The sequence below is a fragment of the Sulfobacillus thermotolerans genome (assembly GCF_039623705.1).
Taxonomy (GTDB): Bacteria; Bacillota; Sulfobacillia; order Sulfobacillales; family Sulfobacillaceae; genus Sulfobacillus; species Sulfobacillus thermotolerans.
In genome coordinates this window covers 1,955,222-2,012,312 of the sequence record NZ_CP133983.1, presented here as the reverse complement: position 1 = coordinate 2,012,312, position 57,091 = coordinate 1,955,222, and the positions used below count along the sequence as shown (strand labels likewise).

General features: G+C 53.5%; 60 protein-coding genes, 2 pseudogenes and 1 riboswitch (2 of these 63 cut by a window edge). Of the genes and pseudogenes, 21 read left to right on the top strand and 41 right to left on the bottom strand.

All coding sequences use genetic code 11. From position 1 onward, the window contains the following. The 5 genes from ORD20_RS10440 to ORD20_RS10420 all read right to left on the bottom strand — a co-directional run. Window positions 1-24, bottom strand: the beginning of a protein-coding gene (locus tag ORD20_RS10440; protein ID WP_430626151.1) for a sensor histidine kinase. It extends 1,194 nt beyond the left edge of the window; the window shows 24 of its 1,218 coding nt (coding positions 1-24); it begins with the start codon at window positions 22-24; the stop codon falls past the left edge of the window. A 73-nt stretch (window positions 25-97) separates the two neighbouring features. Beyond that, window positions 98-808 carry a winged helix-turn-helix domain-containing protein gene (locus ORD20_RS10435; protein WP_103374908.1) on the bottom strand — a complete coding sequence of 237 codons (711 nt, stop codon included), beginning with the start codon at window positions 806-808 and terminating at the stop codon, window positions 98-100. A 43-nt stretch (window positions 809-851) separates the two neighbouring features. Next, complete coding sequence (gene menC, locus ORD20_RS10430) at window positions 852-2,642, bottom strand: o-succinylbenzoate synthase (RefSeq protein ID WP_430626150.1); 1,791 nt, start codon at window positions 2,640-2,642, stop codon at window positions 852-854. A gap of 25 nt (window positions 2,643-2,667) precedes the next feature. Beyond that, a complete protein-coding gene (locus tag ORD20_RS10425; RefSeq protein WP_158246207.1) occupies window positions 2,668-3,381 on the bottom strand; it encodes a GNAT family N-acetyltransferase in 714 nt (237 codons plus the stop codon). Beyond that, window positions 3,378-3,863: an NUDIX hydrolase gene (locus tag ORD20_RS10420; protein ID WP_103374913.1), complete on the bottom strand. Its 486-nt coding sequence runs from the start codon at window positions 3,861-3,863 to the stop codon at window positions 3,378-3,380. Before ORD20_RS10420 ends, ORD20_RS10425 begins: the two co-directional genes overlap by 4 nt. Window positions 3,864-4,039: 176 nt before the next feature. Between ORD20_RS10420 and ORD20_RS10415 the strand changes: the two genes are divergently transcribed. Further along, window positions 4,040-6,043: a S9 family peptidase gene (locus ORD20_RS10415; protein WP_103374914.1), complete on the top strand. Its 2,004-nt coding sequence runs from the start codon at window positions 4,040-4,042 to the stop codon at window positions 6,041-6,043. A 29-nt stretch (window positions 6,044-6,072) separates the two neighbouring features. On the opposite strand, the gene ORD20_RS10410 is transcribed toward ORD20_RS10415, so the two are convergent. From ORD20_RS10410 to ORD20_RS10400, 3 genes are read right to left on the bottom strand one after another with little or no spacing between them, the layout of a single operon-like run. Beyond that, the gene (locus ORD20_RS10410) at window positions 6,073-6,909 is read right to left on the bottom strand and encodes an alpha/beta fold hydrolase (protein WP_103374915.1); all 837 of its coding nucleotides are present in this window, start codon (window positions 6,907-6,909) and stop codon (window positions 6,073-6,075) included. A 6-nt stretch (window positions 6,910-6,915) separates the two neighbouring features. Continuing rightward, window positions 6,916-8,475, bottom strand: a complete 1,560-nt coding sequence (locus ORD20_RS10405; RefSeq protein ID WP_103374916.1) for a CAP domain-containing protein — start codon at window positions 8,473-8,475, stop codon at window positions 6,916-6,918. A gap of 24 nt (window positions 8,476-8,499) precedes the next feature. After that, window positions 8,500-8,793 (bottom strand): metal-sensitive transcriptional regulator, encoded by a 294-nt coding sequence (locus tag ORD20_RS10400; RefSeq protein WP_103374917.1) that lies wholly within the window; start codon window positions 8,791-8,793, stop codon window positions 8,500-8,502. Between the two features lie 281 nt (window positions 8,794-9,074). Here ORD20_RS10400 and ORD20_RS10395 point away from each other — a divergent pair, with 281 nt between their 5' ends. From ORD20_RS10395 to ORD20_RS10375, 5 genes are all read left to right on the top strand, one after another. Continuing rightward, entirely contained in the window at window positions 9,075-9,266 is a 192-nt protein-coding gene (locus ORD20_RS10395; RefSeq protein WP_103374918.1) for a hypothetical protein, read from the top strand. Window positions 9,267-9,422: 156 nt separating this feature from the next. After that, window positions 9,423-10,019: a pyroglutamyl-peptidase I gene (locus ORD20_RS10390; RefSeq protein ID WP_103374919.1), complete on the top strand. Its 597-nt coding sequence runs from the start codon at window positions 9,423-9,425 to the stop codon at window positions 10,017-10,019. 82 nt (window positions 10,020-10,101) lie between these two features. Further along, window positions 10,102-12,120, top strand: coding sequence for a S41 family peptidase (locus ORD20_RS10385; protein ID WP_430626149.1), 2,019 nt, complete (start codon window positions 10,102-10,104; stop codon window positions 12,118-12,120). Continuing rightward, the gene (locus tag ORD20_RS10380) at window positions 12,107-12,721 is read left to right on the top strand and encodes a S41 family peptidase (RefSeq protein ID WP_430626148.1); all 615 of its coding nucleotides are present in this window, start codon (window positions 12,107-12,109) and stop codon (window positions 12,719-12,721) included. The genes ORD20_RS10385 and ORD20_RS10380 overlap by 14 nt, the downstream gene beginning before the upstream one ends. A 206-nt stretch (window positions 12,722-12,927) precedes the next feature. Beyond that, window positions 12,928-13,986, top strand: a complete 1,059-nt coding sequence (locus tag ORD20_RS10375; RefSeq protein WP_103374920.1) for a tetraprenyl-beta-curcumene synthase family protein — start codon at window positions 12,928-12,930, stop codon at window positions 13,984-13,986. Here the strand turns inward: ORD20_RS10375 and ORD20_RS10370 are convergent. Continuing rightward, the gene (locus ORD20_RS10370; protein WP_158246208.1) at window positions 13,957-16,059 is read right to left on the bottom strand and encodes a RecQ family ATP-dependent DNA helicase; all 2,103 of its coding nucleotides are present in this window, start codon (window positions 16,057-16,059) and stop codon (window positions 13,957-13,959) included. The two genes, ORD20_RS10375 and ORD20_RS10370, sit on opposite strands and share 30 nt — an antisense overlap. A 134-nt stretch (window positions 16,060-16,193) precedes the next feature. On the opposite strand from ORD20_RS10370, the gene ORD20_RS10365 reads away from it, so the two are divergent. Next, window positions 16,194-17,336: a pyridoxal phosphate-dependent aminotransferase gene (locus tag ORD20_RS10365; protein WP_158246209.1), complete on the top strand. Its 1,143-nt coding sequence runs from the start codon at window positions 16,194-16,196 to the stop codon at window positions 17,334-17,336. 119 nt (window positions 17,337-17,455) lie between these two features. Here the strand turns inward: ORD20_RS10365 and ORD20_RS10360 are convergent, their stop codons facing one another. From ORD20_RS10360 to ORD20_RS10340, 5 genes are all read right to left on the bottom strand, one after another. Next, entirely contained in the window at window positions 17,456-17,965 is a 510-nt protein-coding gene (locus ORD20_RS10360; RefSeq protein ID WP_242968358.1) for a hypothetical protein, read from the bottom strand. Between the two features lie 62 nt (window positions 17,966-18,027). Beyond that, window positions 18,028-18,375, bottom strand: coding sequence for a DUF962 domain-containing protein (locus ORD20_RS10355; RefSeq protein WP_103374924.1), 348 nt, complete (start codon window positions 18,373-18,375; stop codon window positions 18,028-18,030). A gap of 134 nt (window positions 18,376-18,509) precedes the next feature. Beyond that, the gene (locus ORD20_RS10350; protein ID WP_173677075.1) at window positions 18,510-19,634 is read right to left on the bottom strand and encodes a peptidoglycan-binding protein; all 1,125 of its coding nucleotides are present in this window, start codon (window positions 19,632-19,634) and stop codon (window positions 18,510-18,512) included. A 10-nt stretch (window positions 19,635-19,644) separates the two neighbouring features. After that, a riboswitch (cyclic di-AMP (ydaO/yuaA leader) is annotated at window positions 19,645-19,780 on the bottom strand. Window positions 19,781-20,028: 248 nt separating this feature from the next. Continuing rightward, window positions 20,029-20,454, bottom strand: coding sequence for a GtrA family protein (locus tag ORD20_RS10345; RefSeq protein WP_103374925.1), 426 nt, complete (start codon window positions 20,452-20,454; stop codon window positions 20,029-20,031). Next, complete coding sequence (locus ORD20_RS10340; RefSeq protein ID WP_103374926.1) at window positions 20,451-21,581, bottom strand: glycosyltransferase family 4 protein; 1,131 nt, start codon at window positions 21,579-21,581, stop codon at window positions 20,451-20,453. The genes ORD20_RS10345 and ORD20_RS10340 overlap by 4 nt, the downstream gene beginning before the upstream one ends. 203 nt (window positions 21,582-21,784) lie before the next feature. On the opposite strand from ORD20_RS10340, the gene ORD20_RS10335 reads away from it, so the two are divergent. Next, window positions 21,785-22,066 (top strand): YtxH domain-containing protein, encoded by a 282-nt coding sequence (locus ORD20_RS10335; protein WP_103374927.1) that lies wholly within the window; start codon window positions 21,785-21,787, stop codon window positions 22,064-22,066. After that, the gene (locus ORD20_RS10330; protein ID WP_103374928.1) at window positions 22,063-22,470 is read left to right on the top strand and encodes a DUF948 domain-containing protein; all 408 of its coding nucleotides are present in this window, start codon (window positions 22,063-22,065) and stop codon (window positions 22,468-22,470) included. The genes ORD20_RS10335 and ORD20_RS10330 overlap by 4 nt, the downstream gene beginning before the upstream one ends. Window positions 22,471-22,781: 311 nt before the next feature. Here the strand turns inward: ORD20_RS10330 and ORD20_RS10325 are convergent, their stop codons facing one another. From ORD20_RS10325 to ORD20_RS10310, 4 genes and pseudogenes are all read right to left on the bottom strand, one after another. Beyond that, window positions 22,782-23,363: an NUDIX hydrolase gene (locus tag ORD20_RS10325; protein ID WP_103374929.1), complete on the bottom strand. Its 582-nt coding sequence runs from the start codon at window positions 23,361-23,363 to the stop codon at window positions 22,782-22,784. Between the two features lie 114 nt (window positions 23,364-23,477). After that, window positions 23,478-23,645 (bottom strand): annotated as a pseudogene (locus ORD20_RS10320) (family 1 encapsulin nanocompartment shell protein); the annotation flags it as partial. Window positions 23,646-23,655: 10 nt separating this feature from the next. After that, on the bottom strand, window positions 23,656-24,504 hold the full coding sequence (locus ORD20_RS10315) for a ferritin-like domain-containing protein (protein ID WP_103374931.1): 849 nt from the start codon (window positions 24,502-24,504) through the stop codon (window positions 23,656-23,658). Between the two features lie 16 nt (window positions 24,505-24,520). Beyond that, entirely contained in the window at window positions 24,521-25,081 is a 561-nt protein-coding gene (locus ORD20_RS10310; RefSeq protein ID WP_103374932.1) for a hypothetical protein, read from the bottom strand. A gap of 449 nt (window positions 25,082-25,530) precedes the next feature. Between ORD20_RS10310 and ORD20_RS10305 the strand changes: the two genes are divergently transcribed. The 7 genes from ORD20_RS10305 to ORD20_RS10275 all read left to right on the top strand — a co-directional run bounded on the left by ORD20_RS10305 (window position 25,531) and on the right by ORD20_RS10275 (window position 31,691). Beyond that, on the top strand, window positions 25,531-26,382 hold the full coding sequence (locus ORD20_RS10305) for a SirB1 family protein (protein WP_103374933.1): 852 nt from the start codon (window positions 25,531-25,533) through the stop codon (window positions 26,380-26,382). Continuing rightward, complete coding sequence (locus ORD20_RS10300) at window positions 26,369-27,259, top strand: DMT family transporter (RefSeq protein WP_103374934.1); 891 nt, start codon at window positions 26,369-26,371, stop codon at window positions 27,257-27,259. The genes ORD20_RS10305 and ORD20_RS10300 overlap by 14 nt, the downstream gene beginning before the upstream one ends. Before the next feature lie 75 nt (window positions 27,260-27,334). Further along, the gene (gene mobA, locus ORD20_RS10295) at window positions 27,335-27,922 is read left to right on the top strand and encodes a molybdenum cofactor guanylyltransferase (protein WP_103374935.1); all 588 of its coding nucleotides are present in this window, start codon (window positions 27,335-27,337) and stop codon (window positions 27,920-27,922) included. Further along, window positions 27,923-28,465 carry a molybdopterin-guanine dinucleotide biosynthesis protein B gene (locus ORD20_RS10290; RefSeq protein WP_103374936.1) on the top strand — a complete coding sequence of 181 codons (543 nt, stop codon included), beginning with the start codon at window positions 27,923-27,925 and terminating at the stop codon, window positions 28,463-28,465. Further along, the gene (locus ORD20_RS10285; protein WP_103374937.1) at window positions 28,462-29,715 is read left to right on the top strand and encodes a molybdopterin molybdotransferase MoeA; all 1,254 of its coding nucleotides are present in this window, start codon (window positions 28,462-28,464) and stop codon (window positions 29,713-29,715) included. Before ORD20_RS10290 ends, ORD20_RS10285 begins: the two co-directional genes overlap by 4 nt. Before the next feature lie 57 nt (window positions 29,716-29,772). Continuing rightward, window positions 29,773-30,609, top strand: a complete 837-nt coding sequence (locus ORD20_RS10280; protein WP_103374938.1) for a serine hydrolase — start codon at window positions 29,773-29,775, stop codon at window positions 30,607-30,609. Further along, window positions 30,606-31,691, top strand: coding sequence for a molybdopterin-dependent oxidoreductase (locus ORD20_RS10275; protein WP_103374939.1), 1,086 nt, complete (start codon window positions 30,606-30,608; stop codon window positions 31,689-31,691). The genes ORD20_RS10280 and ORD20_RS10275 overlap by 4 nt, the downstream gene beginning before the upstream one ends. Here the strand turns inward: ORD20_RS10275 and ORD20_RS10270 are convergent. The 9 genes and pseudogenes from ORD20_RS10270 to ORD20_RS10230 all read right to left on the bottom strand — a co-directional run. Next, window positions 31,679-31,990, bottom strand: a pseudogene (locus tag ORD20_RS10270) (arsenate reductase family protein); the annotation flags it as partial. The gene ORD20_RS10275 and the pseudogene ORD20_RS10270 sit on opposite strands and share 13 nt — an antisense overlap. 41 nt (window positions 31,991-32,031) lie before the next feature. Continuing rightward, the gene (locus ORD20_RS10265; protein WP_103375064.1) at window positions 32,032-32,493 is read right to left on the bottom strand and encodes a Fur family transcriptional regulator; all 462 of its coding nucleotides are present in this window, start codon (window positions 32,491-32,493) and stop codon (window positions 32,032-32,034) included. A 129-nt stretch (window positions 32,494-32,622) separates the two neighbouring features. Next, window positions 32,623-33,147: a hypothetical protein gene (locus ORD20_RS10260; RefSeq protein WP_430626147.1), complete on the bottom strand. Its 525-nt coding sequence runs from the start codon at window positions 33,145-33,147 to the stop codon at window positions 32,623-32,625. Beyond that, window positions 33,066-35,060 carry a GAF domain-containing protein gene (locus ORD20_RS10255; RefSeq protein ID WP_430626146.1) on the bottom strand — a complete coding sequence of 665 codons (1,995 nt, stop codon included), beginning with the start codon at window positions 35,058-35,060 and terminating at the stop codon, window positions 33,066-33,068. Before ORD20_RS10255 ends, ORD20_RS10260 begins: the two co-directional genes overlap by 82 nt. A 1-nt stretch (window position 35,061) precedes the next feature. Further along, entirely contained in the window at window positions 35,062-35,463 is a 402-nt protein-coding gene (locus tag ORD20_RS10250) for a hypothetical protein (protein WP_430626145.1), read from the bottom strand. 653 nt (window positions 35,464-36,116) lie between these two features. Then, complete coding sequence (gene argF, locus ORD20_RS10245; RefSeq protein WP_103374942.1) at window positions 36,117-37,076, bottom strand: ornithine carbamoyltransferase; 960 nt, start codon at window positions 37,074-37,076, stop codon at window positions 36,117-36,119. A 133-nt stretch (window positions 37,077-37,209) separates the two neighbouring features. Then, window positions 37,210-38,343, bottom strand: coding sequence for a M20 metallopeptidase family protein (locus tag ORD20_RS10240; RefSeq protein WP_103374943.1), 1,134 nt, complete (start codon window positions 38,341-38,343; stop codon window positions 37,210-37,212). Window positions 38,344-38,363: 20 nt separating this feature from the next. Then, window positions 38,364-39,263: an arginase gene (rocF, locus tag ORD20_RS10235; protein ID WP_207654628.1), complete on the bottom strand. Its 900-nt coding sequence runs from the start codon at window positions 39,261-39,263 to the stop codon at window positions 38,364-38,366. Window positions 39,264-39,313: 50 nt separating this feature from the next. Continuing rightward, entirely contained in the window at window positions 39,314-40,048 is a 735-nt protein-coding gene (locus tag ORD20_RS10230) for an N-acetylmuramoyl-L-alanine amidase family protein (RefSeq protein ID WP_242968360.1), read from the bottom strand. A gap of 341 nt (window positions 40,049-40,389) precedes the next feature. On the opposite strand from ORD20_RS10230, the gene ORD20_RS10225 reads away from it, so the two are divergent. Then, a complete protein-coding gene (locus ORD20_RS10225) occupies window positions 40,390-41,718 on the top strand; it encodes a helix-turn-helix domain-containing protein (RefSeq protein WP_103374945.1) in 1,329 nt (442 codons plus the stop codon). Between the two features lie 125 nt (window positions 41,719-41,843). On the opposite strand, the gene rpsI is transcribed toward ORD20_RS10225, so the two are convergent. From rpsI to ORD20_RS10210, 3 genes are all read right to left on the bottom strand, one after another. Continuing rightward, window positions 41,844-42,236, bottom strand: coding sequence for a 30S ribosomal protein S9 (gene rpsI, locus ORD20_RS10220; protein ID WP_103374946.1), 393 nt, complete (start codon window positions 42,234-42,236; stop codon window positions 41,844-41,846). Beyond that, complete coding sequence (rplM, locus tag ORD20_RS10215) at window positions 42,236-42,670, bottom strand: 50S ribosomal protein L13 (protein WP_103374947.1); 435 nt, start codon at window positions 42,668-42,670, stop codon at window positions 42,236-42,238. The genes rpsI and rplM overlap by 1 nt, the downstream gene beginning before the upstream one ends. Window positions 42,671-42,825: 155 nt before the next feature. Then, window positions 42,826-44,046 (bottom strand): diaminopropionate ammonia-lyase, encoded by a 1,221-nt coding sequence (locus tag ORD20_RS10210; protein ID WP_103374948.1) that lies wholly within the window; start codon window positions 44,044-44,046, stop codon window positions 42,826-42,828. A 97-nt stretch (window positions 44,047-44,143) separates the two neighbouring features. Here ORD20_RS10210 and ORD20_RS10205 point away from each other — a divergent pair, with 97 nt between their 5' ends. Continuing rightward, window positions 44,144-45,031: a nitrilase-related carbon-nitrogen hydrolase gene (locus ORD20_RS10205; RefSeq protein ID WP_207654630.1), complete on the top strand. Its 888-nt coding sequence runs from the start codon at window positions 44,144-44,146 to the stop codon at window positions 45,029-45,031. Window positions 45,032-45,399: 368 nt separating this feature from the next. Continuing rightward, window positions 45,400-46,092 (top strand): GntR family transcriptional regulator, encoded by a 693-nt coding sequence (locus tag ORD20_RS10200; RefSeq protein WP_158246212.1) that lies wholly within the window; start codon window positions 45,400-45,402, stop codon window positions 46,090-46,092. A gap of 3 nt (window positions 46,093-46,095) precedes the next feature. On the opposite strand, the gene ORD20_RS10195 is transcribed toward ORD20_RS10200, so the two are convergent. From ORD20_RS10195 to ORD20_RS10165, 7 genes are all read right to left on the bottom strand, one after another. Next, window positions 46,096-46,380: a hypothetical protein gene (locus tag ORD20_RS10195; RefSeq protein ID WP_103374951.1), complete on the bottom strand. Its 285-nt coding sequence runs from the start codon at window positions 46,378-46,380 to the stop codon at window positions 46,096-46,098. A gap of 38 nt (window positions 46,381-46,418) precedes the next feature. Then, entirely contained in the window at window positions 46,419-47,000 is a 582-nt protein-coding gene (locus ORD20_RS10190; protein ID WP_103374952.1) for a PilZ domain-containing protein, read from the bottom strand. Between the two features lie 53 nt (window positions 47,001-47,053). After that, complete coding sequence (locus ORD20_RS10185; protein WP_430626144.1) at window positions 47,054-48,754, bottom strand: methyl-accepting chemotaxis protein; 1,701 nt, start codon at window positions 48,752-48,754, stop codon at window positions 47,054-47,056. Then, on the bottom strand, window positions 48,717-49,673 hold the full coding sequence (locus ORD20_RS10180) for a methyl-accepting chemotaxis protein (protein ID WP_430626143.1): 957 nt from the start codon (window positions 49,671-49,673) through the stop codon (window positions 48,717-48,719). Before ORD20_RS10180 ends, ORD20_RS10185 begins: the two co-directional genes overlap by 38 nt. Before the next feature lie 61 nt (window positions 49,674-49,734). Next, a complete protein-coding gene (locus tag ORD20_RS10175) occupies window positions 49,735-50,337 on the bottom strand; it encodes a methyl-accepting chemotaxis protein (protein ID WP_430626708.1) in 603 nt (200 codons plus the stop codon). 117 nt (window positions 50,338-50,454) lie between these two features. After that, on the bottom strand, window positions 50,455-52,605 hold the full coding sequence (locus ORD20_RS10170) for an EAL domain-containing protein (protein WP_158246213.1): 2,151 nt from the start codon (window positions 52,603-52,605) through the stop codon (window positions 50,455-50,457). A gap of 250 nt (window positions 52,606-52,855) precedes the next feature. Beyond that, window positions 52,856-53,080: a hypothetical protein gene (locus ORD20_RS10165; RefSeq protein ID WP_103374957.1), complete on the bottom strand. Its 225-nt coding sequence runs from the start codon at window positions 53,078-53,080 to the stop codon at window positions 52,856-52,858. Window positions 53,081-53,356: 276 nt separating this feature from the next. Here ORD20_RS10165 and ORD20_RS10160 point away from each other — a divergent pair, with 276 nt between their 5' ends. Next, window positions 53,357-53,782, top strand: coding sequence for a hypothetical protein (locus ORD20_RS10160; RefSeq protein WP_103374958.1), 426 nt, complete (start codon window positions 53,357-53,359; stop codon window positions 53,780-53,782). 105 nt (window positions 53,783-53,887) lie between these two features. Further along, window positions 53,888-54,049, top strand: coding sequence for a hypothetical protein (locus tag ORD20_RS10155; protein ID WP_158246214.1), 162 nt, complete (start codon window positions 53,888-53,890; stop codon window positions 54,047-54,049). Window positions 54,050-54,052: 3 nt separating this feature from the next. Here ORD20_RS10155 and ORD20_RS10150 read toward each other — a convergent pair whose 3' ends face one another. The 4 genes in view from ORD20_RS10150 to ORD20_RS10135 are tightly spaced (at most 24 nt apart) and all read right to left on the bottom strand, a layout consistent with a single transcriptional unit that may run on beyond the window. After that, on the bottom strand, window positions 54,053-54,910 hold the full coding sequence (locus ORD20_RS10150) for a complex I NDUFA9 subunit family protein (RefSeq protein ID WP_103374959.1): 858 nt from the start codon (window positions 54,908-54,910) through the stop codon (window positions 54,053-54,055). Window positions 54,911-54,928: 18 nt separating this feature from the next. Further along, the gene (locus ORD20_RS10145) at window positions 54,929-55,579 is read right to left on the bottom strand and encodes an efflux RND transporter periplasmic adaptor subunit (RefSeq protein ID WP_430626142.1); all 651 of its coding nucleotides are present in this window, start codon (window positions 55,577-55,579) and stop codon (window positions 54,929-54,931) included. Continuing rightward, window positions 55,524-56,555 (bottom strand): DHA2 family efflux MFS transporter permease subunit, encoded by a 1,032-nt coding sequence (locus ORD20_RS10140; protein WP_430626141.1) that lies wholly within the window; start codon window positions 56,553-56,555, stop codon window positions 55,524-55,526. Before ORD20_RS10140 ends, ORD20_RS10145 begins: the two co-directional genes overlap by 56 nt. A gap of 24 nt (window positions 56,556-56,579) precedes the next feature. Further along, window positions 56,580-57,091 carry the 3' portion of an HlyD family secretion protein gene (locus ORD20_RS10135; RefSeq protein WP_103374962.1) on the bottom strand. It continues 109 nt past the right edge of the window, so 512 of the gene's 621 nt are visible here — the last part of the coding sequence; the start codon falls outside the window, past its right edge; its stop codon occupies window positions 56,580-56,582.

The window sequence follows — 57,091 nt, the reverse complement described above, 5'->3', positions numbered from 1 at the left end:
AAAACAGCGTTTACACTTCTTCATTCCCTCACCCGGACACTTCGCCAAAGCCCCGTGCCTCTCAGGTCTTGTCGCTCCACTGCCGCCTTACCCTCCCTTAACTCGGGGCATTAGACAATTCCTTAAACCGGTAGCCAACGCCGCGCACCGTCTCAATAAAGCGGGGGGCTTGCGGATCTTCTTGCAATTTTTCGCGCAAGTGGCGAATGTGCACATCCACCGTCCGCGCATCACCAAAAAAATCTTGGCCCCAGACCCGCACCAGGAGATCATCGCGGGTAAAGGCCCGCCCCGGATTGCGCGCTAAGATAGCCAACAATTCAAATTCGGTAAAGGTCAGATGAAGCGGCTTGTTGTCCAAAAGGGCCTCCCTCTTATCCAACTCCAAGCGCAAGCCGTTACGCTCGATGTCGCCGCTCTCTTCGGTTTCCTTATCACGCGGCCTCTTCGCACGGCGCAAGATGGCTTTGACTCGGGCAACAAGCTCGCGCGGCGAAAAAGGTTTTGTGACGTAGTCATCTGCCCCGAGTTCTAATCCCAAAACTCGGTCTAATTCATCTTTGCGGGCGGTGAGCATAATCACCGGAATATCCGTTTCCTTGCGAATGGACCGACACACGTCCATCCCGGACAATCCCGGCAACATGACATCCAACACAATCAAATCCGGCTTCTCCGCCAAAGCGCGTTTTAGCCCGCGTTCACCGTCACTCTCTGTCAACACGTCAAAGCCCTCACGGCCCAAATTGTAGGCCACGAGCTCCACAATCGCGGATTCATCATCGACCACCAGCACTCGCTGCGGCATAGTGTCCTGCCTTTCTCCAGATATTTGCGTCACCCCATGCACCTTATGCCAGCTGCTTCGGGGACTGGACGATTGTTGTCGGCACAACGCGCCGCGCGACGACGTCGAGCACGAGAACGTTCAGCGCGGTCATCATCTCAATTTCCTGCTTCACATGCAGTTGCACGTCTTTTAAGATGGCGAATAAATTGCCAGACATCGAAAGGCTTACATCCAAGGCGATACTAAGACCCGCGGGAACGGTTTGCACACTCACCCGGTGAACGCGGTAAAGGCCTGGGCACTGCCGCGCCACATGCATCACCAAGGCGGTAACCACGGTATCCGAAATGTAAAAGCGGCCCAGACCGGAATACGTTGGTCGCACGATGGATTTCTCGACCATCACGGCCCGACCTTTGCGGCGGAAAATAAAGCGCAAGGGATCAATGAGATATCCCGAAAACGACTTGCGCACTTCCATCGTTGGCGCCGGGATGACATGCTTGCCCTCTTCGCGGCGAATTCGTTGGGCTAAAGCTCGTTCCTCAGACGTCGTCACCGATTCGATCAAAATCCAATGCACCGGAACGCCTTCCATGTCCAACGCCTTCAAAATCCGCTGAATCATGTGCGCTGACGTCCCTAAGATCAAAAGCGATGACAAATGCAACCGGGCAATCGCCTCTTTGATGAGCCGGGCATGCTCGGGATCGGCCAAAATCGCCCGTTTAACAGCGGCGACCATGGTCGCTTCCCGTTTGGCAGAGTATCCTGCCACAATGCGTCCTTCTGAAATCAAGAGCCCATCATCGATAATGGCCTCGGCATTCTTCTCCTCTGGGTTTAACACAAACGGGGTGGCAATAATGTCTTCGTCAAAGTAGCGATCGCTCGCGGAAGTGTCTCCTGGCAGCGTAAACCCAGCTAACGTGGTTAAGTGCAGGTTATGCGCGCGTCCCACTCCCGTTTCCAACATCCCTCCGCACCACAGCGGAAGCTGATGATCAAGAGCAAAGCGGTTGATGCCCAAAGCTTGCTGGTATCCTCCTACCCGTCCGACTTTAAGATTGATAATTTGACACGAGCCCATCTCAAAGGCCTTGCGCGCATCAGCGGGGGAATGCACCGCTTCATCTAAACAAATAGGGGTAGCGATGTGGCGAGCTAGTACGGCATGGTCCACATAATCATCATACCCTAAGGGTTGTTCGATCATCATCAAATGGAGCGGATCTAGAGCTTGCAAGGTCGAAATATCGTCCAACGTGTATGCGGAATTGGCATCTGCCATCATTGGTACCTCTGGTCCTAACGCATCACGGACCGCGGTAAGCGGTTCTAAGTCCCAACCCGGACGAATTTTAATTTTCAAGCGCCGATATCCTTGGGACCAATAATCCCGAGCCACTTTGACTAGCTCGTTGGTCGACGGTTGAATCCCAATGGACACCCCCACCGGAATGCGGTGGACCGCCTCTTGTCCCCCCAAAAGCTGAAACAGCGGCACGCCTTGAGCCCGGGCAAACCAATCCCAAATAGCCATTTCAACGGCCGCTTTGGCCATGCGGTTGCCTCTTAGCCCAGAAAGCTTTTCCCACACCGCCTCCGGGTGTGGAATATCTCCGGTCAGTCTGGGCACAATGTGGTCGCGAATAGCATAATAGACGCTGGCACTAGTTTCTTCGCTGTAAAGCGGTGCATCTGAGGCGACCGATTCCGCGTAGCCTTCAATGCCTTCCCCGCGGACGGTCACGAGCCACGTGCGTTTGTCGCGTTCAAGACCAAATGAAGTCTCAAATGGTGATTTCAATGGCAGCGACACAAATTGCAAAACCACTTGTTCAAGACGCATTGCCTATCCCTCCCTGAGTCGTTTTTCACGATTGGTCTAACGGCCTTGCCTCTGTCCACGCATAACACCACTGTCCTAAGGGCGAACGCACCAAGCCCACAATGCGCCGACGTGTTGGGCTGGCAAAAAACCGTGCATAGCGGTCAGCCCATTTTTGGGCTTGGGTGGGATGTTCGCGTCTAAGCGCCGTGATGTCGTGAGGTATCGGCAACAATCCTTGGGGCTTCTGCGAAATGCCCTCAAGGTCTTCAGACACCGCAAAAAACCGGTGACTGGGAAAATTCCCGTTGAGGGTATCGCCCATCGTGCCGTAATAATTCGGAGCAAAGTCCAACACGTGGGCCTTAAGCACGCGTAAATTAAAGATCGCATTGCGGACCTGGAGAGGATCAAATGTCCATCCTACGAATTCATAGCCATAGGTTTTAGCCCACCGGACTTGTTCCTGCTTCAAATGCGATCCCAAGCCCAAACTGCGGTATCCCGGCATAATGGCCATCATGTGGGAATGCAAATACCAATGATCTCCCATGCGCGCTGGCATCGCGACGGCCATGCCCACCATCTCTTCTTTGACAAATGCCCCTAAAATGAGGCCGCCATGATCCGCAAAGACTTTGAGCAAAGCCGCTGGAGTCCCTTCACCCTCTTGCCAAACAGCGTCTTCAATGCGTTTGACGGCTGCAAATTCATGCAAGGTATGAAGGACGCGGATCTCCGGGGACTCTCGATCTTTCATGAACGTATCCAGCCTTCCCATAATTCCAATTGATGCAGGATGCGAGCCGTCGCCCCCCAAATCGTTCCATCTGGGCATTTATACACCCACCCGCTCTCCGTTTGACGCCGGCTTGCCGCCAGATGAGTTTGCGAAATCCAGTGTGCACTGGCCACTTCGGCCGCGTTTAACACGCACTTGGGGCGCGACTCGCATAGGGCAATCCATGGCACAATCTCATACCCACTGCCCCGTACCACAACAGGCTCCAAAGCGCCCTGACATTGGGCATCGGTTAACCATACGCCCACTTCTTCGAAGGTTTCTCGGCGTGCGGTCTCCCACAATGACCGGTCTTGGGGAACCGGACGGCCCCCGGGCAAACCACATTGTCCGGGATGTTCGCTCAAGGCATCAGCCCGCCTTATCACCAACACCTGCCATTCGTGCTCCCACACCAAGCACACACAAACAGCGGCAGGTTTCCAAAGTGCTTGGGACATGACCTTTCGATAACCGCCCTTTCCTCAACGCACCGTGCAGGACTTTTCGCCTGTTTTCGCGAATAACGGTTCCAGGACATTATAGCAAGGCGCTGACCATTTCTTTGGTTCTTTGCCACCTTTGTCCTCAGATTGGTACATAGACTGGGTACGAAACCACAAAGGAGGCTCATGCGATGCGTAGGCTCAATGCTGATGACCTATTTGCCTTTAAATTGGCAGGAGATGTGCGCCTATGTCCTGGCAAAAACTTAGCCGTATACGTGGAAAGTCAGGCCAACCGCAAAGACAACACCTATCATACCCGCATTATGAAAGTGTGGCCGGGCGAAAGCCCCGAACCCTTTACCCAAGGGCCCGAAGACACCCATCCCCGTTTTTCCCCCGACGGCCAATGGCTGGCATTCCTATCCAAACGCAGTGGCCACAAACAAATTTGGGTGATGTCCACGCAAGGAGGAGAGGCGCGCCAACAAAGCCGGATTGCCGGAGGAATTGATTCTTTTATTTGGGGCCCGGATTCTCGCACCTTGTATGCCATTGCGCAACTGGACGAAGACGGCATTCAAGACGAGTCGCAGGCACCAAGCGACGATGAATACCATAAATTCAATCAGGACGTCAAGGTCATCACGGAACTCGCCCATAAAATGGACGGCATCGGCTATTATGGCCCCCGGCGTCCTCATATTGTGCGCATGACATTAGACGCCAAAGACGCGGTACAACTGACCCACGGACCGTACCGGCATGATGCACTCGCCATCTCGCCTGATGGACAATGGCTGGTATTCACGTCGCGCTACGGTGACGACTATGACCGGGAGTCATTTGAAGAACATGTCTATGCCTTGGCCAACCCATTGCATAGCCCAAAGGCGCCTATTCGCATCAGCCCTGCCGGTTTGTCGGCCCGTCAAGCCGTCGTCCATCCCGATGGCCACCGCGTCTTCTTTGTGGCCGACCGCACAGAGGACTTAGGTTACGACAACCCGTCGTTATATGTCACAACCTTCGACGCCCCCGAGCACGTACAGCGCGTCGCCCCTTCATGGGATCGCCCATTTGCGGACGAATCCTTATCCGATATGATCGGCACCGGGAGCAATCCTCTGCATTTTCGTCATAATGGCCGTTCCCTGCTGAGCCTAACAAGTAATCACGGCACGGTACAACTGGCCGAAATTGACCTAGAAAACGATACCGTCGATTTATTGACCCAAGGACCTCATGTCTATTACAGCTATGACCTCTCGGCCGATGGCTCATCCGTGCTCCTCGCCAAAAGTGTCCCGACCAACCCCAGCCAACTCGAATGGCTAGACATTGAAAACGATGAGCTGACCCCCGTCGCCGACCCAAACCGCGAATTGTTGCAAACCGTGCAGCTATCTGCTCCCGCCCGCTTCCATTATCATGCCGCAGGCGGGCCGGAAATTGACGGCTGGGTGATGAAGCCCATCGGCGCCGAAGAAAATCACACCTATCCCGCCGTGTTAGAGATTCATGGGGGACCGATGATGATGTATGCCGATAGCTTCTTCCTTGAGTTTCAGTGGCTCGCTGCTCATGGCTACGGTGTCATTTATACCAATCCCCGAGGATCTCAAGGGTATGGCCGCGATTTTTGTCTGGCCATCCAAAAAGAATGGGGTCACAAAGATTATGATGACATCATGGCGGGGCTTGATACGGCTTTGGCCGCTAATCCATGGATCGACCCCGAACGTCTAGGCGTCGCGGGGGGCTCTTATGGGGGTTATATGACCAACTGGATTGTAGGCCATACCCAGCGCTTTAAAGCCGCCATTACCATGCGTTCTGTCGTCGACTGGCGTGCCATGGTGGGAACCGGAGATGGCGGATGGCACTGGATGCGGCGAGCCGACAACGTCGCACCATGGCAGCCTGATGATGCCTGGTACCGCGAACAAAGCCCCATTACCTATGTCGAAAACATTACAACTCCCTTACTCATCGAACATCAAGAAGGAGACTTGCGCTGCCCCATCGAGCAAGGGGAAATCTTATATAGCGCCGTGAAATACTTGAATAAAGCCCCAACGAAATTCATCCGCTACCCCGGTGAATTTCATGGCATGAGTCGCAACGGCAAACCTTGGCACCGGGTGTTTCGTCTCAATAGCTTTACCGACTGGCTCGAACAATACGTAAAGTAAACAGCATACAAAAGCCGTGGGGCAGTACCTCACGGCTTTTGTATGCTCACCACGTCCCCCGCTTGCTTGAGCAGGCGGACAAAGGTCATTAAATCATAGTCATAAGGCAAGTGCCCCGCTCCCTGGGCCACGAAAATGGGAAAAGAGCCCTGCACAAGTCGCTCGACATCGCTCAGCGGAAATAAAATGTCGCGGTCGCCATGAATGGCCGCTATCGGTATATCCGCAGCCACAAGGCGTGCGACAAAATCGGGAGCGTCATAAAACTGACCCATGCGCGCCATTTCCCGCGCACGGCGCCATCCGTAACGCATGCGCCGGCGCGAAATGGGAGACACCTGATGCGGATCGAGGCCTAACGCGCGCAGCATCCGGTTTCCAAAAAAGTCCATGCTCGTCACCCACAAGCCGATTTGGTTAATCCAGCGCCAGCGCGTCGGACTTAAAGCGTTAAGAGGAGGAAAATAACCCGCGCTAGACACTAAAATCACCCCCTTCACCCGGCGCGGATGGGCAGCGGCAAAGACTCCGGCCACCATCCCCCCAAATGAGTGTCCGACAAGTATAGGCTTAGGTTCTCCCAGATGGGCAATAAACCGTCCCAACGCCTCTTGAAAATCGTTCAGCGTCTGCCGAAATGGCGGTAAACTTGAATCGCCAAATCCCGGCAGATCGAGCGCGTAATAGTGACCAGCCACAGGCGCTTGCTGCAGCAAATCAGCATAGGCCCAGCGCGATGACCCCATGCCATGCAAAAAAATCCAGCTTTGGGATTGGCCAGTCCCCGGCCACTCCGACCAAGCTAAACGAACCGGTCGACCCCGCACCGTCACCATCGCTGTTTTCTTTTGGGGATCATACAACATGGACTCTCACCACCAAAATTGCATACTTGTCTCCCCACCAGAGACCGCTTCAAACAGGTGGCGGGTCGCGGGTTTTGCTAAATGACACACAGCAATGCCATTTCTATGGGTGACAGCTTGGGCGGCTAATGTCAGACGATTGCCCGCCTCTACTTGATAAATGCGGACGGGATCGTTGGGCACGGGACGCCCGCTGCCCGCCTGCGCTACCGACACTAAGAGATCTCCGGCATGGACGGGATCCACCGCCACGGACGCATCCGTCCCCCCCGTCGTAAATTGCCAATGCAGCGCCACGGGTATGCGTACCTCGTTATTAAATAACGCTTGTCCCGAAATCTTTACCGTATAAGTCGTCCCTGGCTCAAGGCGTGTGCGGGGCACCATACCTAATTGATTGTCCGCCATATCATCAACGCCCGGCGCGTCCAGATAGATAGGGACCGTTTTCCCGTTCGCAATCAGTTGCGCACGGATCTGGCGGAGCTGTTGAACGGTCGGAAAATCCACCGTAATAGGATATCCAAATTCTTGGCTAAAGCCATTGGGTACCGGATTAGGACTTTCCATATCCGTCCACCCGGTAGGCACCCCGCTTTGTCCCGACGCCGGATAAACAATCGCTAAGGGCAAATGGGCCCGGTAGCCATACCCTAAATCCATCACCACAGCGCCTGTACTGCCCGTGGTCTGTCCGGCACCTACTGCCACCACATTCGGAGAGAGTAAAGATAGACGATGATAGACCGTATCTACGAGATTTTGTATGACCGCCACAGGCGGCAAAGACGTCGTCCATTCAATGCCCACCTCGCCATCTAATGGGCTTTGCCACCCAAAAGCCATATCGCGATCCCACGGATTAATCCCCGTAAAATTTTCGTGTCCAGTCGTTTCTAAGTGGAAGGAAGGCGCATCATAACCATTGTCTTTGACATACAATGCGTGAGACGCTGCGGCCCATGCTAATGCGTTATTCCACGCCACCGGCGATTCCCCTAAGGACGTACGCACCGCATTAAGCGCGGCTAGATATTGGGGCACTTGCGCTGCCACTAGAGCCTGACGTTCCTGTGCTAGCTGGGCCTTTGGCAACGGGTGAAGGGTCAATCCCCAGACACTTTGGGCCGTTTGAAAACCGGGACTTTTAAAGACCACCCGGTAATGCCCGGGTTTTAATGCCGCCAAAAGGTGCACGCCGACAAATCCCGTGCTTTGATAAAATAGGGGACCGGTTTTGATAGATCCATGCGGCGATGTCACCAACAAGCTTAAATGGTCTGCAGATAAATGGTTAGGTGCATCCCCAATAAATTGAATGCCGATGGTCTGGGGTGAGAAGTAGGCGGTATATGAAGACGGAACCACGGGGCTCATCACATTGGCACCCTCATACCCATGATTGGCCCGTGTCGAATAGGGTCCAAACGGGGTAAATGGCACCGGCAACACGCCATTCGCCGGACCAGATACCGTGACAAGCGTTGTCCCCGTATTCCACTGCATTCCCGCCCATGCCAACAATACCACCAAGGCGGCCTTTGCCAGCCGTGTTCGCCCTGCCACGCGTCCTCCCTGTCACACCATCATTTATAGGCGTCCTTTAGCATTGAGTTCGGACAAAATTGCACGAATTTGTTCTGGATCGAGGGGACCTGCGGCCTGCTCAATACCATCCACCACACCACAGGCGCTGACGACTCGAGCCACTTGGCTCAGCGCCCCCGAGATAGCCGCCAGCTGCGTCAAAATTGCTTTGCAATCCTCATCACGGTCCAGCATCGCCTGAACGCCCCGGGCTTGACCCTCAATTCGGCGCATGCGCCGAATTAAGTCATCTCGATCCCAGTATTTTCCGATAACAGGGCGCTTCGTAGAATCCATATTGCGGTCACCGCCCTTACTTCCCGTAGGATGTCCTTGGTATCTTAATCTAATGCTCACTATGGCTTCATGCCATATTATATACCGTCCATACCCATCATGGTATGTGATGTCCGCACTTGTCCAAACCGAGCGCCCCACCTTCTCGCAGTAGACAGTTGTCCTTGGCTGGCAATAAAAAGCAGCGGATCTTAAGCTTCCTGTAACACATTGGAAACATCTGCTGCGTTTAATAAGGCTAAACGATTACGCCATTGCAGAAGGTAAAGGAGGCATGATCCATGTTGACCATTATGATTTGTCCCAAGTGCCGTCGCCACCCGGTGCGCACCCTGACGAACCCGGTTTCTGGCGATATTTATAAGATTTGCGACAATTACCCGATTTGTTCGTATGTTGAAGATCTCGAGCCATGGATTCCTTTAGATTTAATTGCTGCCGACCAACCGCTGCAGGTGCCTCACAGTGCATGAGTTGCTCGAATTCCAAGACTTCCATATACTAGAAAAGGGTTTGGGACGATGAAGTCTGCGCGATTATACCAACACGGCAGGGCATCTGGTCGACCTGCCGTGTTTTTGTGCATAGCGGCACCCTCCCTAATTGCATGAAGAGGTGGCGAAGCTTTCATGATTTTGTTAACTTATTTCGATCCGTTCGGCGATGATCCGGTCAATGTGTCGCGTGAAGTCGCGTTACATTTGCCCTCTCGCGATTATGTCATCCGCCGTGAATTAGCCACCAGCAAGCAAGATGTCGAACGCCAATTGCCCGCTTTCATTCAAGAAACCAGTCCCCATGCTATCTTGTGTCTGGGGCAAGCACAAGGACGCGCCGTCCCAACGTTAGAACGCGTGGCCATCAATTTGCTGGATAGCCGCATTGCTGATAACCGTCAGGAAGTCTACCATGACCATCGCATTGTCGCAGACGGCCCCGATGCCTATTTCAGCACGCTTCCGCTCCGACAGTTGCAAGAGGCAGTGCACGCTCAAGGATATCCTTTAGAACTGTCACTCTCGGCCGGCACGTTTATGTGCAATCAAGCGCTGTATTGGGCGCGTCATACCGCCCAAGCCCTCCCGGCCGGATTTCTTCACTTGCCCTTATTGCCGTCGCAGGCCTTAAGGCATCCTAAAACCCCTTCTATGAGCTTAGAAGACCAGACGGCGGTCTTAGATATCGTACTGCGCACCTTATGGCAGTGGCTGATGTCACCCGCATGACAAAACATGGAGTCGCCGTGTTTTCTCCATACTATTGCCGATCTAAGACTTTGCAAGCACATTTAATGACAGGAGGGTCACCGTGATAGAGCAGCCTGGATATTACCGCTATCCCACTACTGCCCAAGGGCACATCATTTTCGTATCTGAAGACGATTTATGGCGGGTTCCTCTCACCGGCGGCACAGCTCGCCGTTTAACAGCCGGATGGGGCACTGCCAGCCGTCCGTTGTTGTCCCCCGACGGGAGCACCGTCGCGTTTGTGGGCCGCGAAGAAGGTGACAATGAAATTTACATAATGCCGGCTCAAGGCGGTCCCATTACCCGTCTGACCTATTTAGCCGCCAATACCCAGCCCGTCGCTTTCTCTAGCGAAGGGGATGTGATTATCTCATCGAATGCGGGACAACCTTTTCGGTCACTATTTATGTTATACCGCGTGCCCTTATCCGGCGGTGAACCCAAGCCCTTGAATTTAGGTCCCGCCAACAACATTGCCTTTGGCCCGAATCAGCTGGTCGCCCTAGGGCGTAATACCGCCGACCCCGCTCGCTGGAAACGCTACCGCGGGGGCACGCGCGGGCAAATTTGGATTGGACGACCTGATACGGCACATTTCGAGCGCCTAGACGGCATTAACGGCAACCTCGCCAGTCCTATGTGGATTGGATCGCGGCTCTACTTCATTTCTGACCACGAAGGCTATGCCAACATTTACTCCACAACCGCTGACGGAGGCGATTTGCGTCGGCATACGGATCATGAGACGTACTATGTGCGCAATGCCTCAACAGATGGTCGCGTTATTGTCTATCACGCGGGGGCCGATCTCTATGTCCTGGACCCGGCCCAAAACCAAGAGTCCATGGTTCCCATTGCCTATTACAGTCAGCGCACCCAAGCCGAAACCCATTATGTCCCCGCGGCCGACTATTGGACCGAGTATCAACTTTCTGAGCAAGGCGACCACGTGCTCATCACCACCCGTGGCAAACTCTATTACATGGGAAATTGGGAAGGTCCTTGCACACCGCTTGGGGTGACGCAAGGAGTCCGCTATCGCCTGAGCCGATTTATCCCGGGACAAGACCGTATTCTTACCGTGTCAGACGATGGCGGCGAAGAAGGCCTCGAGCTGATTGACGTAAAGACAGGTGCCACCACGCGTCTGCCCGGCCACCATGGCGAAATCGCCGCGCTCACCGTATCAGCAAACGGGGCATTCGCGGCATTCAGCAATGAACGCCATGAACTTTGGTTGGTCGACCTCGGCACATTCAGCGTCCTGCAAATCGATGCCTCGGCCTATGGCCCTGTCCGCGGCATAGACTTCTCTAAAGACAGTCAGTGGTTAGCTTACGCCTTACATAGCACTTCCAAAACCAGTGCGATTAAAATTCATCACATCCCCAGTCATGAAACGCACACGGTCACACAGCCTGTCCTGGTTGATCAAAATCCTGTCTTTGACCCCAGCGGCCGCTATTTGTACTTTCTCTCTCACCGGGTCTTCAATCCGGTCTATGACAACTTACGGTTCGACTTAGGGTTTCCTAGCGGCATGATGCCTTACGCGATCCCTCTTCAAAAAGACAGGCGCTCCCCTTTCCAACTGGATCCGCATCCCTTGCAAGAGAACGGGGCGTCTGCAGCCGATTCCTCCGACAAGGAGACGCCAACAACCGTCATTGACTTTGAGGACATCGCCAGCCGGGTCGTGCCATTTCCGGTCCGTGAAGGGATTTACCACCAATTAGCCTGCGATGCGAATGCCGTGTATTGGACCATGAGTGTCCCCCACGGGAGTTTGCAGTCCTCATTTTTCGATGAGGAAGGCGCGCGTGCCACCTTGCAGCAGTTTTCGCTGAAGGATCTCAAAGAAGAAACGTTGGCCACGACCGCCATTAGCCCATTTGGTCAATCAAGCGGGTCAAGAAGTGGCTCTCGAACTCATCAAAGGATCGACCCAAGAAAAGTTTTCCGCAACCGTGGTGCCTTTGTCCCAAGAAATGCCGGCGCGGTACCGGGAATGGGTCAATCGCAACCGCGATACGGTGCGCCAGCTGTCCCAAGGGCGCCTTGGGTATGTGCACATTCCTGACATGGGCCCCCGCGGCTTCTCGGAATTTTATCGCGCCTATTTAGCCGAATCGGAGCGAGACGGGCTCATTGTAGACGTGCGCTTTAATGGCGGCGGCCACGTGTCCCAGCTCATTTTGGAAAATTTGCGGCGCCAACGCCTTGGCTATGACGTGCCCCGTCACGGACAGCCTGAGCCCTATCCTGGCGACAGTATTATGGGGCCCATTGTTGCGCTGACCAATGAGTATGCCGGCTCGGATGGTGATATTTTCTCGCATGCCTTCAAGTTGATGGGGATAGGGCCTTTGGTGGGTCAACGCACCTGGGGCGGAGTGATTGGCATATGGGCCCGGCACCGTCTGGTTGATGGGAGCATAACCACCCAGCCCGAGTTTTCCTTTTGGTTCCGTGACGTGGGATGGGGGGTAGAAAATTACGGAACAGAGCCGACGATCCCCATTGAAAATACGCCGTGGGACTATGCCCAGCACCATGATGCGCAATTGCACCGGGCCGTCCAAGAGGCGCTTGATTTATTGGCTCAAAATCCGCCACACATGCCAGATTTCTCGAGAAAACCTGTTCTAGCTCCTCCGCCATTGCCCAAACGGCAAGCGTAAGTCCTGAGTTCTTATCCAAGACATGGTACAATGAGGAAACTTCCTCCAGAACGCGTGACCTCTTCTGGAGGAGCCCCTCAGGGGGCTTTCTTATGTTCCAAAAAAGGTATAGGCCCGGCATGATGTGGCATAGGCATAGAAGAGTGCCAGCTTGTCAGTTCGGGCGATACCGGGCACAATCGCCCTCGAGAAAGGACCAGAAGATCATGAGCGTTAAGTCCGTTGATTTTGTCAGATCGTGGCGCTGGGGCCAAGAGTACTTCCGGTCCGTTCGTCCCCGCGTGGTCCAAGCCATAACACAGTTAAAAGAAACGGCCGCGCATATTCCTGACCCGACCCTGCGTCAGCAAGCGCTGAGCTCGCTGCAAGAAAAGCAGTTTCATTGCGAAGGCGGGGGCGTGTTTGGCGGACCTTCTCGGGATCCTGGCGGGTATTTATTGCAATTCCTCGTGCCGTATCAAACGCTTTGCGACTATCTCGATACGGTAACGGACCGCGGACCATCCCAGGATCCCGAGAACTTGCGCTGGCTGCACCAAGCCTTGCTGGATGCCGTAACCCCTTTAGCCCCTGTCCAGGATTATTACCGGGAACATCCGCAAGGCGAAGATGGGGGGTATATGGCATCACTGGTTCAAAGTGCACAGAACACTCTGCAGCATTTTCCTGGCTATGATGCCATTGCCAGACCCATGCGCCGACTGGTCGAACTCTATATCGACCTCCAAGTCTATAAGCACGGCCCCCAACCGACCCGCGTGCAAAATCTCACCGCGTGGTATCACCAGGAAGCCAATCCCCAAGATGGTTTATTTTGGTGGGAATTTGCCGCCGCCACCGGTTCGACTTTAGGATTGTTTGCACTGCTCAACGTGGCCCTTGATCCCCACCCGGATGCCGACGCAGTCCACCGCGTCTTCAACTTGTATTTCCCGTGGGTCGGCGCCCTCCATATTCTCTTAGACTATCTCATCGATCAGGAAGAAGATTTGCAAGGAGGCGACTTGAATTTTGTGACGTATTACGCCTCCACAGAACAAGCGACGGCCCGGATTCAAAGGATTTACCACCGTGTGATGCAGCAAGCCCAATCCCTTCCCGATGCCGCATTCCACCGCTATGTGGCGCGAGGCCTTTTAGGCTTCTACCTATCAGATCGCAAGGTTAGGCGCCATTTAAATAAGCCGGCTTGTCAGCTGCTGGCCACCGGCGGCAGTATCAGTATTGGTATCTGGCTAGCGGCTCGCGTAGGCCGCGCCCCTTAATTTCTGATAAATGGCGCGCCCGATGCGCAAAGCATCAAACGAATAGTCGCCATGAAAGGCCTCATAAAGCTGGCGTAAGGTGGCGCCTGGCATCTCCTCGCAAGCCCTAACAATCGCACGTTGGGCGGACTGGGGCAAGATACTGCCGCAATACCATTGCCATGAGGAACTTTGAGACGCGGCAATCCACTCCTCCAAATAGCCGGTAACGGTCGAGGGTTGGCGATGCACGCGGCGGGCAATGTCCGCCAGCGGCATCCCTTCCCCAAATAAAATCCACGCTTCTTCCTTTGCTGATTTCATCCCTGGCGGGCTCACCGCATCGGCTTCCCCCGTGCTTAAAAGGGACAACAATTCCTCTCCGTACCGGCCGACGCGTACAGCTCCCATACCTGGGCACTGCGCCAAGGAAGCTAAATCGCGCGGGCGCCTTACACACAACTGGTGAAGCACCTTATCGCTAAAAATAATATAAGGCGCCACTTGATCTTGACGGGCCCGCTCCCTACGCCATTGCCTCAGGCGATCTTCGAGACCAGAATCTGCCACCTCACCAGAGGCGTCTGGCACCTTTTGCACATCACAGCAATCGCAACAGGATTCAGGGCGTGTGACCAGGTCTTGCTCGAAATAGGCCCCAAGCATCTGCCGGCGGCATGTCTTCGTCTGGACGTAGGCGCGCATGGATTCAAAGCGCTCCATGCGGTGCCGATATTGTCTTTGCATACGGTCGAATAACGCGGCAATGGTCCAATCGGGCAACGGCCCATGGACCCGTAATTGCACGTCCGTCGCCCGTTTCGATAACACCTGAATCTGTCCCATTTCTTCGAGCGCGGCCAAATGATTTTCAACCCATTCCGGCTCGAACTCTGTGTTCAGGCTCCACCAAAAGGGCCGCTGGGTCGGCAGTTGCTGTAATCGCTGCACCAACTGCACCACATCCTCACGCCTTGGCCTGTCCCGTTCAATCATATGGCGCCTACGGTGCATAGCAGAGGGAGTCACCACCATAAAGGACCATGCCGCGTTTTCATCGCGGCCGGCGCGGCCCCATTGCTGGCTATAGGCATCGACCGACTCGGGCATACCGACATTAATCACGCCTTTAACATCCGATCGATCAATACCCATCCCAAATGCGGTCGTCGCTACCACAAGACGCAAGCGCCGAGCTGAAAACGCCTCTTGCACGGTCAAACGCACGGTGTGTGGCAGCCCCGCATGATAGACGGCAACAGGTTCTGACAGCATGGACTCGAGCCATACCGCCCACTCCTCCGCTTGACGCCTCGTGTCCGCGTAAATAATGATGGCCCCAGGTTCTTTCTGAATACGCGCGAGCACTTGGTCACGCTGCTCGTTGCGATTCGACACAACCTGCACGCTCAGATGGATATTGGGCCGGTCAATAGGCAGGCGCGTCACATGGCATGACGCGCGGTCAAGTCCCAGTTGCCGCAAAATGTCATCCTCCACGGCGGACGTGGCGGTCGCTGTGAGAGCTAAAATTGGCGGCTGGCCCATACGTTCATGAAACTGGCGAATGCGCCGGTAGTCAGGTCGGAAGTCATGCCCCCACTCCGAAATCGAGTGTGCTTCATCGACCACCAGCAAATCACAAGACAGCACAGGCAGTCTCGCAGCAATCTCTGGATGCTGTAAGCGTTCGGGAGCCATAAATACGATTTTCAGCTCGCGTTGTTCCCAGCGTTGCAACACGCGCCGTTGTTCCGCCACCGCATCCCAATGACTTAACTGATAGGCCGCGATACCAAGCGACTGTAAACGGTCCACTTGATCTTTCATCAAAGCCAGCAGGGGCGAAATCACCACGGTGACCGCTGGCAAAATCGTGGCCGGAAGCTGATAGCATAAGGACTTTCCTGCTCCCGTCGGCATAATCGCCAATTGATGTTGCTTCAAAAGCACGCGCGTAATGATTTCTTGTTGCTTGGGCCGAAATTCGTTGAGATGGAACACCTCATGCAAGCTCTGCATCATCTTATGGTAAAGTTCTGGCGCAATTCCTTTATCATCCATACCATAAGATTCGCCATCATTCATCCACATTCCTGTCCGCATTCTGACACAATCCGAATTTCTTTGCATCCGCCTTTGTGCACAATGCTCTTGGTTGGCAGATCAGAAACCCTTACACTAGAGAAGCAATGGCAAAGCCATTCGCGAAAGGAGATCATTTTGCTGTGCACTGGGCTCAAAGCGTAAACTTGCCAACGTCTGGCATCCGAGAAATTCTCGACCTCGCCCTTCGAATGCCTGACGTCATTCGATTGGAAACCGGAGAACCCAACTTCCCTCCGGCGCCTTGTGTCATCGACGCATATTGCCAGGCCGCCCGCGATGGCTATAATCGCTACACCGCCTCGCAAGGCATCTTACCTTTGCGCGAGGCGCTGGCAGAAAAAATCTGGCGCATCAATCACGTCGCACGCACCCCCGACGAAATTCTGGTCACCCCAGGCGGCAGTCCCGCCCTATTTGTTGCATTCATGGGCATTTTACAGCCCGGCGACGAGCTTTTGGTGCCCAATCCGGGATGGCCCGATTACCTGGGCGGTGTGCAAGCCCTTCATCTCAACGCGCATCCCTATCCCCTGCGTGCTCCGGACTTTTGGCCGGATCTCGACACCTTGACGCGATGCGTCACCCCCAAGACCCGAGCCATCGTCCTAAATTTTCCCGGCAATCCCGCCGGAAGCCTGCCGGATGCGACCCATCTCAAGACATTAGTGGCTTTTGCCGAGCAGCACGACTTGTGGATTATTTCAGACGAAGTCTACGATCAAATTGTGTATGAAGGCTCCGCGTTGTCTCCCGCCACGTTAGCCCCAGACCGTACCATCTCCATCTACTCATTTTCCAAAACATACGCCATGACGGGATGGCGACTGGGATACCTGGCAGCCCCTAAATCCGCTACAGAATCGTTAGGCCGCATTGCCATGGGACTTTGGTCATCAGTCTCCGAACCTTTGCAATACGCAGGTCTTGCAGCCTTGCGATATGACCAAGCAGGAATTGTAGAGCGCTTAGCCCGGTACCGTGCCCGCCGTGACTATTGTCTCGACATATTGCAAAGCCGACATATTCCTGTCACCATTCCGCAAGGCGCCTTCTATCTTCTGGTCGATATCGCACGTCTTGGGCAGGATTCCCGGTCATTCGCCTTGGATCTCCTGCAAAACGAACACATTGCGGTAGCCCCTGGCCAAGCTTTTGGGTCGCAAACAGCCTCTTACGTCCGCGTCTCTTTGGCCTCATCCGAGGCCGATTTGGACGCAGGTGTCAGTCGTCTAGCCGACCTCATCGCCTCATCGGATCCCTAGCACCCGGCCAACAAAATTCTTCGTAGTACGCAGTAAAATCGAAAACGGTGATGATTGGAATCTGGTACTTACGGAAGTTGTCCATTTTTGAGCGACAAATTATCGGTGGCCTATGGGTCTCAACTATTGACTAAGACGGCATCCCACGATTCATCGAGCACGGCTCCGGACGGCAATAGCTTAAAAGAAAAGGGGGCTAATCGCGTACTTGGATCATAATACAGACGATCATACGCAAGCCCCGGCAATTGCGGAATATTGATGTACACATCATCAACAATGGTGGTCGAAGCAATCGGACGAGGCAAATAACTTAATTGTTTCTCAATGCCTTGCATGTTGACGGGGACTTCAAACGTCACATAGTAGGTGTTAGAACCATCATCATACGCCGGGCCGTAGCTATAGTAACCCGGAATTCTCCCCGTACCGATATAGGATTGATTGCCTGTCACCTTAAGCATATTGACAGCAATATTACTACCCGACAGCGTTGGGGTGTTAATCACACGCCGCACAGGGCCTGGCATATTCCCCATGCTGGTGGGACTTCCACAGCCAGCCAACACAGACCCTAGACTCAAAAACCCAACAAACATCAGGGTACGACGGACCATACGTCGTCTCACAGGGCTCGCCTCCTCTTTTCCCATCTATATAGAAAAGAGGATCGGGGTATGCCAGAAGCGACCTAGACCTGCCGCCGGCCCTTTAACGGGTTTCGCGGCAACGAGACATCTTCAAAAGCAAATCCCCTTGTCAGCATGAGCCAAAACAGCAACACATCCGCTTGAAGAGAATACACCGGATAACGCCAGGTCGCGGGGCGATTTTTCTCAATAAAGAAATGGCTGTACCAAGCCAAAGCATACCCCACCCCCACGCTAAGAACAAGGTACCAAGCATTTAACGTCAACAGCGCAAGCAGCAGCAACACAATAGCTCCCCCGGTCCCAATAAAATGGAATAAGCGGGTGGCTGGCTTTTGGTGTTCTTGCAAATAAAATGGCCAGAACTCGTTAAATGAGTGAATTCTCATCTCTGCTTCACCTCTCTATAGTAATTCGCGAGGACGCACGGAAAATCCTTCCTACTAGGGACGCAAAACCCTGTCCCAAAGAAAAAAAGCCCCAGAGCGCATGGCGCCCTGGGGAGATTCTCCGCTTAATACGCTTATTGACCTAACACATAAACGGTCACAGGCTCAATGCCAAAATTAGAAACCGTCTGGGCGTTAGCATCCATGTAAATATCGATGTGGTGTCCCACAATGGCACCACCTGTGTCCATCGCCCGTCCTAAAAATCCCCCTTGGGGCAAATTGGGGTCTGTATACCCCGTCACATAGAGATATGACTTGAGAGGAATCAGCGAGGGATCCACGGCAATCATCCCGGGTTCGAGCGGCTGTCCAAACGCGTCAACCGGCCCATAGGGATAATTGTCTTGCAGACTCGGGCCATAAGCCGTTGCCCGTACCTGATACACTGCAATAATGGGGCGCCCATCAATCGACTGGGCATTGGGCGACACCGGACCCGTCCGCGCATACCCCGCGTCAACTGAAGAGGTTTGCGAAGCGCTGCTAGGTGCAGTCGTCGTGTTGGCGCTGCTTGGAGTCTGTGAGGTTTGCTTTATGATAGTGTTTGGCCCAAAGATACCCAATCCGGTAAGAATCTGCCGCCAGGTCTGAAAGGTGGTGACGCCTGAAGGCGCCAGGTTCTGGCTGGTCTGGAAATCTTCGAGTGCCTGTTGTGTCTTAGGACCAAATATTCCGTCAGTCGGCCCCACTTGGGAATAGCCAAGCAACTTCAAATCGGCTTGCAAGGTGGCCACCCAATGCCCTTGACTTCCCATGCTCAGCCGTTGATACATTGCCGGATGAGCTTGTTCGGAAATGGCTGGAGGCGTTACCGTCAAGGTTGTGGGGCCTTGATAACGGGGCACCAATTGGAATCCCGCTAAAATGTCTTGCCATACGGGCGCACTGGTCACACCGGTCGGTTGAAATCCATTCGCCGTCTGAAAAGCCTTCAACGCGGCAAGCGTCTTGGGGCCAAAAATTCCGTCATCAGAACCCACACTGTGGTACCCTAAAAGGTACAGATCGGCTTGCAGCGTGGCCACCCAATGAGAAACATCTCCTTGTTGCAACACTTGGTTCATTGCCGGATGCTCTTGGGCCAACGCCGCGGTGGTCGCCGATACGGAGGCCGCCATGGCACCTTGTGAAGCCATCATCCCAGCTGCCAATGTGACGCCCGCAACGGTCATTCCTTGCCATAATGCAAATCGCATGCAGTCATTCTCCCCTTAGAAATATTGCCTCCGGAGTTAGCTGACGGGTTAGGGCGCGGAGAGTGGCCCTTCCAGTCCAATGCTGGATTCACCCCCACAATTGGGTCCCCCGGTTGTTGTTTCCAACAATTTGGCTAGCGCCAGTGTAATGAACATTAACAAGCCTGTCAGATACACTCTTTGCTGCTGAGAGGAGATGACACCAGGCTGCGCCAGCCATAGGACGTAAAGGGACAAGCTTCCCACGATTCCAATATGATTCCATCATTTGGACTCAGGAATAGAAACCCTATGATGAATGCGCATGAAAACGGGAGAAAAAGGGCAAAAAAATTGAGGTGTTGGCAAAATCACGGAAAAGAAATTGGAAGAAAATCTTAATGCTGTCGGGCGATTAGACAAAAACAAACAGTTTCATCATGATGAAACTGGTCAAAGATGCTAAGAACATCGCCGCCAATTTGGCAATATTATTGGCCATGACATGAGGAATGATGTGCACTTCGAGCACTAACGGCGCGATTACCCATAAAATTAAGTCGTTCACCACAATATTGATGACCGACTGAATCACAAACAAAACGCGCTGACGCACCGCATCTTTGCCCTTGGACCGCACTTGATGGCGGAAGGTCCAACGGCTATTCCAAATATAACTATTAAGAATCGCGGCAATGACAGCAATGGTGTTATACACCACCAGCTGATCCACGTTTCGCGTCGGAAATAGCCAGTAGAGGCCATTAAAAAATAACAAATCAATGACCGCATTGCCAAATCCCACGGAAACGAATTGGATAAATTGGTAGAGCCGCGTCATCTGCCGGCCCGAAACTCTCTGATCGCTTGTTCGTACAGCTGCACGAGTTCTTTCGTCGGTTCCTGCCATCCCCATTTCTCCGCTTCTTGCCGCGCTTTAGTGGACAACACCGCTAATCCCGGCTGGTCATGAATGAGTCCATGCACCATTTCGCCTAGTAAATAAGGCTGATCGCTGGGAAATAATCGGCCAGCGCCTGAATGGTCGATCAATTCATGAGAAGGCGCGGATTCCGCCGCCACGATGGGCAGACCCGATGCCATCGCCTCCAATAAGACGAGACCTAGCGTCTCGGTGGTGCTGGGAAAGACAAAAAAATCGGCGGATGCATAAGCTGCTGCTAATTCTTGCCCAAGCAACTTACCCACAAAGGTCGTTGGCGTCTTCTCGAACCGTTCCTGGAAATACTCGACGGCCGGTCCATCCCCCACTAAAGCCAGATGAACCGACGGATTGCGCTGAAAAAGCGATAAGAGGCGTGCCAACCCTTTTTCCTTGGCAATCCGGCCCACATATAACGCAATAATTTGATCGGGGTTTCCCGAGCTTAAGCGCGCCCGCATCGACTTGTCCCGTTGCCGGGGATGAAAAACATTCAAATCAACGCCGCGCCGCCATACCCGGACACGTTCAATGCCATGCGACGTGATCTCATTCTGAATGGCCGCCGATGTCGCTAAATTATAAACGGCTTGATTGTGTAGCAGCCGCAATAATCCCCACACAGCGGGTTTGGTGAATCCCAAATGATAAAAATCAGCGTATTGAGCAATATTGGTATGATACGACGCAACAAGCGGACACTTTAATTGGCGAGCCGCCCATACGCCTGCAATGCCCAGGACGAAGGGATTGACAACATGGACAATATCCGGACTAAATTCCCGCAAATAGCGTGTAACCCGAGGCGTAGGCCATCCCCATGGCTTGCCACCATAGACAAACCCAACCGAAAAGGTCGGCACAGGCTTTACCGGAATGCCTTCAAATTCGGCTTCTCCGCCTTCCGGTGCCACGATTAAAATCTCATGACCCATCCGCCGAAGTTCGCGCACCGTCGCGGTCACACGTGTTACCACACCATCTGTTGATGGCCACCAAGTTTCGGTCACGATTGCAATTTTCATTCGGCTGCCGTCCCCAAGTGCTTGATTCGCACGCCAAATCCCACCATATTGTCCAAGTTAAACCGCACTGTGACTTTGAAACCCACATAGTATACCATAGCCGTATGATCCTGTCGTTTCCTTTGGCAAACTCATCAATCGCCAGCTCTTTCGCCTCGTCCCAAAATGTGTCACAATATAAAGAAAAACCAGGGGGCGATACGATGAATGATCGATCATGGGATCGGCTAAGTGGGTTGATTATCGGCGCAGCAATTGGAGTGGTGGCAGGGATATTGCTAGCTCCAAGCGCCGGAGAAGATACACGCGGCACCATTAAGCAAAAGACTCAAGATTCTTTAGGGCAACTTCAAAACAGTGTGCGAGACATTCGTGATTCATTAACGCAAAAAAGCCAAACCCTTTTTAAGAAAGCCGTAACAGAAATTCCGCTGGATGATGCAGATCTTGCGGACACCGACTCTCACGAGGACCAAGGTGCATGAGCATTGCTGGCGCGCTGACGGTTATTGCAATTTGTTTTGCCGTTCTGACGCTTTTGGTTGTGGGGTCCGGCATCGCGCTCCTGGTTATCGCATTGCGTGTGATTCGTTTGGAAAAAAGCATTGGGCAAGAAATCGCCGGCATCAAGGACCAGCTGGCTGACATTCTCCATGTTGCTAAAGAATCGACCACACGGATTGGTCAAACGGTCCAAGAAGTGCGTTCCTCAGCGTACCGGGTTGGACTCTTAGCCGCAGGCATTGCCGGATTTCTTCAGTCGCGGCGCGGCGCCAAAGAGCTAACGCGTCCGAAGAAATCACGTCCTTGGTGGGTATCTGGTCTCGCCTTGGGCTACTCCCTATGGAAAGACCGCAAACGTTCCCAGTCTTCCTCCCATGCCTCCTAACAACGACGGAATTTGTGCCTGATGAATAGCCTGTGAGCCAGTCGCCTGTCCACTGGCTCACATTCTTATTCCCCTCTCCATATTGGTGTACAGTCAAGAGTTTCACCACCCCATCATCATGGAGAGGAGCGGTGTTCATGAATAACGGCCCCGATCCCTGGCACGTCGATAGCCTGATGCAGCGTTTGCAAGACGCTATCGGCTGCATGGCCGACGACTATCACCATCATGCCAGTCCTTCTCGCATCTACCAGCATCTCGTTTTAATGCATGAAATTTTAGAGGTCTTGGCGGTTCAACTGCCTGTCGTTTCAGGACCCTTGCCCATCCGTCGGCAAATGGAACGCCATGCGCATTTCGGTACGGAAGAGTTGTAGGACTCGGTCATGAAGACTAAAGACCAATGAGGGGGCTTGATCCAATGAGAAATATTGAGCATCGGCGGCATCAGTGCCCGCACGCAAGCTTCCTCCTACAGGATGCCCCAAGAAGAAGCTGATAATCGTTTCATTGGTTGGAGTCGACCACGTCCCAAACTGGCGATCGAGCACAACATCAAGTCCTGTTTCCTCTTTGACTTCGCGGATGGCCGCCTGTGCTACGCTTTCGCCGAATTCTACCCCGCCCCCCGGTAACGTCAGCCCGCCCACAGCCGGCGGGTAGCGGCGCGTCACGAGGACAATCTGCTGTTGGCGTGGCTCGTACACCAATACCGCTGCTGCGGGCAATGCCCGTTCCCAATATACGAATCCACAATGTTGGCAATAACGGCGTTCTTTACCGTCCCATTCATGAGCAGAGAGTGGCTGCCCGCAGAGCGGACAAAACTTCCACTGAGATGCTGGAGCATGTCGCCACTGTACAAAGTCATTTGTCTCAGAGTCTTTTGCCATCTGTTCTCACCCTAATCATTTCCCGGCCTTAGGATTATGCCGATAGACTCTACCGCCTCTCATTACATCTTCCCATGGAAGCCACCCCACGGCAAGCTTCTGAAAATCTCCTCTTTAGGCATTAGCGGGCGCAATGTGGCAAATCGCCGCAGGGCGTTTGATGCGCAGCGTCAAGGTTTCCAGCACACGCAACCGGTGATTCATCGACGTGGATTCCACATACCCAACGACCGCATCGATGCCGATCGCCAAGTCCATATTTTCTGCTCCCGCTGCCAAGACAACTCCATGATTATGCCTTCTTTCCGGCGTCTTTTAAGGGGCCTACGGTCCACCCACTAGCATCAGCGTTTTGCCATTGATATTCCTGATGTGCCAAAATGCGCCGCATTAAGGGCGCGAAGTCTGGGCTTTCTTGTTCTACCCACGCTAAAACATGTTGATAGACCGGTTTCTGCGGTGAGTCGGGGGATACACGATGCCCTGAAGCTTTACGCCAGTCAGGATATTGGCCCATAGGCGTTAAGGCTTCGGCGATCCATCCCAAATGTTTCATTTCCTCCACAGCCCGGTCTTCATCGTTCATGCCAAGAGATGGGCCATGCACTGCGACAAAATACTGGAAAAGGTAGTTCAAAATTTGTTGGTATTCAAAGCCCAACAGCGTTTGCAGATGCTGCGCCACCTCGGCGACTGCGACGTTTGGCCCCGCTTCAAAATCAGGTGCAGTCCCCTCGGTTTGCTCCGCCATCTCCTGAAATTGGCGCCGGTGGTCCTTTTCGTCCACAATTATGCGGGCCAACAGGGCCTGAATACGCGGATCATCAATACGTTCGCGATGATCCGCGTATTGCGCAATGGCCTCGTTTTCGGCCGCAATGTCTATCACTAACGCCTCTTTGAGCACCGTGACGGGCTCCGCATGGCGCGGCGTCAAATCCGGGACGCCTTGCAGAGACACGACCGTATGCGCGAGCCATTTTAAGTGGCGCATTTCATCGCGAGCGATGGATTCGATACGCGGCCCATAGACTTCAGCAACCGTCCAAGCATGCGTCAAATAGTGGACAATGGCATCATGTTCTCCCCGAATATCTGCATTGAGGAGCCGAATTTGTTCGTCGTTGTTCGTATCGACCATCTCCTCTTGAGAATCGCTAGGCCTTATCCAAGTTCTCCTTAAGCACCTTGAGTTCTTGTCCCATGGTTTGCATTTGAGTTTGCGCCAGCGTTAAAAACTTTTCCAGCTGGGGTTGACGCTCCCGGTCGACTTCCATAATATGGCGCAATTCATTATACAAGTCCAACGCCCGATCCAACTCTTGCCGCACGGTTTGCATCCGCTCCTCTAACTGCGCGCGGTATTCGGCCGCCTCTTCCGACTGAATTAAAGGCTGAACCGCTTCCATCAACCACACGTCATCCGTTGACAGCCGCAATGCAATCGCCGCGGACCGAAACGGAGTTGCTGCCTGAATCCACGTCAACGGATCTGGAACGGGCACACCGCGGACATACCCTTGCCATAACGGACCCGCCAGTTCAATGCGGCGATGAATCGACATCGTCATCGCTAGCGTTTGATCTTCGGGCCATTGCCTCACAAATACCACACGTGCGGGATCGGCCATCAAGTACCCGACGACCGTTTGAATGACCGGGCTGTTATAGGCTATCCGGCCAATATAGGTCAAAATCTTTTGTTGATCGGCTACCACCCGCTTTGCCTCCTTTTTCGGCTAACACGCTATTAAAAACATGCCCCGTAAATGGTTCCGTCACTCAGTGGAATTACTTTCCTTAGTAGCATAGCACAGCCCGTTATGTCATAACAGGTTTTTGCCCACGAGCTCCTTTGACCGCCAAAGCTGGGTATACTAAGTGGGAAGATTATCCTGGCGTGCTAACCTTTACTAATGGAAACATGGAGAAACCATGCGGGTATTTGGAATTAACCCGGTTCCGACTCTTGTCAGGCCCTGTATAATAAGAGTGAAGCCGACTTCGATCAAAGTATTTCAGAATAGGCAGGAAAATTGGCCGACACCGCGAATACTATGATAACGGCTGAACATACCGGACACTCGTCACCGGTATGTGTTCCATAAACTGGAGCAACCCACGGTATCTCGGCCGCATTGAAGTAGAGAAGAAAGGAGCGGCGGCCATGAAAACATTGACAGAGAGAGAAATCAAAGCATTGATTCATCTCCTGGGAGATGACGATATCAAAACGGCTCAAATCGCACGGCAGAGACTGATTGAATCTCGCCAGGAGGCTCAGCCATTTCTCGAAGATGCTCGTACGTCCCTCGATCCTCATGTGCGCACACGCGTATACAGTATTCTGGAACGCCTGCGCCTCGACGAATTAGGGGAACGTTTTCGTCATTTCGCGGCCATGCCCTCCGCTTGGATCGATTTAGAAGAAGGCGCGTTTCTCATTGCGGAATCCGGATACCCCACCATCAATCGCCAACACTACCGGGACATGCTCGATAGTATGGCTCAAACCTTTAAGGAGCGGATGGAGGAGCAAGGGCTCAAAGGGCGCGAACTAATTGAGGCGTTAAATCACTATTTCTTTGAAGAACTAGGATTTACCGGCAACCGCGACAATTATTACGACGCGGATAATAGCTACCTCAATCAGGTGTTAGATCGTCGGTTGGGCATTCCTATCAGTCTGTCTCTTGTCTACCTTCTCATTGCGCGCCGCTTGCGCATTCCTGTGGTGGGCATCAGCATGCCAGGGCATTTTCTGTTGCAATATAATGACAGTCTGTTCATTGATGCCTTCGAGAAAGGACAGCTGCTCAATCGCGGAGAATGTGTGCAGTTTCTCATGACCAATGGATTTGGATTCCATCCAGCCTATTTGAGTCCGACGCCGACCAGGTTCATGTTGGTCCGCATGCTCACCAACCTCATTCAGATCTACAGCACGCAAGATCCCGATCGGGCAGACTCGCTCAGTGCATTCCGCGACATGCTGACCCAGTCCTATGCCAAAGTCTGACGGTTCGCCGTCTTCTAACACCCCAGCTGCCATTCAGCTCTACGGGGCATTGGCCGTTGGGGTGTTATCTGTGTCGAGCGCGGCTGTTCTGATTCGTTTAGCCCATGCTCCTGCATCCGCCATTGCATTTTGGCGCCTTTTCTTAACCAGCCTCCTTTTGCTTCCGGTGCTCAAACGCCCTGCGCTCTCTGTTACGCGCCAAGCGTGGCCTATGATGGCCCTGTCTGGCATTTTTTTAGCCGCTCATTTCATTTTCTGGATTCACTCATTGTCCTTGCTTCCGGTAGCTCTCTCCACCGCCCTGGTTTCCACCCATCCTCTCCTGGTTGCCTTGTTTCGCCGCCTTCAAGGACATCATCCCTTGCCTCGTGGTACCCAATGGGGCCTGGGGCTCTTAGCTGCCGGGCTCGCCACATTGGCGCTGGGGGCAGGCCCTCATGTGTCCTGGCTAGGGATTGCCGATGCGTTGGCGGGGTCCTTATTTGCAGGCGCCTACATCCTAACGGGCGCTTATGCCCGTCGTACCCTCTCGGCGACGACTTATTCGTGGGGCACTTACACTGCAGCCTCTTTCATACTCGCACTTGGGCTCTGGGGCCGCCAAGGCAATTTCGGCCCTATGTCTTGGCATCTTCTGCTGCTCTATGGGCTGATGGCGGTGATTCCTACTTTGGGCGGCCATACGCTATTTAATTGGATGCTCCGGTTTGTGCCCGCCTCCCATGTCTCATTAGCGATGGTCGGGGAAATCCCCGGGGCTGCTCTCTTAGCGTGGCTCGTGTTACACCAGCTGCCCACCTTTGCCATGTGGCTCAGTATTCTCCTGATTACATGCGGCATTGCTATCGCGTTAAGCACCGAACGCATGCGGCCTTAGCGGTAAAAGCTCTAGCATTTTAGTTCCCCACAAATACCGATATAATATCCGTAAAAGGCAAAGGGGCTTGGCGCCATGACCATCTGCGTAGACGGCTTAGTGCTAGCCGGGGGACAATCTCAACGAATGGGCCGCGATAAAGCGGAGTTGTTGCACCCCAGCGGTGTCACGTGGGCCGAATATGCCCGCCATACCCTACAACAATCCGGCGCTCAAACCATTTGGATCTCGCGTCCGTTCGGCTATCAACCCCGGACTTTTTACGATGTGGTTGATAATACGCCGCATCCTGGTCCCTTAGGCGGTATCGCGCAAGCCCTCACGGTATCATCTGCAGATTTTCTCGCCGTCCTCGCCACCGATTTGCCTTTTGCCAGCCCCCGATTATTTGCTCATCTCTTCTCGCACTTGGGGGAGGCCGACGGCATCTTTCCGTACTGGCGTCAGGACCGGCAACCGCTGGCCGGATATTGGTCCGTTCATCTACTGCCCGCCCTCCAGCAGTTTCTATCGCACGGTGGCCATAAAGTTCAAGAGTTTTTGGCATCGCAGCGCATTCTTTGGGTTCTTGTGCCCGAGCCAACCTGGATCGTCAATATCAACACTCCCGAAGACTGGGCACATTGGCAGTCGACTAGTCTCCCCGAAGGGAGCGTGCCCTAAATGGCTGTGATGCAGATCGCGGGATATTCCAATACGGGTAAAACCCGCCTCATTGAAGCTCTCTGCCAGCAACTCCCTGGGCCTGTTCTGGTTGTGAAATTTTCTCATCACCGACCTCGCCCTGACCGCGTAGGCTCAGACACCGACCGATTCGCCCATGCAGGTGCCCACACCGTGCTCATGCAGCCCTATCAAGCCACCTGGCGGAGTCCTTTTCCACTTCCCATCGATTGGAGGCAAGTAGACCGGTGGTATCCATGGATTCTTTGGGAAGGAGCAAAATCGGTCGCGACGCCGAAAATTGTTGTCGGGTCAGAGCTCTTAGTACAAGAACTTGACAACGTGCGCGCCGTTATCGGACCCACCCCACCGTCAGAGGTCGATCTCTGGTTTAAAGCCCCCTTGCCTTTAACACTGGCCCTAGCCTCACAAGCCGCGGCTTGGATCATTGAACATCACATGGCGCTCAGTTTTTCGGTGGATAACATTCCTGTTCTGCCACCCAGGTCTAGCGAGCGCCCACTAGGAAAGGAACCGCTATGAGATATATCTCCGTCGAGGAGGCTATAGCCCTCCTCATTCACCACACCCCGCCCCTACAAGAGACCGAGTGGGTGCCACTCACCCAGTCGAGCGGGCGTACCCTGGCCATGACCATCACGGCCCAAAGCGCCGCGCCCCCGTTTGCACGCTCAGCCATGGACGGCTATGCCCTCAAAGCGCTAGATACCCCGGGCACTTTCCGCATCGCTGGTTACGTGTCGGCCGGGGAGGTTTTGAGGAAGCCCCTGCAAGCAGGCGATGCTGTACGCATTATGACCGGGGCCCCACTACCCGAAGGACTCGATGCGGTCATCGAACAAGAGGCCGTCGAGCTGCAAGCAGGGGTAGTACATGTCGCACAACGAGTTCAGCCTGGACGCAATGTCACGCTGCAAGGATCGGAATTCCCTCAAGGCACAGTCTTAATGCGGCCCGGACAGCGATTAGGCTCTTTGCAGATCGGAGTCTTAGCCCTCGGAGGCTATGCCCACATCGCAGTCTACCGCCGACTTCGCGTACTACTCGTCACCTCAGGTGACGAACTCATAGATCCAGGCAATGCCCTGGGACCTGGACAAATTTATAATGTGAACGCCTCATTATTCTATAGCTTACTGCACGAGTTAGGCGCCGATGTGACAGTCCAGCACCTTCCCGACACCCTAGACGCGGTCCATGAGTTCTTTAATCGCCCCGATCTCGCAGCTTATGATCTAGTACTCACAACCGGCGGGGTGTCGGTGGGGGACAAAGATCACATTATTCATTTCTTACAACAACGCGCCCAATTGCTTTTTTGGCGTACTGACATGCACCCTGGCAAATCTATTGCTGCAGCGCGATATCAGGGAACGACGATCCTCGCTTTGTCAGGCAATCCAGGCGCCGCGTTAATGTCTTGGTACAATATTGCTCTACCCTTTTTGGTCGCGCTGTTGCATGCGCAACTGCCAATAGAACGAATGTCCGGACGATTACTGCAAGATTTCCCTAAAAAAACACGGGAAACCCGCTTTCTACGCGCGAGACTTATAAGGCAACCAGACGGTTGGTATTTTGATACCAACCTCCCCCAGCAATCCGACCGGATTACCACTTATGAAGCGGCGGATGTCTTGGTCGTCATCCCGCATGGTAGTCCTCCAGTTCCTGCCGGCACCGTGTTAGAAGGCAAAAAAATTCCAGGACTAGGCTCCTTGCATTTGACGTGGATAGCTCGCGAAAATGTAGCGTCGGATCCGAATTCTTAGACCATGGATTGTTCTGGAATTATTTAAAAACTTGGCCAGGAGGGAAACAAAGCCATCATGTCTATCTCGAATATACATCAGGCCATTGCACAATGGTCCCAGCACTTTTCTGGCAGGTTCACACTTTATGCAGAACATTTGCAGACCCATGAAGTCGTCGCCCATGAGCCAACCCGCCTAATGGAGACCGCATCGGTCATTAAACTGCCTATTATGATTGCTGCGATGGACCAAGTGGAAGCCGGTCATCTCGATTTAGCCACCCCACTGGTGTACACTCGTGACGATTATGTCGAAGGTTCCGGGGTAGTGCAAAATCTCACCCCGGGATTCGCCCTGTCACTCCACGACGCCCTGACCTTGATGATTACAGTCAGTGACAATGTCGCCACCAACATGGTGCTACGGCAGATCGGATTGGAGACGGTCAATGCGGTGATGCACCGCTTAGGAACGCCTCATATCCATTTATATAAGCGCATTGATTTCGCACAACCTGGACCTATTGGCATAGCCCCCGCCGACGAAATCGGCGGGCTGCTCAAAAGCCTCTATCACCGCACACTCATTAGCCCCTGGGCCTCCGGTATCATGTGGGACATTCTCACACGCCAGCAATACAATACGATCATGACACGCGACTTGCCTTATCATCTGCTAAACGAGGAGGGCGACACGCCGGCCTTGGTGCAAATCGGCAGCAAAAGCGGATCCCTCGAAGGCATTCGCAATGATGTGGGCATCGTCACGTCCAAATGGGGGGACTATACCGTCGCGCTCTTTAGCGCAGAGTGTGAAGACTTGCGCTTTCATGTCGACAATGAAGCCATGCGCCTGTTACCACGCCTCACCCGGCTGCTGTTTGACCATTTTCTCGGGCATTACCTGCCATGATACCGAAAAGGCCCCCTACATCCTTTTCCCAGCGCCATTGGCGTCACGCGCTTTGGGTCGGACTATTTGTCGCCACAGGATTTGGTCTCTTTCTGTCGAGTTGGCGGCGCGCGCTCGGACCTTGGTTTCCGGCGGTCCAAACGATTCACGAGTGGGGAGGCATTATTTATGCCCTCGCCTTGTTGGGATGGTCCGCGCGCTTCTATCCCTGGCCAGCCCCGGTGGGCAGAACACAACCGGCCTTTACCCGCTGGGCCCTCTTTTTCTTAGTGCTGCTCTGCGTCAGTGGCGTGGCCCTGTTTATAGGACCCTCGTGGACACGGTCAATCGCCACGGTGGTGCATGGAGCGAGCGCCGCGGGATTGGTCATCTGGGTGCTTACGCACCTGCTGACCCATCGGCCGACACCCTTGTCACGCGCTACCCCCTCATCAAGACGGCGCGCTCTGCACTGGATCTTAGCCACAGTTGCCACCGCCCCTTTTGTCATCGCCTTACCCAATTTACTCATGATGTTGAGCGGGCGGATCTTTCAGCAAGGGCGCACGCAAGGAGCCTTACCCGGCTTTGTGCCTTACACCGTCATTGATGGCTACCCTCAATTCACACCACAGACGTGGCGGCTTTGGGTCGATAGCCCCGTGAAGCGCACGTATCGTCTAGATGAATTGCAGCACATGCCTCCCACCTCAAGGCGTCTCAACTTCGAATGTGTGACCGGGTGGGCCGTGAATGGTGTGCAGGTGGAGGGCATTGACCTCTTGCATTTCCTCGAATCTGTAGGATGGCAACCCGAGCACACGCCGTGGGTTCTATTCTTTTCCGGCGACGGCGTCTACACAGAGTCTTTAAGCGCGGAACAAATTCACCAATATCAACCCCTATTGGTCTACGCCATGGATGGTCAGCCGTTGGCGGCCTCGCAAGGATATCCGCTGCGCTTGCTCGTCCCCGGCATGTATGGGTACAAGTCCTTAAAGTGGCTGGTGCGGATCGCGTTTTCTCCCCACGACCAGTTAGGCTATTGGGAACAGCGTGGGTATCCGCAAAATGCCTATTGGGGATCCTATCACGGATTTTGATGTCCCTCTATGGCGCTCTCCCAAGCATCCACATCAAATCCAATCCGGTGGTGACCATTCACGAACCAAATAGGGCGACGAATCAACCGCGGCTCTTTAGCCATGGCTTCCAGCCAATCGGCCTCATCTTGAATCTGCTGGACGTACCCTTTATACGCAGGGCTCCTTTTGGATACAATGGCTGCAATGCCCCCCACCCTCTGAGCCAACTCCCTCAGTTCTTCAACGTTCAGAGGCTTTTCAATCAAGTCCCGTTCGGAAAAGGCAATACGGTGTGCGCCAAGCCACGCTCGCGCTTTAGCACAGGTGCTTCACCGTCTATAACAATAGAGCTGCGTCGTCATATCTTCTCCCCCTTATCAGTTCCGCGTTTGGCCGCGCAAGCATGGCAAATGCCATAGAATTTTAGTTCATGATCAAGCACGGTAAAGCCACGTTCTTTAAATATCCGCGTTTCCAGCGTATCCAGCAAATCTTCCCCATATTCCTCGACACGTCCACAGCGCACACAAACGAGGTGGTGATGGCGGTGAGTTTCTTCTTGGTTAAATTCATACCGCGCCCGCCCATCATCAAAATTAATCCGCGTCAAAATTTCGAGGTGGGTTAATAATTCCAAAGACCGGTAGACCGTCGCCAAACCGATGTCCTGAAATTTCTTTTTAACGAGCTGATGCACTTCTTCCGCCGAGAGATGCTCCCCCGGGTGCTCAGAGAAGATGCGGATGACCAGTTCGCGTTGAGGCGTCAGCCGCTTCGACCCCTCTTCCAGCTTCCGGTATACGGATGATAGTCGTACCACGCGCACCCCTCCGTTCTCAATCCCTTGAGAATAGTCTATCATGGCAATCGCCATTTCGTCTTCGCGTCTTAACAGAAAGATTCACAACTTATGACGAATCATTGCAAAGCTGCTTCCAGCCTCTATGGCTTAAGCGGTTGGGAGCCCGTCAAGGGTCGCACCACGCGTTAAGATGAGCGATTCCAGCCGCGATAAAAGCTCCACTTCCAATTGTGAGACGTGTTGCATCACGGCGACGTTCCCTGCGTGGGAGGCCCAGCGAGCCATCTCGCGATGCAGTTCCTCGTACACGGGAGTGAGCCTGGGATCGTGGATAAACGAAGGATTGAGATGACAGGCGTGTAGATCGCTCACTTTGTCGATATCCAATAACCCCGGGGCATAATAAACCATCCCGCTAAAGGCCTCTTGGAAGACAACACGGCGAGCATAAGCCAAAAACCACTGGTCAGGGCCTATCGTTGGGACCGGCGGAATCTGGTAACCTAAGTGGCCCACGGCGACAATCTCATCAGGAGGAACCGGCCGTGAAAAGACGTAGCCTTGCACCGCCGGAACTTGTTGTCGTGCCATCAACCGAATCGCATCACGCACCGGAACCGTCTCGACGCCCTCGATGACGAGCTTGAGCCGCATGAAATCCGCGATTTGCATGAGCGCGGCTCCAACACCATGAGCCATTCATCCCCACCGAGGCGCACCAAATGCCCGTGCCCGGCTAAACGCCGGGAAAGGCTTTGGGCGACGATTTGCAACACGCGATCGCCGTGGTCGTGGCCCCACGTATCGTTGACCGTCTTAAAATCATCCAAATCGATCATACCGACTGCCAGTTGGCGTCCTTCAGCTTCGGCCCGCTTTAGCGCTTGGGGCAAATAGTCTGCTAACCAGAGCCGGTTCGGTAAGCCCGTTAAGGGGTCATGGTGTGCCAAATCCCATGCTTGTTGTTGTGATTGTTCGAGCCTGTTCCTCGCATCTAAGGCATCTAGTCCGTGACTCATCAAATCGCCGATATGCGACAACAGCTCCATGATTTTGTCGGTCATCGCGTGCGGCTTGGCGCTGATCACGGTAAGAACCGCATAGCGTTGCCCACCGCGGCGCAAGGGAATGGATGCTGCGGCACGGCCCCCAATCTCCTCAAAGAATTGACGAAGCGTATCTGGCATCACGGGGTCACTCGCCAAATCCGGATGGGACACGGGTTGCTGGCTCTGCCACGCAGCCTCCGGCGGGGGGACGGGACTGTGATCAAAAAAGGGAGTAAATTTTTGATTGGCGTCTTGACCAGGTCCCGCTATTGCTAAGAAACGCCAACGCAAAGACGGCGCATTCTCTACCGGTTGCCCCACCCAAGCGACGAGAAACAAACCGCCTTCAACCAATCGTTCGCAACTGGAAGTCAAAATCTCGTCCGCCGTCTTGGCTTGTAAGATCGTATCGCCTTGCCGCAACAACGACCGGTAGAGGTTTTGCAGTTCCAAAAGGGTCGTGACCGTACGAGACAGTCGTTGTCGGGCCACACGTTCGGAGCGTTGCAATCCAATACGCCGAATCCCCTCTTCGATATCGACAACAAGTTCTTTTAAGAGGGTTTGTAGTTCCGGGTTAAATCCTACCATCTGACGATGATAAACGGTGAGAACGGCCGCCACATGGGATCCGTGACGAATCGCCAAGGCGGCGCTGGAACGTAAGCTAAACCGATTTAGCCAATCCCGCCAGGGCCTCATGTCGATGCCCTTGGGCGGATAATCAACCACGTCAACAAACTGGGGCTGACCGGTCATTAATGCGTGTCCGGTTGGCCCTAAACTTTCTGGTCGCCCCGGCTGCCAGGAAATCGCCACCTGCTTGGGGTGACCCGGCCGCCGCATTGCCGATAAATAGTGCGTTTCACCGACGGCCGCCACCACCCGGACAAAACCGTCCCGACTAGGGACACCAACCCATGCCAAAGCCATCTTGCCGCGCTCGACGAGGATGCGGCAGACCGTCTCATAGACTTGAAACGAACTGTCTAGCGTCGGGAGGATTTGGTTAGTTTCCGCCAACACGCTATTTAACGCGCTCACATCCCGGAGATGCTGTGCCAGTTGTGCTTGTTCCCTGTGCGCGGCGAGTTCCGCTTGCTGGGCCCACAATCGGTCCAAGCCTTCTTCGGCGGACACAATGAGTTCTTTTAAGAGGCCACGCATGGGCGCATCAAAATAGTCCTGCTCTTGATGGTAGACCGCGAAAACGGCTTCCACACGCCCCCGCACCCGAATCGGCAGAGCCGCTCCAGAACCTAAATGATATTGCTGCAAGCGTCGGCGGATAATTCGCGGCAAGTCGGGGCCCAAACGGTTGATAAACTGTGGCTGGCCTTGGTGCAAGGCTTCTAGTGCTGGCACCCCCAGGCGGTCCAGGGGAAGATCGAGCAAATCGTCCTGCTCGGGTCGACGGAGTTCCTCGAGATAGCGAATATCACCGGCCTGCGCAACCACTCGCACAAAACCCGAACGGGCATCTGCCATCCCCACCCAGGCCAACCGCATTCCGCCCACGCGAACGAGCGCGTTCATACTAGGCTTGGATCATCCGCGAGCGCTCATACTCAATCCGGGGAAGATAAGCTTCCGCCAACAGTACGAGGTCAGCTATCAGGCGGTTAAGGGCGACAGGCCCGACGGAAACTGGGAGATGACGCTGAAGGACCTGGGCTAACCGGGGATAGGCCTCAATATAAAGCTCTACGGACTGATGGCGCTCAATGAATAGCTGCACCGCTTGGCGCATGCGGTGTTGATCCTCCGGGCTCCCCGGCGGGTAGCGAAATTGTGGGACCTGGTTGACGATCCATTGCACCTGCTCACTACCGACTCCGTTATCAGCAAGTGTCTGAGCGATAAGGGCGGCGATCTCGTCCCAGTCAATGGTTGCTAGAATCGCATTGTCGTCGTCGTCCCACCAGACAATACTCGACATTTTAATCTCTCCTACATGTTCTAATCGGATTTCCCTATAGCACGACCGCCTCGGCTGTGAGCCCGTCGTGATTAGCAAATAGCACTTATTCATAGGCCTGTCGCATCCTTAGCCGAGACATCACGATAGAAGACAGTCGCTGGCGGTCTAACGTTCCCTATAGCTTAGGGTATCCCCACATGAGAAAGATGCGCCCCTTGTCGCGGCCCACGATATCCTTCGTAGGCTCAAAAGCACGACATCACGCCTTCGGGACGCAATGGTTCCGTTGTCTCTCCATAAACCCAGTATTTTAGACGTCCGAACCAGAAAGTCCTTCTTTAGGGTTGAGGAATTTTTGCAATCTATTCCCATTGCCCTGATCATAACCGTGTTGATTTGTACGAACCTTTGAGGCGATATACGGAATAGAGAGGCGCCTTTACAAGACATCAGTACCGTCATACCCCGTTATTGCTTGAAAACGGACTACGACCGTTTTCTCGAGCTCGCCCCCTTTTGGCCGGACCATGTTGCGCTTGTTCACGCGAAAGAGTCAAATCGTCTGTTCGATATACGGCATGACTTCTTTAACCCATCCCATAAAAGAAGCCATGGACCTCTGTGTTAGAGACCCATGGCTTTGGTGTTTGAAAAGGCTTTAGGTCCTTGCCCTAAAACTCCGCCAAGGTATGATACAAAACACTCTTTTGAACGTGCAAACGATTTTCGGCTTCATCAAAAACGACTGACTGGGGACCTTCCAACACATCAGCCGTCACTTCTTCCCCTCGATGTGCTGGTAAGCAGTGCAAAAAGATTGCATTTGATTTGGCCATGGCCATCAGCCGGGCATTGACCTGGTAGGGTTTTAAAGCCTCTCGCTTTTGCTCGCTGTCCTCATCTCCCATGGATACAAAGACATCCGTGGCCACAGCATCGGCTCCAAAAACGGCTTGCTCAGGATCCGACGTAATGTGAATCGTCCCCCCCGTAACCTCCGCTTCCTGCTGGGCATAGGCGACCACGTCCTCTTTGGGCATCCAACCAGCAGGACAGGCCACACTTACGTGCATCCCCAACTTCGCCCCAATCACTAGATACGAATTGGCCATGTTATTGCCGTCCCCTACATAGGTCAGCTTCGCGCCTGCCAAGTAGCCCGTGTTCTCCCAAATGGTCAATGCATCGGCTAACACCTGAAAAGGATGCGCCGCATCCGTTAAGGCATTAAACACCGGAACAGTCGCCCATTTTTGCAATTGTTGCACCATCTCATGACTCTTCGCCCGAACAACCAAGGCATCAACATACCGGGACAAGACGCGCGCCGTGTCTTCAATGGGCTCCCCGCGTCCCAACTGGCTGTTCTCCCAGTCCAAAATCACGGGAGCCGCCCCAAGCGACTGGATGGCAACCTGAAATGATACCCGCGTTCGCGTGGATGGCAACTCAAAGATCATCGCGACCGACTTGCCCCTTAAGGCATATTGAATTTCTGCGACCTTTGGATTGGCTTTCATCCATTGCGCCGTCATCAGTACTTGCTTGATTTCCGCTGGTGTCCATTCTTTGAGAGAAATCACCGAACGTCCTTGCACACGCATTTCTTTGGCCGATACCCGCTCTACCAATTTTACCGCCCCCTACCGCATTACTATACAATGATTAGGATATTTATTCAACCCTTTGGGAAATTCTTTGCGCATGTCCATAAAAAAGAGCGGAACCCCAAAAGGTTCCGCTCAAATCAATGACAATGACTATTTACGGGTTAAGAAAGCTCATGACGCCGCGGTAAAGCAACTCGACCCCAAGAGGCAACGCTTTCTCATTTACCATAAAATGAGGAGAATGATGCGGATACACTTGATTATCGTCCTCGGGGCGACATCCCACAAAGAAAAAGGCGCCAGGTTTTTCTTGCAGGTAGTAAGCAAAATCTTCCCCACCCATAGCGGGGTCGGGATGGATGATGTCGACCATTCCCTTCCATGCCTCTTCCAATCGCTTCACACTAGATTCGTGATTAATAACAGCGGGGTAGCCAAATACATACGACAGTTCGGCATCCGCGTCATACAACGCCGCCGTAGTCTTGGCAATATGCTCAATTTCATGCATCACGGTATTCTGCACGGTGTGCGACAACGTCCGCACCGTTCCTTTAATTTCAGCCGTCTCCGCAATAATATTGAACGTGACCCCCGATTGAATCATCCCGCAAGATACCACGGCAATATCAAAAGCGTTAAGGCGCCTGGACACAATGGTTTGCAAATTCACGACAATTTGCGATGCAATCAGCACGGCATCTTTCGTATGAGCCGGCTCGGAACCGTGCCCGCCTTTGCCCTTGACACGAATGGTAAATTCATCAGCATTCGCCATTAAAGGGCCGCTACGGATTCCAACAGTGCCTACGGGATCATTGGACCACAAATGCAGTCCCAGCACCTCATCCACGCCCTCCAAACAGCCGCCCGCAATCATGGCTGGCGCTCCCCCCGGGGGCTTCTCTTCGGAGGGTTGGAAAAATACACGCACAGTCCCTGGAAAATTTCGGTCCGCCGTTAAGCGCTCTGCCAGCCCTAAGACGATGGCCATATGCCCATCATGTCCACACGCATGCATCACCCCCGGGTGTTCGGAACTAAAATCAAGACCCGTTTCTTCCCGCAAAGGTAACCCATCAATATCCGCGCGCACAGCAATCGTCTTGCCCGGTTGGCTGCCTAGAATATCCGCCATGACTCCGGTCTCGGCTACTTCAACCGGCGTGAGTCCCATGTGTTTTAGGGCTTGTACCAAATACGCCTGCGTTTGCCGTTCTTGAAACCCAAGCTCCGGAATTTTATGCAAATCGCGACGGTATGTTATAATATCGGTATTCCATGCCATGGCTGATTCTCCTCCCCTTATTAAATAATGCGGTGGCCAAGCGCTGACGCAATAAGATTGGCTGCTAATTGGCCTGTTCGGTTATGTTCGTCCAAAATGGGATTGACCTCGACCATTTCCATAGAGGAGAGAATGTCACTTTCCGCCAGCAGTTCGAGTGCCAAATGAGCCTCTCGTTCGGTGAGACCCCCAGAAAAGGGCGTCCCTGAGCCCGGGGCGTATAAGGGGTCTACCGCGTCAATATCGAAGCTTAAATGCACGCCATCGGTGCCGTCTGTCACAATATCCATAGCCTTGGCCATTACGTCGCGCATGCCGTAACGGTCAATTTCATGCATGGAAAATACTGTCGTGCCCGATTGACGCAACGCTTGAGCTTCTGCGGGGTCTAGAGTTCTGACGCCCACATAGACAATTTTGGCGGGATTCACGAAGCGACCATGAAAGGAGGCCTGCAGCGCCGGATGCCCCAACCCAACGGCCGTTGCTACCGGCATGCCGTGAATATTTCCCGAAGGGGACGTCTGATCTGTATTGTAGTCCCCGTGCGCATCAAACCACAGCACGCCAAGATTTTGGAAATGACGCACTAAGCCGCCAATGGTCCCAATGGCAATACTGTGATCTCCGCCGAGCACTAAAGGATAGGCATCCTCTTCCACCGCCTTCTCGACGGCACGGGCCAACACCCGGCTGACTTTCACAATTTCGTCCAGATATTTAAGATTGGTCTGCGCCACTTCTCGGCTTTCGGGAACCGGCACCGGTAAATTGCCTAAATCCACGACTTGATGCCCGGCTTGACGCAGTTTTTCATGCAGTCCTGCGTAGCGGATGGCACTGGGGCCCATATCGACCCCACGCCTGTCCGCACCGTAATCCAAAGGCACACCAATAATCCGTACGGTTTTTGGTCCCACCAGAAATCCTCCCTTACCGTGCATCTTCTCCCATTATACCTGAGGCAACCTCAATCCCGGATGAGTAAATGCGTCGGAGGCGGTGCTTGCAAAAGTTTTTCCGGCCAACGCCCTTTGAGGAACCACCGCTCGGTTCCTAGAAAAATGTACCATGTCAATTTCCGTTGATAGGCCGGGTTGATTAACAGCTGTTCCTCTTTTCGATTGGTGATAAAGCCGACTTCCACATTAATGGCCGGCATTTGCGCTTGCCGTAGCACATACTGGTCAATGCGCGTGACCTTGCGTCGCGTTTTCGTAAAATATTGCAACTCTTCTTGCACATCATGGGCTAGATGATAGGAGCCTTTCCCGTCCCAGTAAAAGGTTTGCGGCCCATGTGAACCGGGATCCGCGGAGTTGCAGTGAATGTCGATGAGTACATTGCCCCCCGTTTGATTAATCCACATCGTACGCTGCTGCACTCGATATTTGCGGTGGCTAGGAATGGCGCCCGGATGATCCCACGTCAGCAACACCCGAGCCCCCGCCTCCTCAAACCATTGCTTTAACGCTAAAGACATCGCCAAGTTCACTTGATCCTCTTGCGCTACACGCCCTTTGGCCCCTGGGTCAAATCCCCCATGCCCTGGGTCTATAATAATCGTACGCCCCCGCAAAAGTGCCCCCGCAATTCCACCACTCGGAGCCGTGCCCGCTCCTGATAACAACAAACACGCTCCCACCACAATCCCCGCACCCAACCAGCGCTTCAGTAATTGCTGTATTGTGCCATTTATCTTCACATCGTCGCCCCTTTGTTCAATTGTTCATAAGATGGTCCATATGCCCACTTACCCTAGCGATTGTCATCACGGTCGTACCCATAGTGTGAGCGAGATGGCCTCAGAGTATGAACGCGGTCATAATATACACGACATAATTTGTCATGTATTTATTTCCTAGTTCTCTTAGGCTATATTCATTAACTCTTCTTCGCGGCAGTTTAGTTAAATAACCGCGATATAAAAAATTACCCTATACATTTTCTTATTTGACCTAAGCGAATTTTTTTAAAGATTTGTAGCGTCCTCACGATGTTTATTTCTTTTACTTGTGGTACATTATCAGCTAGGAGGGATGAATTATGGTGGGTACTAAGATTCGCGACCTGAGAAAGAAGCTGGGATTAACCCAAGAACAGCTCGCAGGCGACGAGCTGACCAAGAGTTATGTAAGCCAAGTCGAGTTAGGCCGTATCCATCCATCCCACAAAGCCTTGGATATCATGGCCGGTCGCCTAGGCAAGCCGTTGGGATTCTTTTTGGAGAACGGCGATGATATGCGCACCATTGAAGTGCTGTTGAAAGCAGCCCAAGCGCTGTGGAACAGCGGACGCCTAGAAGATGGCATGTTAGGCCTGCAAGAAGCCTTAACGCTGGCCGAGCGAACGGGACGCGAAGACATTCTCGCGCGCATTAAGGCTACGATGGGCAAATTAGAAATGTCTCAAGGCAATTTGGACGCCGCGCTAGCGCACTTGGAAGAAAGTTTGTTGCTCATTCATCCCGACGACCACCCTGTCCAAGCAATTGAAATTGCCAACACTTTAGGAATGGCAGCTGCGCGTCACGGTTCGTTTCATAAAGCCATGAATTCATTTCAGCAGGCTCTGGAGTATGCAGGACGCCTTACCAGCCGAGAAGGTCCTAACATTCGGGCCGAAGCGGCGCAGCATTACGGAGATTTTTGCTATAGTCAAAGGCAATGGGTTTCGTCTTTAGAGCTGTACCGTATGGCGCTTGACGAACCCCAAAAGTTAATTAGCGCTCCGCGGCGGGCAGAACTATTAACCCGTATAGCGGCCGCTGAATGGCGCTTGGGCCATCAGGCGGAAGCCACCAGCGCTATCGATGAAGCCTTAGGCTTGTTGCCCGACATCCGCGGCAATGAAGAACGCGCTGCCCTGCAAGCGGACATTGCGCAAGTCTTAACGGACTTAGGGCGGCTAGACAAAGCCCGGGAATTGCTAGAATCCTCCTTGACCGTTTTTGACCGCGTTCACTTTCAAGAAGGGCAAGCGGTCATATTAGAGGCGCTTCTTCGCACAACCGATTCGGAGCCCTTGGTCGAACGCTATACGACCCGCATTCTGCATGCGCCTGATGGCTGGCCATGGCAAGATACCAAAATTTATGCCCTTCGCGTCTTAGCACGGCGTGCCGTGGCTGCCGAAGATTATGCGCTGGCCAAAGACTATCTTAGCCGCGCTCTCGCCATGGCTCCTAACGAACGTCACCGGGACCTCGAATGCGAGTACTACATTGTCCAATCCCGTTTGGGAGATCCAGGCGCTTTGTCTCGACTGTGGGAGCATTTGAGTGAGGCTAACGACGAAACGACCGAACCGCGCAAATTTACTCCACGCCTTCCCGTCATTTCAGCTCCCGAGATGGCCGGCGTCGGCATTAGCTAATAAACAAGGCCCTTCTGTTCAACCAGGTGGGCCTTGTTTTTTATTTGCAACAGTTTTGTGTGAAATGGGAAGCTGACCATGACTTTACAACGCGTAATGCCAACAAAAAAAGCCCAAAAGGGCTTTTAGCGTTTGGAGAATTGCGGGGCTTTACGCGCCTTCTTTAATCCATATTTCCGGCGCTCTTTCATTCGTGCATCCCGTGTAAGAAATCCCCGTTGCTTTAGGGGCACACGCAAGTTGGTGTCCACCCGAAGCAAAGCACGCGCGATACCATGACGCACCGCACCGGCCTGTCCGGAAACTCCGCCACCTTCTACACGTACTAATACATCAAAACGACCCGATAGATCCACCGAATTGAGCGGAGCCATAATGGCCTTTTGCAGCGTTAACAATGGAAAATAGTCTTCCATAGACCGCCCGTTAATGAAAATCCTGCCCGTACCCGGCACCAAGCGGACGCGAGCTACGGCATTCTTACGGCGCCCTGTTCCCCAGAATTGCGCAACGGCCATTAAATTTTTACCTCCCATACTTGTGGCTGCTGTGCACTATGGGGATGTTCCGCATGCGGATATACTTTCAACTTTCTGTACATCGCGCGTCCGAGACGATTATGCGGTAACATTCCACGCACAGCCTTTTCCATAGCGAAAGCGGGTTTCTTTTGCATTAACTGGCGGTAGACGGTCCGTTTGAGTCCGCCAAGATACCCGGAATGGTGAAAATAAATTTTTTGATCCAGTTTCCGACCTGTCAATAAAACATCAGCCGCATTGACAATAATGACGTAGTCTCCGGTGTCAACGTGCGGTGTATATGTGGGTTTGTGTTTTCCGCGCAGAATCGTTGCCGCAGCAGTGGCAACACGACCCAGCGGCAATCCGGCGGCATCAATCACGTACCATTTGCGATCGACATCCTGGGACCGGGCCATATAAGTGGACATGAGTTTACCTCCTACCTCTGTGTGCCGGCGACACTGCCGACAACCGAACATTAGTATTTTACGGGCTTAGTAGTCTTGTGTCAAGCAGACAATCACGGTGCTGTCAATCACGACGGGAGAATTGACGAAGACAGGGCCCCAAGCGGGTGACGCCGTTAACTTTTCGGCAAGCTGGGGTAGGCGCCATCCCAGACAATGTCCAAGAATCCTTGAAAATCCGGAACCCCTTCCGTATTAAAAACCAAGATGCGCGACTGAGGTCCTAAGCCTAGGGCCTTGCGAGCCTCTTGAAATGGCAACTGATCCAAAAGTGTTACGGCCAGACCTAGGGGCATACTGCCCGACTCTCCGGCCATAATACGCGGATCAGTTCCAAGCGGGTTAGATAAAATACGCGTGCCCCGTGCCGCAACGCTATCCGAGCAGCGCACAAAAAATGATGTCCACGAACGTAGCAATGGCCATGCTAGAGGGTTAGGCTCTCCGCACGCCAAGCCCGCCATGACCGTTTCCATTAACCCCTCCACTTTGGCAGCCTGGGCATTGGGGTGCGCTGCTGAATTGAATAACGCTGGCGCAGAGAGAGGCTCTGCAATGACAATGGTCGGACACTGTGCACGGCCATATCGATTCGCATAATAGCCCGTTACGGCTGCGGCTAATGACCCGACCCCCGCTTGCAAAATAATGTGCGTCGGCGGCTGTAATCCGTGGCCATCCCACTGTTCAGCCGCTTCATGCGCCATGGTCAGATATCCCTGGATTACCCACTTAGGAATATCTTCATATCCCGGCCACGCGGTGTCTTGCACCAATAGCCATCCATTCGTTTTAGCCTTTTGCGCAACGTCACGAACGGTATCGTCATAATTCCTTTCAGTGACGTAGACCTGTGCGCCAACTTCTGCAATCCGCCGGACCCGGCTTTCGTGCGTCCCTTTAGGAAGATAAATAACGGCCTGTTGTCCCAACGCTTTGGCCGTCCATGCCACGCCCAATCCATGATTGCCATCACTGGTTGCGGCCAATACCATAGCGGGCTTCGTCTTTGCCCTGTCCTTCAGAACATCGACATGCAGGTCCTGCGGATTTAGCTGCCACCGCTCGGCTAACGCCTGGGCAATGGCCCACGTGCTTCCCAGTATCTTGAACGATTGGACCCCGAAACGGGTCGATTCGTCCTTCACAGCAATGGCCTCCACTCCTGCATAGGACGCCAACTGCGGCAATAACCGTGTCGGCGTCTTGTGATATTCCGGCCAGCCGCGATGATAGGATACCGTTTGCTCTGCCACGTGCATCGTCAAATCAGACAATAGCGGTACATCTTGGCGCCTCTCATGCACATTGCGTATCCATTCCACGGTCATAGGCATAGGCCTAACTCCTTTGGGGTTACTTGAATAATCATTGACGGGTTCATATAATATACTACATACTAAACAAAATCAAGAAAGTGGAAGGATGACGGGAATGACCATACGCGCCGGGCTCTTGCAGTTGCACCATGAACTCTCCGGAGAATACGACGTGGCCGCCCACAAGGCCGCCGCGATTCAAAAACACGTGGAATGGATTGGACAAGCTCATGCTAAAGCCGTTAACATCTTGTGTCTTCAAGAGCTCTTTTCTGCTCCCTATTTTGCCGCTGAACAGGACAAAAGGTGGTATGCGGCAGCAGAGCCCGTACCTGACGGCCCTACTGTGACATTGATGCGCCAACTGGCCAAGCAATACAGCATGGTGCTTATCGTGCCCCTTTATGAAGAAGCCATGCCTGGAGTTTATTACAATACCGCTGCGGTTATTGATGCCGATGGATCGTATCTCGGTAAGTTTCGCAAGGTCCATATCCCTCAAGTTCATGGGAGCCAACCTGGTGCCTACGGATTTTGGGAAAAATTTTATTTCCGGCCTGGCAATCTCGGTTATCCGGTTTTTCAGACCCAATACGGCAAAGTTGGCGTGTATATTTGCTATGACCGTCACTTTCCAGAGGGAGCACGCCTGTTGGGATTGCACGGAGCCGAAATCGTCTTTAACCCTTCAGCGACAACGGCAGGACATTCCGACCATCTCTGGCATATTGAGCAGCCCGCTCATGCCATTGCCAACGGCTATTTTGTAGGCGCGTTGAACCGGGTTGGTATCGAGGCTCCATGGAACATTGGAGAGTTTTTTGGGGAAAGCTACTTTGTCGACCCTGAAGGCCGAATTCTTAGCCAAGGGCCTCGCAATCAAGACGCGTTGGTCACCGCGGACCTAGACCTGTCCCAAATTCGTCAAGCCCGCATGCATTGGCAATTTTACCGTGATCGACGCCCGGACACTTATGGGGAAATTGCAGAAGATCTGCCCTAAAGACCCAGATACTAACGGCATACGAACGAGATGAGCCTCCCTAGATTAGCTTCCATGTCTAGATGGTGTTCGATGCGCTAAACCGAGCGATTGACGCTGCCTTGAACCAACATGTCCTATACACAAAAGTGCCGCCTGCGCGACTTTACGTGTGCAGGCAAATTGAGCATAACATTGTAAGCATAGGAAGGCGAGGAATCCATCGACAGGCCCTGCCAGGCCACATGACCCATAACGACGTTTCTATGAGGCTTACTCATTGCCCCCGGTGACGAGAAGTTCTCGACGTGAACCGGATCGGCCTGGGCCTTCTTGACCATTCAAGATATGTAATATACCGTATAGTATTATTGTAGGAGGTGTTCCCTTTGAGTACCGACCAGGAACAACCCATCGGCCGCCGCTTCGTGAATGACTCGGTATATCAACGCCTACGCCAGTGGATTATTGAAGGACGCTTAGCCCCTGGCACCTTTTTACGAGATCAAGAGCTGGCTCGCGACTTTGGCGTGAGCCGCACACCTGTGCGCGAATCGCTATTGCGGTTGGAAGCAGAAGGACTGGTCGTCACCAAAGCCAATCGATGGACCCAAGTGGCCCCTTTGGATATTGCGGGTGTCATCCGCCGCTATCCTTTGATCTGGACATTAGAAACGTATGCGGTATCCGCCACGCGTTTAGACGAATGGACTGCCGATGATTTCGCACAAATGGAGCGGTACAACCAACAACTTATCCAAGCCATTCACGCCCACGACGCCGCCGCCGCAGCTCAGGCCGACGATCAGTTTCACCGCGTTTTCATTGACCAAGCGCACAATCCCGAACTTACCGCCGTCTTATCCGAGTTGAAAATGCCTCTGACCCGTGTTGAAATAGCCTATTACAAAGAAATGTGGTCATCAAAAGAATCCTTGTCCGAACATGACGCCATACTGGAAGCTCTGCGCTCCCGCAATGTCGAGGCGGCCAAAAACGCCATCGAAACCAACTGGAAACAAAGCCTGGTTCGCATTCAAGAAGTCATGAGCCAAATATCCGCCCATCAAACAGATTCGTGAGTGTTAAGAAGACCGCAAAACTCGGTCCCTATAAGGTTCAGCTCTAACAGTTATCTCGGTTTGGATATGATGGTTATGCAAGGTATAGCAAAACTCAAGAGATACCGCCCATAGACCAAAAGGCTGTTCGGTAAAAACATCTAACCAGCCCCATACATCATCACCCGGTTCCAAAATCCATGGCTCGTTTAACGTGCCGGATCCGTCCCAACGCCCCGCTACCGCTGGTACTACAAAGTCTTTCCATGATAGGTACTTTTGCGCAACATAAAGTTTTTTGACCCGCACTCATCATTCCCCCCGTGTGCCGCGGATATCACTTACCGTTATCCTTGTGTCGCCAGCCATTTTAGCCATTCTTCTGTGTCATCACCGGGTTTCCACAAAAACACCGTCACTCCCCATAGTTCGTGCTCATCGTAACGTTGACGAAAAATTGCCACTCGGCATCGCCAAACTTTCTGCGGCCCCGACAGCACCAGCGTGTACTCGCGATTCTCGTCTAATGGCGATGGCAATCGGCAACGACACCCGCCCAATGAAACGTCTTCAGTGATCCCCCGAAGATGGCGCACGGGCCATTTGCTCCATTGCACATCCACTGGCCATTGCCATGCAAAGCGCCGCGTCTGCCGATTTTCTATGGGTTTGGGGGCACCTGCTATCTCTGCGGAAACAAGACGCTCTTCAGAGGGAAGAGAGTGAAGGCGAACGGGGAGAGTCCATACCAAGGGCGGTTTGTGCCACTGGAGTACGGCTTCATTGAGATCGCTCGGCAATCGCTCGTCTGAGATCATTTCGACATAGAGATGATCGGGCAACCGCGCCCGAATCACGCCTTCCCAATGATGCGGGCCCGCAACAATCGACACATGAAGACCTGGCGGTATTACCGAGTAATTTGCCACGCTCTTCCCTCCTCTATTAGCGTCATGAACATCCCAATTAAAAGGGCCGACTTTTATAAGTGATAGCTGTCGACTAACGCTCCTAACTGTTCCGCAATCTCTGCCAGGTCTTGCGCACTACGTTGAAGCTGGGTTGCCGACGCTTGCACGTCTTGTGACGTCTGAGCCATGCTTTCCATACCTTGCGCTGTTTCTCCAGCGATGGCCGCCAGTCCTTGTACAGTTTCTGCGGCATCGGCCGTCGAGGCAGCCATTTCGGTTGCCGCCGCCGCATTATTTTGAGCCGCCTGCGCAATTTCTTGCATCCGTTGCCCCACGGTAAGACTGCCACTCTCGACCTGCTGTACCGTAGCAATCACCCCTTGGATATCGTCCGCAACACCACCCACCGCATGTTCCATGGCATTAAGCGCTTCGCGCGTGCGGGTTGCCACGCTTTGGCCTTCCTGCACGGCTTCGCGGCCCCGGTTAATGGCATCGACAGATAGGCCAACATCCTCTTGAATCGATTGGATTAACTCTCGAATATTTTGTGTTTCTTGAGCGGATTGCTCCGCAAGACGCCGCACCTCATCAGCCACCACAGCAAAACCACGACCTGCATCACCAGCGCGAGCGGCTTCAATCGCTGCGTTGAGCGCTAACAAGTTGGTTTGGTCAGCAATGTCAGAAATGGCACGAACGATTGTGCCGATCTCTTTGGAACGGTCTCCTAATCGTAAAATGGCCGTCGCCGCCGTTTGCGTGACATCAGCAATGCGGTCCATGGATTCCAACGTCTGGACCATCTCCTCACGACTTTTCTGAACGGCCACTTGAGATTCGGTGGTCAACGTGCCCATATGGTCGACCGCGCCCGCCATCTGATGCTGATCGTCTTGCATGGCTGACAATGTCCGCTGTCCCGCCGCCACTGCCTGTGCCTGCCTGTCGGTACCGTCCGCCACTTGCTCCCCTGCGGCTTTCAACTGCTGCATGGCCGCAGCAATATGTTGTAACCCATCCGCAGACTCTCCTGACGCTTGAGCTGCTTGGTGCACAGCGGCCGCAATTTGTTCGGTGGCACCGGCTGCCTGATCGGCTAATGTGCGAACGGCTTGGGCTTGTTGGCGCACATGATGACCAGAGTTTTGGGCGGCCTGTAAGAGCTCTCGAAGGCGCTGATGCATGGTCACCAAGGCCTGGCCCAAGGTATCACGCGGGCCTGCGGTTGGCGGCGCGCTGGTCAAATCGCCTTGTCCCATGGCTTCTGCAGCATGACTCAGATCTTGAAAATAGGCGACAAGGCGCCGAAAAGAGGCAGCTAAAGCGCCAGTTTCGTCCTGCGGCGCTTGCGGAATGGTCTGGCTGATATCTCCTTGGGAAAGGCCATCCGCCACCCGCGCTAATTGTTGAAGAGGTTTCGCAATGCCGCGCCACTGCATCCACAGAGCTCCTAACGCAATCAACACGGTGATCGCCCACGCCGTCAACACCATGTCCGTCATGGCTGCCAAGTTCCCCTCGACATCCATGGATTGCGTGTGCACCCGCTGACTTGCACTGAGGCTTAAGGCGTTTAAGGCTTGGGTCGCTGCCTGCGTCGCCGGCGAATTCGCCACCGTCTGTTCATACACCGCTTGGGCAATGCGGTGGTTTAGTCCCGCTTGGTGGGTCATCATCGCATAAGCATCGTAATTCTTCCATGCTTTTGCGAATGCCGTCACGCCTTTCGGATCAGTCCCTAAAGCAGCAAGATGATGAATATCTGCCACAAGTTGCGTTCCAATCTTTTGCGCTTTCGTCCACTTTTTGGCGGCTAATGTAGAGCCTGACGGGTATGGACAGTGTCGACTCAGACAGCCGTTGTTGACGCTGGGCCCTAGCCGACTCCACCGCATGCGCTAGATAATGACCGGCATCTGTAAACGCATCGATTGTCGAGTGAAACGCCGTTTGCAATGTCGCGAGATTTACCGTTAAGGCATCTAATGCTCCGTGCTGCTCTCCTACGGCAATCATGCTGGCCTGTACAGCAGGCAACAATTCCGAGAGAGTGCTCGCCAGCGTTTGCAGATCGCGAAACGCCTGGTTCTCTCGCTGCGTCGTATCTGCGGTGCCGTCGCGTGCTTGACCTAACGCCTTATGCGTTTGATTCGTGGACGCTGTCACTTGCTCGAGTACGGCCATAGCATCGCCTGTCGCAGCTTTCGTTCGCTGGGCCAATGCCCGCACCTCATCGGCGACCACCGCAAATCCTCTCCCCGCATCACCCGCACGGGCCGCTTCAATCGCTGCATTTAAGGCTAATAAATTGGTGGCATCAGCAACGTCCGTCACAACCTGTACCATGCCACCAACCGCTTTGACCTTCTCCGTCAGCGTCGTAACCGTCTCCACCATCGTCTGCATGGTGACCGACCATTGCGCGCTATCTTGTGCGAGCTCCGTATCCACTTGCGCCCATCGTGACAGGCCATCATGTGCGACCCCTAAATCACGCTCCAATATCCGCGCTTCTTCAGCAACCTGTTCGACCGACGCTGTCAATTGCTCAATGCCGGCGGCAGCACTGTCTAATTCGTGCACCCCAGCTTCAAGATCCCACCTCGCATCAATTAACGTTTCATACGCCTGCACCGAGTCGCTGAGTTGCGTGTTCCATGCTAAAGCCTCCCGTATCTCATCATTCATAACGCATTCTCCTCCTATCGCACGTGTCCCAAACCTTTCTTTCGCATGGTCGCTGGCATCCTCAAGGGGCTTGTAACCCTTGTGCAAGTTGAGCCACGTCTGCCGCTTGTCGACTGGTTAGAGCAGCTGTCTCCCGCAGTTGAGCCAACGTCTTCGTGGCAGCTTGCAAACTGCGGTCCACCATTTCAAATTCCTGGACAGTTTTTGTCACCCCAGCATGAATGGCCGAAAAGGCCTGCGCCGCATTTTGACTTTGCTCCTCGCTGGCCTGTTGCGCCGCCACTGCTTGGCTCAGCGCATTTTGGAGGGTCTCGAGATGCGCAGTAATTCCCTTAATCGTTTCATCAATGGTTGTAGTCGCTTTTTGCGACTCCTCCGAAAGTTTTTTCACCTCATCCGCGACCACCGCAAATCCTCGTCCCGCCTCTCCTGCCCGAGCCGCCTCAATGGCAGCATTGAGCGCCAACAGATTCGTTTGCCGCGCAATACCGCGGATCAAAGTTGTCGCTTGGCCGATAGCTTGCGTTTGCATCGTGAGCGCTTGTCCCGCGCTAGCAACGCCGTCCAATGCTTGTTTCGAGCGTTCGTACGTACTATAGCTTTGAATTAAGGTATCAAGTTCCGGAATGGTACGAATGGTGTTATAAAACGCCGGCGTAACCATATCGGCAACTTGGTCCCATGCGATGCGCTTCAGCCTAGGCGCATCGTCCGGGTTCCAACCTAAGAATTCAACATATTGCCTCCAGTCAATCATTGGTGCGCCTCTTTCTTTGTAAAATTATCTGTGAGTAAACGGCGCTGGGCGGCCCCAGTAATATCCTTGCGCAGCGACTACCTTCAGATCCTTCAAAAGCCCAGCCTCTTCAGCCGTTTCAACGCCCTCTACAATTAAGGCGCCTTGCGCCCTGTGTGCCCACGTATTCAGGGAAACAAGCAATTCTTGTGCTAATCGGTTGCGCCGTGCCGCCACGAGCCATGAACGATCGACCTTAATCCATTCAGGCGCAAGGTCTAAGAGCCGGAGAATATCGTGAGTTCCGGTTCCCCAATCGTCAAGCGCAAATGCCACTTCGGGGTACGCTTGGCGAATTTCCCTCCACGACGAATACCCTACGGGCAAGCTATCATGCTCCGAAATTTCAAGAATGATATGGCTCCGCGGGACACCAAGATGGTCTAGGTAGTCGTTTAGCCAATGTTTGTTCTGAAGAGTGGCTGCCCGCACATTAAGGGAAAGCCATTGGTCCTGGCCTAATGCATCGCTCTGTGAGATAGCCTGCGCGATGGCGATGAGTGCCATACGGTCGACCTCGGCGACAGTATTCGTCGCTTGAGCCATCGCAAAGAGCTTATCTGGTGCTATAGCATGTTCGGCCATACGCGGACGAACCAACGCTTCATAACCCCAATGGGCTCCGGTTTGAGCAAAAATCAAGGGTTGGAACACCGCCGTCATTTGCAATCCATTCCAAGCGAGTTCTCGCCCTAGCGGTTCAAGTCCTGAAGGGTCCACCGACCGCACGCGGGTCCAGTAGGCCACAACATGGGTCCCCATCTCCACCGGCCAGATTTCGTCGTACGCCCACCACTGTTGACCACTTCCACGTTGATTCAACAATACTCCCCGCCATGGCTCGGCCATATCGAGACGTTGCCACATGGCCCGGTAGACGGCTTCCGGCGTCTCCCCCGCGGAATTAATCCCAGGCCTGTAGCCCCTAAGCTCTTGGGCAGAACGGCCGGTTAAGACCTCAAACGCGCGGTTGCAGGTAAGGATACGGCCATCGCGGTCCGTCAATACCGCTGCCTCCTCCCAGCGTGCCCACAAGCTCTCCACAATGGTGGTTAAATGGCGTGCAGACACGACCCCTGACGGTGGTTCATGGGAAACGGCATCTGGGTGAGGGCCTACGGCCCGATTTTTACCCAATCGTTTGGCCGCCAACAAGATCTTATCGGCTTCCATGGCCGTAGAGTCGTTCAATACCCCAACCGTCCAACCCATAGAACAGCCTAAAGCCACCTGATGCCCGTCGACATTAATCGGTTGCTCCGTCACAGCACGGTGCAATCGTTGGGCTAGAGAATCGGCCTGGTCTTCTGGAACATGGGGCAGCCATACAGTAAATTCATCGCCCCCCGGACGCATGATGGCATCCCCGGCGCGTAAAGCGCGCTGCATACGGCGCACCGCTTCCACCAACACCGCATCACCGGCGGTATGGCCCCACGTATCGTTAAACCATTTAAAATCATCCAGATCACAGGCGATGACCATCCCTACCGTACCGGGCTCGAGCCGACCAAGCCAAAGCTCACCCCCATAGCGGTTGAACACGCCGGTCAAGCGGTCTTCTTCGGCATGACGCTGAGTTTGCGCCCACGCTTGCGTGCGGGCCACTTGACCAAACGCATAGACTCCCGAAAACAATGCCACCACAGCCGTAATCCATGCATCAGCCTCGCTATCCCCATTTAACCCACTCACAGCGAGAATCACTAAAATTGTGATCCCATACAGAGAAACCCACAACCACCACGTCCGCGGCCGGTGCCGACGCACCACAGGAGCCATGAGAGCCAACCCACTTAAACTGACGGCGCCAACAAACGCCTTAACGGCGTGGTGGTCTATCCCACCTACAATAGCGGTCCACACGGCGATGGTCGTAAGAGTCGCAAGCCAAGCCCATCCATTTGAAAGCCACATCCATGCAGCGACCACCCCCATTGCAAAGACCGCCCATGGTACAGGTACTAATCGCTGGATGAAGAGCCAGCCTAATGCAAGAGGTGTCAAGAACGCCGTCGCCAATGGTGCCCCGTAACGCCATCTAGGACGAAAGACCAAGTCGCCGAATTCCCAGATTCCGACAAGCAATCCCGCTTCCAACATGCCCCAAGTAAGACTGTCTACGACATTCTCCATAGTCTTCGCACATTCCCTTTTATGAGGTCTTAATGGCGACTTTATGCATTTGCCATCATTTCCCTCAAATTGACCATACCATAGACACATTCCATCGTTGTATCAATAAGACATATTTTTTATCGATTTTCCACGAATATTGGCATTTCCCGTCGAAAAGCGTCTAGACCCTGAAGGACTGGCCTCATCGGATAGTAAAATTTTCTAGGACAATTCAATACGAATAATGGGGGAATTGACCATGGCGAGATTAGGCATTGACGCGTGGTTGAGTCGCCGCAGTGACCGCGATACCCTCTATCGACAAGACAACACCTTGTTCCCATAACGGATTCACATCCGCGTCTCTTTGTCGATTTATGTCTTTTTCTTGGATTTCAGCAAAGGGGCCGTCTTTGGCGCTGTTTGCTTGATGTTCGGGTAATACCCAAACGTCTGGATCTAACCAACCATTTTTATCTAATATGTAATACACTACCTATCTCGTTCATGTGTTGTTGAGGCCGATAGAAATGCGTAGTAGCAATGGAACGCCATCATGATCAACAGAAAGTGAAGGCGTGGGCTGATTGCATCTGTTAAAAAGCGGAGCTATGCCAAAAACCTGAAATGAGGCCCCAATATCCCCGCAGGCACGAAGAGGATACGCCTCAAGTGTCTGCGGGGCATTATCTTTTCATATATTAAAGGAGCGGCACGCCGCATTGTCTTGATGTGTTCTTCCGCTGCCCGAAGGGAGGCGTGATACACGGTGAAAAAACTCCTGGCCACTGATGCCTTAAGAAGGCTCGTCAATACTCTCGTGGATGCGTCGTTGACCAGTCCCAGCCTTGCCGAAATGGTGCATCAACACCTCTTGGTCGAATGGGTCCCGACCTCCATCCCTGGCGACTATCCTACTTATCAAATATCAGCCAACAACACCATTTATTGGGAACTCGAAATCAGCGACAGTGCATCCCACCGCGCATTGCTCTATCAGCAAGCCCTAGCCTTACTGAGGATTGGAGTAAACGGAGCCCTTGTCACCCCCCAAGAGGAGCGCATGGCCCATAAACTCTTTCCCATGCGGGTGTTTCGCACGTGCCCCTCATGCCAACAACCCTTTAGGTCTTGGCTTGATTATTACGGACACCTTAAATTAGACCATCTCTTAGATCATCAAAGGACAGGCTAAACTGACCCCCCAGGCGCTGGAGACTTCCACCGGCTCCAGCGCCGCCGCATAACAAGATAGGCTATTAGGCATACTATGTTCAAGTTCCTAGAGAAAGGATCGATCATGATGCTCTTCTGGATTGGTCTCGCCTTATTAGCCTTATGGGTCATTGGCTTCTTCTTTTGGCATCTTGGCACGATTATTTACGTGGCCCTTCTGGCTGCGATTGCCGCCTTTGTCTGGCATTGGGTCAGCCGCCGGGCCCATGCTCGAGAAAAGTCCTAATGCTTAGAGATCATTGCCCAAGGTTTGTGCGATCGGCACCAGTTGTCGCCAACGTTCGTCTTGGGTTATGTTCGCCTCGTTCAACATACGCAATTGATCGGTACTGACTGGAAACTTCGGTATGCGTTGACCCACCTCTGCCATCAGCATGAGAAGGGGTAATGGGATGTGGACAAGGGGAGGGTTCTTACGTCCGTTAACATGTGCCACGTGGCGATAAAGCCCATCCATTGTATAACGGTCAGGTCCCCCCATCTCCCATGTCTCGTGGACCGCCACATCTTTTTCCACCATCTGTACAATGACTTCTGCGACGTCTGTCCTCGCTATGGGTTGAAATAGTGTCTGCCCTGATCCAGGAACAGGTACCAACGGCAGGCGTGCTTGAGCGGCCAGTGTCGCAAAAAATGGCGACCCTCCCCCAAATAAGAGGGAAGGTCGCAAAATGGTCCATGCCAAAGGCGCATTACGAACATATTGCTCGGCGTTCCACTTCGTTTGATGATATTGGCTGATAGCCCCTTCTCGGGTGCCTAGGGCCGACATATGCACCAACCGAGGTACTCCCGCAGACAGGGCCGCATCCACCACGTGCTGGGTCACCTGTTCGTGCATCACCTGGAACGTAATACCCGCCGCTGGATGTTCTTGAATAATCCCCACTAAATGGACAATCACGTCGGTCCCGCGAAAAAGCTCAGTGAATGAAGCCGTTCGCATATCGATTGCGCGGCACTGTACCCTGCTATCCTTTGGGGGGCAGTGCCGCGCCACCACCGTGACCGTATGGCGGCGCCGGATTAGCGCCTCGCTTACCGCCTGCCCAAGATATCCTGTCCCGCCGGTTACTAGCACTTGCATCGTTCCGACCCCTGTCTCTTAGTGAATCGTAATCCGCACTTCAGCATCTTCCCCCGGCAGTAACGAATACCCTGCAGCATCAATGGACAACTCCACCGGCACGCGTTGCGTCACCTTGGTATAGGTTCCCGACGTCGCAGCGGTCGGTATTAATGAAAAGAATGACTGGGTCGTCGGCTGAATCGCTTCTACGGTGCCGGTAAACGACACACCGGGATGCGCGTCTACGTAAATTGTAGCACTTTGACCCACAGACACATTGCGAATTTTGGTTTCAGGGATATTCGCAATCACCGTCACTTTCGATAGCTGCACAAGCGTCACCAATGGGGTTCCCGCGGCAACTGTCTGGCCATTGGCCACGGAAACCGTCGCCACGTAACCCGAAACCGGGGCCACAATGTTCACAATCGAGGTACCACTGGTCGCCGCAGTCGTCTTGCTTCCTTTAGCAGTCGCCGCAGGCGCGGTGGTCACCGTCTCTTCCGCTATCGTTTGACCTTGCGAAACGCGTTGCCCCACGGCCACCGATAAATCCTGAATCGTGCCGTTGGCTTGTGCAGCGACGGGAATCGTAGGGGCTGAAATCGACGCATCTTGGGTCGACACATAGTCATAGCTTTGGGTCCAGTAGTAGGCCACAACTCCGCCAATCAAGATCAGCGCCACACAATCGTCCTGAAATCGGCATCATGATAGCTGAGGCTAAAGCGGCCGGCATCATCATCAGGCCCGTCTCCAAGGCCCCATAGCCCACTACGGTCTGCAAAAACAACGGGACATAGAAGAGCCCCGAATACATGGACACGGTAATGACCACAACCAACAGATTGGCCATCGTAAACGAGCCTCGGCTAAATACGCGGAGATCCAAGAGCGGATGCTCCACACTGAGCTCCCACAGACTGAAGAGAATCAGAAGGAACACCGATCCCACTAAGAGAAGGATAATGGGCTCTGAGCCCCATCCCCACGTCTGTCCTTCGGACAAAGCGAGAAGCAAGCCGAATAATCCTGAAGCCGATAAAATGAAGCCCATCAAGTCAAATGTGCCCATATGACGGCTAGGAAACTTTGGCACGTAGGCCAAGGCCAAAAGCACACCGATAATCCCAATGGGAACGTTGATGTAGAAAATTAACCGCCAGTTGATATACTCCACCAGCCATCCTCCTAATGTAGGCCCAATAGCTGGCGCGACGATAATTCCCAGTCCCCAAAATCCCATGGCTGTTCCGATCCGGTCACGCGGAACAATGCGATAGACCATCGCCATGGTAATCGGCATAATGAGCCCGCCTCCTAAGGCCTGCAAAACACGGAAGACGGTCAGTACTCCAAGACTCCACGACAATCCTGATAAGGCAGACCCGATCGTAAAAACAATTAACGAGATCACGTAAATCGTCCGGTACCCAAAGCGTTCACCCAAATAGCCCGCGAGCGGCACCACAACGCCCAACGTGAGCATGTAAATGGTTACGACCCACTGCACTTCCGCGGTATCCACGGAAAAGACGCTTTCCAATTTGGGAATGGCGATATTGACAATTGAAGTATCCAAAATCGCCATAAAACCGCCTAAGATAAGAACCGCTAAGGCGACGCCCCAGTGACGGGAATTTGCTGGTTCTTGTGCTGCCATCTTGCTCCTCCTTACTATTGCCCGCTACACATCAACACGTACGGCAGCATTTTCACCGGGAATAAAGGTGTTCGATCCGGTATCCACCTGGATTGTGACGGGTACCCACTGCCGTTCTTTGGAAAACGTTCCCACCTGCAACAACGGGGATAACTCACTTAGCGTGGTTGACCCAATTTTTGATACCGTCCCGGTAAATGTGGTACCCGGATATGCGCTTAACGTGACATTCGCCGTCTGGCCTACGGCCAATCGATGCGCCTCCGACTCGGGAAAGTCGGCGACCACCGTGGAGCGTCCTTGCTGAACAATGGCCATGAGATCTTCACGGGGTTGGACACTGGCACCCGGTGCAATCCCAATCGAGCCAACCGTTCCTCCAATTGGCGCATCGATGGTTGTCGTTTGTCCATTGACGGTTTGCAATTGTAATAGGGACGCCCCTTGCGACACATGCTCCCCGTCTTTTACCTGCAGGCCCTTCACGGTGCCAAAGCTTGTCACACTCACCCAGGTATAAGGGGCCGTGACGTACG

Excerpts from the sequence above, each read along its gene's own strand:
- ORD20_RS10425 (WP_158246207.1), bottom strand. The coding sequence starts at position 3,381 with ATGAAAGATCGAGAGTCCCCGGAGATCCGCGTCCTTCATACCTTGCAT.
- ORD20_RS10250 (WP_430626145.1), bottom strand. The coding sequence starts at position 35,463 with ATGTCGAGTATTGTCTGGTGGGACGACGACGACAATGCGATTCTAGCA.
- ORD20_RS10330 (WP_103374928.1), top strand. The coding sequence starts at position 22,063 with ATGAGCATTGCTGGCGCGCTGACGGTTATTGCAATTTGTTTTGCCGTT.
- ORD20_RS10260 (WP_430626147.1), bottom strand. The coding sequence starts at position 33,147 with ATGCAAATCGCGGATTTCATGCGGCTCAAGCTCGTCATCGAGGGCGTC.
- ORD20_RS10335 (WP_103374927.1), top strand. The coding sequence starts at position 21,785 with ATGAATGATCGATCATGGGATCGGCTAAGTGGGTTGATTATCGGCGCA.
- ORD20_RS10415 (WP_103374914.1), top strand. The coding sequence starts at position 4,040 with ATGCGTAGGCTCAATGCTGATGACCTATTTGCCTTTAAATTGGCAGGA.
- ORD20_RS10315 (WP_103374931.1), bottom strand. The coding sequence starts at position 24,504 with ATGGTCGATACGAACAACGACGAACAAATTCGGCTCCTCAATGCAGAT.
- ORD20_RS10420 (WP_103374913.1), bottom strand. The coding sequence starts at position 3,863 with ATGTCCCAAGCACTTTGGAAACCTGCCGCTGTTTGTGTGTGCTTGGTG.
- ORD20_RS10285 (WP_103374937.1), top strand. The coding sequence starts at position 28,462 with ATGAGATATATCTCCGTCGAGGAGGCTATAGCCCTCCTCATTCACCAC.
- ORD20_RS10400 (WP_103374917.1), bottom strand. The coding sequence starts at position 8,793 with ATGGATTCTACGAAGCGCCCTGTTATCGGAAAATACTGGGATCGAGAT.
- ORD20_RS10280 (WP_103374938.1), top strand. The coding sequence starts at position 29,773 with ATGTCTATCTCGAATATACATCAGGCCATTGCACAATGGTCCCAGCAC.
- ORD20_RS10210 (WP_103374948.1), bottom strand. The coding sequence starts at position 44,046 with ATGCCTATGACCGTGGAATGGATACGCAATGTGCATGAGAGGCGCCAA.
- ORD20_RS10175 (WP_430626708.1), bottom strand. The coding sequence starts at position 50,337 with ATGGTTACGCCGGCGTTTTATAACACCATTCGTACCATTCCGGAACTT.
- ORD20_RS10395 (WP_103374918.1), top strand. The coding sequence starts at position 9,075 with ATGTTGACCATTATGATTTGTCCCAAGTGCCGTCGCCACCCGGTGCGC.
- ORD20_RS10205 (WP_207654630.1), top strand. The coding sequence starts at position 44,144 with ATGACCATACGCGCCGGGCTCTTGCAGTTGCACCATGAACTCTCCGGA.
- ORD20_RS10300 (WP_103374934.1), top strand. The coding sequence starts at position 26,369 with ATGCCAAAGTCTGACGGTTCGCCGTCTTCTAACACCCCAGCTGCCATT.
- ORD20_RS10155 (WP_158246214.1), top strand. The coding sequence starts at position 53,888 with ATGATGCTCTTCTGGATTGGTCTCGCCTTATTAGCCTTATGGGTCATT.
- ORD20_RS10325 (WP_103374929.1), bottom strand. The coding sequence starts at position 23,363 with ATGGCAAAAGACTCTGAGACAAATGACTTTGTACAGTGGCGACATGCT.
- ORD20_RS10435 (WP_103374908.1), bottom strand. The coding sequence starts at position 808 with ATGCCGCAGCGAGTGCTGGTGGTCGATGATGAATCCGCGATTGTGGAG.
- menC (WP_430626150.1), bottom strand. The coding sequence starts at position 2,642 with ATGCGTCTTGAACAAGTGGTTTTGCAATTTGTGTCGCTGCCATTGAAA.
- ORD20_RS10290 (WP_103374936.1), top strand. The coding sequence starts at position 27,923 with ATGGCTGTGATGCAGATCGCGGGATATTCCAATACGGGTAAAACCCGC.
- ORD20_RS10355 (WP_103374924.1), bottom strand. The coding sequence starts at position 18,375 with ATGAGAATTCACTCATTTAACGAGTTCTGGCCATTTTATTTGCAAGAA.
- ORD20_RS10170 (WP_158246213.1), bottom strand. The coding sequence starts at position 52,605 with ATGGAGAATGTCGTAGACAGTCTTACTTGGGGCATGTTGGAAGCGGGA.
- ORD20_RS10410 (WP_103374915.1), bottom strand. The coding sequence starts at position 6,909 with ATGTTGTATGATCCCCAAAAGAAAACAGCGATGGTGACGGTGCGGGGT.
- ORD20_RS10225 (WP_103374945.1), top strand. The coding sequence starts at position 40,390 with ATGGTGGGTACTAAGATTCGCGACCTGAGAAAGAAGCTGGGATTAACC.
- ORD20_RS10370 (WP_158246208.1), bottom strand. The coding sequence starts at position 16,059 with ATGTGGATGAATGATGGCGAATCTTATGGTATGGATGATAAAGGAATT.
- ORD20_RS10350 (WP_173677075.1), bottom strand. The coding sequence starts at position 19,634 with ATGCGATTTGCATTATGGCAAGGAATGACCGTTGCGGGCGTCACATTG.
- ORD20_RS10150 (WP_103374959.1), bottom strand. The coding sequence starts at position 54,910 with ATGCAAGTGCTAGTAACCGGCGGGACAGGATATCTTGGGCAGGCGGTA.
- rplM (WP_103374947.1), bottom strand. The coding sequence starts at position 42,670 with ATGTCCACTTATATGGCCCGGTCCCAGGATGTCGATCGCAAATGGTAC.
- ORD20_RS10375 (WP_103374920.1), top strand. The coding sequence starts at position 12,928 with ATGAGCGTTAAGTCCGTTGATTTTGTCAGATCGTGGCGCTGGGGCCAA.
- rpsI (WP_103374946.1), bottom strand. The coding sequence starts at position 42,236 with ATGGCCGTTGCGCAATTCTGGGGAACAGGGCGCCGTAAGAATGCCGTA.
- ORD20_RS10255 (WP_430626146.1), bottom strand. The coding sequence starts at position 35,060 with ATGAACGCGCTCGTTCGCGTGGGCGGAATGCGGTTGGCCTGGGTGGGG.
- ORD20_RS10140 (WP_430626141.1), bottom strand. The coding sequence starts at position 56,555 with ATGGCAGCACAAGAACCAGCAAATTCCCGTCACTGGGGCGTCGCCTTA.
- ORD20_RS10390 (WP_103374919.1), top strand. The coding sequence starts at position 9,423 with ATGATTTTGTTAACTTATTTCGATCCGTTCGGCGATGATCCGGTCAAT.
- ORD20_RS10275 (WP_103374939.1), top strand. The coding sequence starts at position 30,606 with ATGATACCGAAAAGGCCCCCTACATCCTTTTCCCAGCGCCATTGGCGT.
- mobA (WP_103374935.1), top strand. The coding sequence starts at position 27,335 with ATGACCATCTGCGTAGACGGCTTAGTGCTAGCCGGGGGACAATCTCAA.
- ORD20_RS10305 (WP_103374933.1), top strand. The coding sequence starts at position 25,531 with ATGAAAACATTGACAGAGAGAGAAATCAAAGCATTGATTCATCTCCTG.
- ORD20_RS10340 (WP_103374926.1), bottom strand. The coding sequence starts at position 21,581 with ATGAAAATTGCAATCGTGACCGAAACTTGGTGGCCATCAACAGATGGT.
- ORD20_RS10180 (WP_430626143.1), bottom strand. The coding sequence starts at position 49,673 with ATGAATGATGAGATACGGGAGGCTTTAGCATGGAACACGCAACTCAGC.
- ORD20_RS10240 (WP_103374943.1), bottom strand. The coding sequence starts at position 38,343 with ATGGCATGGAATACCGATATTATAACATACCGTCGCGATTTGCATAAA.
- ORD20_RS10345 (WP_103374925.1), bottom strand. The coding sequence starts at position 20,454 with ATGACGCGGCTCTACCAATTTATCCAATTCGTTTCCGTGGGATTTGGC.